Raw genomic sequence first — 56,888 nt, 5'->3', positions numbered from 1 at the left:
TCGATGCGAAGGCGTCCGGCACATCAGCGTCGGCGCAAGGAAAAGGAGACCTTGTGGGCTTGCCGCACCTTCGAACGAGTCCGTTCGAAGGTGCTGCGATATCTGTCATGCCCACACCGATCCAGGCGAGCGCCGCGCGTGATCTCGGCCTGAGTGACCTTGGCCTGAGTGATCTCGGCCTGAGTGATCTTGGCCTGAGTGATCTTGGCCTGAGTGGTCTTGGCCTGAGTGATCTTGGCCTGAGTGATCTTGGCGACTGTGAAAATTGTCTCGCAGTGTAGAGTGTTGCGCGAGAGTTTCAGTCCGTTCGAATGTGACTCCGGCAGCTCTTCCGCAGCCGTTCGGATCATGATACTCGTGTGTTTCTCAGTATGACTGTCGTCTCGATAATCGGGCATGGGGACTTGTGATGAATTACGCTGGAAAATATCAGGGGACGCTGCATACATATTGCGCTGAATTTGATTATACAGATCCGATAACATTTACAATTGACGAGTCCGGATACATCGATCTTCCTTACTCGTCACAAGGTACATTGAACGACGGCAAGATCGATGCTGACGGTAATATCTCCGGGATTTCCATCACTGTCACTTCTATGTCCTTGGGGCGGTTGACAATCAACTATATAGCCAGGGATGACGGCAAGGATTTCTACGGTTCTGGAACATCGATCAACGGGATTACGAGCACGATCCAGGCGACTCTGATCTCGACACCTACGACAACGCCGAGCATAACCCCGTCGTTCTCGGCAGCCGATCTCAAGTTGCAGAATTTCGGCACCACCGCGTCCGCCGGCGGCTGGACGAGCGACAACCAGTATCGCCGCACGATGGCGGACGTCAACGGCGACGGGCGCGCCGACATCGTCGGCTTCGGCGTCGCGGGCACTTACGTGGCTCTCGCCGACGGCAAGGGCAGCTTCGGCGACGCGCAGCTCAAGCTGCAGAATTTCGGCGCCGGCGTATTCGCGGGCGGCTGGTCGAACGACGACCTGTTCCATCGCGAGCTGGCGGACGTCAACGGCGACGGGCGCGCCGACATCGTCGGCTTCGGCGCCGCGGGCACTTACGTGGCTCTCGCCGACGGCAAGGGCGGCTTCGGCGACGCGCAGCTCAAGCTGCAGAATTTCGGGACGACCGCGGGGGCGGGCGGCTGGGCCAGCCAGGACCGGTATCACCGCGAGGTGGCGGACGTGAACGGCGACGGACGCGCCGACATCGTCGGCTTCGGGGAAGCCGGCGTGTACGTATCCCTGGCCGACGGCAAGGGCGGCTTCGGCGACGCGCAGCTCAAGCTGCAGAATTTCGGCGCCGGCGTATCCGCGGGCGGCTGGTCGAACGACGACCTGTTCCATCGCGAGCTGGCGGACGTCAACGGCGACGGGCGCGCCGACATCGTCGGCTTCGGCGCCGCGGGCACTTACGTGGCTCTCGCCGACGGCAAGGGCGGCTTCGGCGACGCGCAGCTCAAGCTGCAGAATTTCGGGACGACCGCGGGGGCGGGCGGCTGGTCGAGCCAGGATCGGTACCACCGTACCCTGGCCGACGTGAACGGCGACGGGCGCGCCGACATCGTCGGCTTCGGCGGCGCCGGTACTTACGTGGCTCTCGCCGATGGCAGCGGCGGTTTCCTGACGGCCAAGCTTCGATTGGACAATTTCGGTACCAGCGGGGCCGCCGGCGGTTGGTCGAGCGACGACCTCTTCCACCGCGAAGTGGTGGATGTGAGTGGCGACGGGCGTGCCGACATCGTCGGCTTCGGCGCCGCGGGCGTGTACGTGGCCACCAGCCTGAACAACTGGACCGCCTGAAGGCGGGAGCGGTCAGATCCTCGACGGGCGGGAGGCGGACGATCGTCCGCCTCGCCTCGCGAGCCGCGACCGAGCGGGCGAGGGGCCGGTCGACGGCCCCTCCTCCGGCGCCGCCCGCGCAAGGGCCCGCCCTGTCCGGTGAGTGCTCCTCGAGAGACGGGCGCGGATCGCCGCCCGCCTCCCGGTCGGCCGTGGTGCGGACCGATCCGCTTCACGCCGGTTTCGACTGCAAGGCGTGCGATCGGATACGAAGCGGCGGCGATATCGAAGTGGTGCGTTGGACCTGCAGCGCGACTGCCACATGAGCTGAACGCCTGTCATACCCTCGCGCCTTCGCACCGACATGTCGATCGAAGGCGTCCGGCGCATCGGCGCCGACACAAGGAAAGAGGGGACCTTGCGGGTCTAGTGCGCTTCACGATCGCGCTGCAATCGCGGTTCTCTCTAAGTCTTTGTTTTATTGATTTTTCGACGAACCGGCATCCACTTCATCGGAAAATGCTCCAGCCGGCGCCGTCGAACGAGTCCGTTCGACGGCGCGGCGGTATCAGGCGTGCCCCTCGCCACCGAGCGACCCCTACCGCCCCGCCCCCTGCGGCATCTTCACGATCTTCCCGTCCGGCAAAATGATGTCGCCCGGGCTCTGCCCCGCCTCGCAGGGACCGAGATAGGTGGCGTCGATCGTCATCTTGCGCCGGACCGGCTCCTTCATGCCGGGTACGCCGGTCAGCGTCGTGTCGACGTCGAGGTGGACCTTGCTGGCGAAGTCGCCGGTGATCACGCTGGTGCCGGAGGCCGAGATCGGGCCGATCTTGCACTCGGTCTCGCCGGTATAGCCGGTGCTCGTCTTGACGAAGCTGCGCTTGGAGCACTGCCCGGCGCCGAGCGCTCCTTGCGCCATCTGGTCGGTCTTCTCGTCGATGCACTGACGGGCGGTCGCGTTGCCCTCCGCCGAGACGGTCTTGCTCTCCCACAGGCCGGCCTTGCGCACCGGCAGGGTGTCGGCGGCGGCCGGCAGGCTGGCCGCGGAGAGGGCGAGACCGAATCCGACGAATCCGGCACCGATCGGACGCACGGGCATGAAGCCTCCCTGGAGTGGCGCGGCGCACCGGCCGCATCGCGGCGGAGGATTAACCCAGGAGGATTAGGCGCTCAAGGCCGGTCCATGCCCGCGCGGGAGCCGGCGCGATCGCCGGCCCCCCGCCCGGTCACGCTCCGTGCGCCGTCGCGGTCCGCAGCCCCGAGAACCCGATCAGCTTGCGGGCCTCCTCGTCCCACAGGGCGAGCCCGAGGCAGCGCAGGCTGTCGCGCAGGGTCAGGCGGCCGACCTCGCCGAGGGTCGCGTGGCCGTCCAGGCATTCCTGGAGCCGGTAGTTCGGGATGCGGCTGTTGAGGTGATGGACGTGGTGCAGCCCGACATTGCCGGTGAACCATTGCAGCACCCGCGGCAGGACGTAGTACGAGCTGCCGCCGAGCGCCGCGCGGTGGAAGTCCCAGGCCTCGGGCCCCTCCCAGACGGTCTCCTCGTACTGGTGCTGGACGTAGAACAGCCAGCCGCCGATCCAGGCGGCGACGGCGACGACCGGCAGGAGCACCCAGAGCACCGGCCCGATCCCGCCGGTGGCGAGGGCGAGCAGCGCGACCAGCGCGGCGAGCGCGAGGTCGAGGGCGAGCACGTCCCGCCACGCAGTGCGCCAGGGCAGGCCGACGCCGGAGGGAAACCGCTGCAGCACCAGGAAGTTGAGCGGCGAGCCGAGCACGATCAGGATGAACGGGTTGCGGTAGAGGCGGTAGCGGAGCCGGTGCCAGCGCGACAGGGCGAGGTACTCGCGCACGGTCAGCGTGTGGATGTCCCCGGTGCCGCGGCGGCTGAGATCGCCGGTCGAGGCGTGGTGCAGGGCATGCGCCCGCTTCCAGCTGTCGTAGGGCGTCACCGTCAGCAGGCTCAAGGCTCGGCCGAGACGGTCGTTGGCGGTGCGCGAGGGCAGGAACGAGCCGTGCCCGCAATCGTGCTGGATGATGAACAGCCGGACCAGCAGGCCGCCGGCCGGCACGGCGAGCGGCAGCACCCAGGGCTCAAAGCCCCGCGCCGCCGCCCACAGCATGAGGGCGCAGAGGGCGAGGTAGGGCAGCAGGGTGTTGGCGACCTGCCGGAGCGCGAGCCGCGGGACGGGATCCCGGTAGGCCGCGCAGTGGCGGGCGATCTCGCGCGCGAGCGCCGCGAAGTCGGGCCGCGCGGGGCCGTCCCCGGCCGTGTCGATCGCGGCGGGGGTCGATGTGTCGTCGGTCACGGGCGGGGGGCGATCCTGTCTGTCGGGCGCGCGGTCGCGGGGGGCCTCGACGCGGTCGCGGCGGCCGCGGGCGGACGCTCCACGGCCGAGGCGCGGAAAGGCGGGTCGGTCTGCCTCCCCGCGGCCCCCATAGCATCGTTCGCGCCGACCGCGAGAGCCTCCTGCCCCGCGGCCCCCGCGGCACGATCGCCCGCCGGGCCGGTGCCGCTACGGCCCCTCGCCTTGCGCCTGCGCCGTCATCCGGTCCGCATCCTCCCGCAGCAGCAGCCGCTCGGCGACGAGGGCGTCCGCCGCCTTCGCCACCGCCGCCGCGTAGGCGGCCTTGTCGGGATAGCGCTCCTCGAGCGACGGGCGGGGGTCGCCGCTCGCCTCCCGCTCGGCCTTCGTGCGGGCGAGCGCCAGCTCGCTGCCGTCGCGGTCGCACAGCACGCCGGTCGGGTACGGGTCGGCGTAGAAGTTCCAGCCGGTCTGGGTCGCCCGCGGCGCCGCCACCGCGGGCAGCCGGATGCCCGCGACCTCGTGCCCGTCGGCATCGACCCGCGGCACCAGCGGCCGGTATTGCGGCCCGGCCTCGGGATGCGGGTCGAGATAGGTCGCGAACCGCGCGACGGCGTTGCCGGCCGTCGGCACCGCGACGCCCGGGATGTAGGGGAAGCCGATCCGCTCCGGCTCGACCAGGGTGCCGTCGGACAGGCGCGGCACCCGGCTCTCCGGCGGGGCGCGGCCGGTGGCGACCCATTCCTCGAGCGCCACCAGGAGCGCCCTGAGCGCCGGGCCGGAGCTGAGCGTGCTGCGCGGGTTCACGCAGGCGCCCTTCGCGTTGGTCAGGTGGGCGCGGCCGTTGTGGAAGCCGCTCGACACCAGGTAGGCGCGGGCCTTGTCCGGCAGCGCCACGTCGGCGCGGCCGAGGGGATCGGTGGTGAGCAGCGAGGCGCCCTTCTGCCAGTACTCGGTGCCGGTGTTGACCTCGATCAGCAGCGGGTCCGAGGCGTCGCCGCGCAGGAGAGCCCCCCGCTGCCCGGTCACCGGGTCCTGCAGGGCCGCGGCCGAGAACGGGAAGGCGTTCTCGGGGTAGAGATGGTCCTCGTGCTGGGTGTTGGTGCGCGAGGGCTGGGCGAAGCGGGCGTTGAGGAAGATCCCGCCCGCCCCGGCGATGTGGGCGAGCACCCCGTCGAAGACCCGCCGGCCGCTCTCGTCGCGGTTGAAGCCCTGGTGGACAAAGTCGCGCAGGTAGCGCCCGCTCTGCGAGATGCCGAGGGCGACGGTGTGCCGGATCGGGCCCCCGGCCGCCTCCGGCGCGGTGCGCAGGTGCGCCACCACGTCCCGCACGGCGGCAAAGCCGATGCCCTGCACCTTCGGCCCGGTCGTCCGGTAGGTGAACTGGTAGATCGTGCCGGGACCGGGCCTGGTGCCCTTCGGCAGGAGCTCGATCTGGCGCGGGGTGGCGAGGCGCCAGGCCTGCGGCGGCACCGGCCGGGCAACGTCCGGCTCGCGCCGCTTCACGGTGAGCTGCGCCTCGTCGCCCGGCTCCGGCGCGGCGTCCTGGGTGGGCGCGGCACTCTGGGCCGCCTCGAAGGCGAGGTAGAACGGCGCCTCCGGCGGGCCGCGGGTGGCGCTCACCAGCTCGTCGCGCACCCATTCGGTGATCGGCCGGCCGTTGCGGGTCGCCACCGGCACGTCGATCGCCATGCCGCCCTGCTGGCGCAGGGCATTCGCCTCCCAGCCGGCCCAGGCCAGGGTGTCGCCGCGGCGCAGGAACAGGCCGGTGCCGGCATCCGCCGCCGAGCGCGGATCGTTGATCGCGGTCAGCCCGGCCGCGGGCTTCGCGTCCATGATCCAGTTGAACAGGAACTTGCGGCCGCGGTTCGGTACCTCGAACAGCAGCGTGCCGCTGCCCCGGCCCGGCTCCTTCGGGCGCAGCAGGAACAGGTCGGTGGCGTACTCGACCAGGCCGCGGGCGTTGCGGGGCGCGAGCGCGATGTCGGTGATGCCGGCATTGGCCGGGTCGGCCGGATCGAGCTCGCCCCGGGCGGTGCCGACGACGCGCTCGTAGGCCCCCGCCTCGCCGAAGGCCGCCCCGTCGGCGAAGGGCTCGACGGACGTGACCTCGATCGCGGTGATCCGCGCCGCGGCCGGCCATGCCAGGAGCGCGCAGCTGAGCGCGCCGGCCAGAACCCGGATTGTCCGCATGCCGATCCCCCCGTCATCCGGCCTATGGGCGGCCGGTGACGACAAGGAGCACGGGACGGGCGTTCCTGTCGAGGGCGGGCGCCTCGAGGCTCAGGCGTGCGTCCTGGAGCTCAGGCGTCCGGGGGCTCAAGGGTCCTGAGGCTCAGGCGTCCTGGCGGTCCCGCGCCGGCACCTCGATCGGCCCGACCTGCGCGACCCGCAGGCCCGCCGCCATCGCCTGCAGGCGCGATTGCGGGTCCTCGGGCTGGATGACGCCGGCCGACATCACCAGCTTGGCGGCGTCGTCGACGCTGATCGGGAGCTCGATCACCTCGGCGCGCGGCAGGTAGAAGAAGAAGCCGGTGGTCGGGTTCGGCGCGCAGGGCAGGAACACCCCGACATGGTCGTGCTGGGGGCCGAGCGCCGCCTGCACGTCGGGCCCCGCCGGGGCCGACAGGAACACGATCGACCACGTGCCCTTCACCGGGAACTCGACCAGCCCGACGGTGCGGAACGAGGTGCCGCTGGTCGAGAACAGGGTCTCGAACACCTGGCGCAGGCCGCGATAGAGGCCCGAGATCACCGGTGTGCGGGCGAGCAGCACCTCGCCGAACTCGACCACCGAGCGGCCGACGAGGTTGGCGGTCAGCGCGCCGAGCGTCGTCAGCGCCACGAAGGCGATGACGAGGCCGAGCCCCGGCACGCTGAACGGCAGGTAATGGTCGGGCAGGTAGGCCGAGGGGACCAGCGGCTTGACCCAGCCGTCGATCAGGCTGATGCACCACCAGGTGATGTAGATCGTGATCGCCAGGGGGCCGGCGACGATGACGCCGGTGAAGAAGTAGTTGCGCAGGCGGCCGCGGACGCTGACCCGCTTGCGGGTGGCCGGTGCTTCCGGATCGGGGATCAGCGGCGAGGGTTCCGACACGATTGGCGATTCTCGATCCCGGCAGGCGCCCCCTGCCGGCGAAGAGGTAGCGGTTTGCTGCGTTGCGCTCAAGGCGGGAGCGGCCCTTTGGTGAGCCCGCCGCCGGATCGCGCCGCCCTGCGCGCCGTCCTGGCTCGCGCCCTCGCCGATCCGGCCGCGGCATGGAGCCTCGGCGGCTACGGGGCCGGCGCCACCTTCCGGCGCGCCCCCGGCGAACCGGCGGACCTTCCCTGCGGCGGGCGCCCCGGCCTCGTCACCCCCCGCGGCGCCCTGGTGCTGGAGGGGGCCGACGCCCTGATGCCGGTCGCCTACGAGACGGCGCTCGGGGCCGGGGCGTGGAGCCACGCCCTCGCCCTGTGCCGGCCGGTCTCCCTCCTGCCGCCCTGCCCGGCCCCGGCCTTGCGCGAGCTCGGCCCCGACGCGGGAGCGGCGCGGGCGGGGGATCGCGACGGCGTGCTGTTCTGCCTCGGCCTCCCCTTGCGCCAGGCCCGGCTCCTCGTCCGGGTGCGGGGCGAGGCGGTTCGGGGGATGCGCGCCGCCTGCGGCCGCCCGGCCGACGCGGCGGTGTGGGCCGCGCTTCCCGGGCTCGGGGCGGTGCTGGTGGCGGCCCATGCCCGCGCCCGGATCGAGGTCGTGCTGCCCGATGCCCATCCGGGGCCCCGCGCGCTCTGGTTCGACAAGCTGCTGCGCCAGGGCCGCCTCCACGCCGCCACGGCCGCGATCCCGCCGGGCCTCGCCCCGGTGATCCACCTGCACCCGCCGCACCCGCTGACGGAGGGCGGCGACGACCCGGGGCGCCACGCCGCGTTCCAGGCGCTGCTCGCGCGCTGGGGCGATCCGGCGCTCGTCGCGCTCAAGCGGCGCCTGCTCGCCGGCGAGGCGGTATCGGTGCCGGACACGCGGGCGGCGCGGGGCGTGGCGCGGGTGGCGCAGGCGCAGAGGCGGTGGCTGGAGACGGCCGACGGGGCGGGATGATCCTCGCGGGCGGGCGGCCCGGGATGCCCGTTCCCCGGCACCAAGACATCGTCGGGACCGAGAACTGCCCGGCACCAAGAAAAAAGGCCACTCTTGCGAGCGGCCCGAAGTCTAGGGAGGAAACGCCCAAAGAGGGCAGCAGGGCCGCGACGCCATCGCGACCATGCAATGCACAAGATAATCGCTCGCGGATGGTTCGCAAGTGCGAAAGCGCACCGATGGTGAATTTTCGCCGAAACGATCGCGCCCGTCGCAAGCACGGCGACACCCCCGCCGGGGGGGCCGGCGGGGGTGTCGCTTGGGGGGCTTCGTACGTGTCGCCGGGGGCGCCGCGGTCAGCGGCGCAGGATCTTGGTGACGAGGCGGCCGACGAGGTTGCCGGAATCGGTGTCGGTGACCCGGTCGTCGTAGGGGCGGCCGTCGGGGCGGATGCGGGGATCGTCGTTGCCCAGGATCTTGGTGACGATTCGGCCGATGAGGCTCATCGTATCCTCCGGAGTGGCGGGGTGAGGGATCTTGTCCTGGAAATAACGGCCGACCGGCTCGGCCGTTCCGGGCCTATCCCCGCGCCGCCATCGCCTCGAAGACCAGGGCGTGGCGGGCCGCCAGCGCCTCGATGTCGGTCGCGTAGCCGCCGCCGATCACCGCGACGAGCGGGATGCCGCGCCGGCGCACCGCGTCGACGACGGCCGCCTCGCGCCGGCGCAGGCCGTCGTCGGTGAGCGACAGGCGGCCGAGGCGGTCGTCGCGGTGGGGATCGACCCCGGCATTGTAGAAGACGAGGTCGGGGGCCTGCGCGTCGAGCAGGCGCGGCACGTGGAGGTTCACCGCCGCCAGGTAGTCGTCGTCGCCGAGCCCGTCGGGCAGGCCGACATCGAGGTCGCCCGGCACCTTGTCGGTGGGATAGTTCTTCTCGGCATGCATCGAGAAGGTGAACAGGTCGGGCTCGTCGCGCAGGCAGTCGGCGGTGCCGTCGCCCTGGTGCACGTCGAGGTCGACGACCAGCGCCCGGCGGATCGCGCCCTCGCGCCTGAGGGCGAGCGCCGCCACCGCGACGTCGTTGAAGACGCAGAACCCCCGTCCCCCGTCCCGCCGGCCGTGGTGGCTGCCGCCCGCGGTGCTGCCGGCGAGCCCGCCCGCCAGCGCCAGCCGGGCGGCCAGCAGCGTGCCGCCGCAGGCGGCGAGCGAGCGCCGCGCCACCCCGGCATCGACCGGCAGGCCGATCGCCCGCTCGACCGCCCGCGGCACCGTCGCGGTGACGACCTGCTCGACGTAAAGGGCGTCGTGGGCGAGGCGGATCAGCTCCGGGCTCGCGGGCTCGGGCGTCACGAAGCCGTCGGGCACGAGCCCCCGCGCCGCGATCGCGGCGGCGAGTCGCCCGTACTTGCCCATCGGGAAGCGGTGCCCCTCCGGCAGCACGGCCTCGTAGGCCGGATGGAACACGACCGGGACCATGGCTGACACCCTGGGACGGAACCCTGTGGAGAGCGGGGACGACACGAGCACGCACAACGCACCGGAGCGCCCGGAAGCAGGCGCGACCGCGCGCCGCGGGCATCCACGATCCTTCCCCTGGTGCCAGGGGCTTAGCGCGCCGTCCCGGACCGCTCCGGGCACCGGTTTCCGATCGCCGCGGCTCCCTCTCGGCCTGCTCATGCTCTAGCTTGTCCCGGGATCGGGCCGGTCCACGGACACGGTTTGGACACGAATTGCCTCGACCCTCGGGTCACGCGGCCCTTGGGTCACGCGGCCCTTTGGGTCATTCGTCCCTCGGGGAAGATGTCTCGTCACGGGGTCGGACACGGCGCGGGGCGCGGGAGCCCGCGACGGGCGTAGAGACGAGGCGCGCCGGTGGCGTGAATTGGGTATCCGGCGGCGCCCGATCGGGCGCCGCCTTGCAGCACGGCCGGGGGGCATGCGGGATCGGGTCGACCATCGCGGCGCGCGGAAGGCGCGTCCGTCAGCGGGAACGATGGGGGCCGGGGTCGCGAAGGCGCTCGGGCTCGGCCTCGCGCTCGGCCTGGGGACGGCGGAGCCGGCCCGCGCCTTCGACCTGTTCGGCCTGTTCGGCTCGGAGGAGGCGCCGCCGGCCCCGAGCCCGGCCGCCCTGCCCTACGCCGTCCGCTTCCAGGGCGTCGAGGACGAGGACCTGCTGCGCGCGCTCCAGGACACGTCGAGCCTCTACCGCCTGCGCAACGACGCGCCGCCGGACGGCGAGGGCCTGCTGCGCCGGGCCGAGGCCGACGCGACCCGCCTCGTCGATGCGCTCTGGGGCTTCGGCTACTACGACGGCAGGATCGGCTTCCGCGTCGAGGACGTGGTGCTCGGCGGCGACGCCTCCACCCGCGCCGCCGTGCGCGCCGCCGAGGCCGCCCGCAACCGGACCCTGGTGGCGGTGCGGATCGCGGTCGACCAGGGCCCGCTCTATCACCTGCGCCGGATCACGGTGCTGGATCCGGCCGGCCTCCCGTTCCCGCCCGAGGCGGTGCCCGCCCGCCTCACCCGCCTCGACGACGACGTGCCGGCCCGCTCGGCCGCGGTGCTCGCCCGCGAGGCGGCGCTGATCGACCGCTTCCGCCGCGAGGGCCACCCCTTCGCCAAGGTGCTGCGGCGCGAGCCGGTGGTCGACCACGCGGCCCACGCCATGGACGTGACCTTCGTGGTCGATCCGGGGCCGACGGCGACGCTCGGCCCCATCACGGTGCGGGGCACGCAAAACCTCGACCCGGCGGTGGTGCGCTCCTTCATCTACGCCGAGCCGGGCGATCCGTACTCGCCGCAGGCCTTGTCGGACATCCGCCGCTCGGTCTCGCGCATCGAGGCGCTCGGGGGCGTGCGGGTGCGCGAGGGCACGGCGCTCGACGCGGACGGGGGCCTGCCGGTCTTCGTCGACGTCACCGAGCGCGCGCCGCACATCGTCGGCGTCTCGGCGCGCTACTCCACCGTCGACGGGCCGGGCGTGCGCGCCTACTGGGCCGACCGCAACCTGTTCGGCGGCGGCGAGACCCTGCGGATCGACGCCGACCTGTCCTATCTCGGGCTCGGCACCGACTACTACGCCCGCCGCCGCAAGCTCGCCGGCATCGAGACCAACGGGCTCGGCGGGCGGTTGTCCGCCACCTTCGTCAAGCCGGCCCTGTTCGGCACCCGCAACGACCTCCTCGCCAGCGCCTTCATCGGCCGCGAGGTCCAGCAATCCTACCTCAGCGACGCCACCGGCGGCACGGTCGCGATCCGCCACCGCTTCGCCGACGCCTTCTCGGCGCAAATCGGCCTCGACGGCCGGGTCGGCTCCGACCGCGACGCGCTCGGCCGCGTCGATTACGGGCTCATCGGGCTCAATGCCGGCGTCACCTACGATTCGACCGACAGCCTGCTCGACCCGACGAAGGGCTTTCGCGTCACCGCCTCGCTCACGCCTTACGCGGGCCTCGGCAGCAGTCCGGATCTCCTGATCGCCAAGGCGCAAGGCTCGACCTACTACGCCTTCGACGACGAGGCCCGCTATATCGTGGCGGCGCGCCTCGGTTTCGGCTCGGTCAGCGGCGCGAGCCTCGCCGACATCCCGGCCTCCCTGCGCTTCTTCGCCGGCGGCGGCGGTTCGATCCGCGGCTACTCGTACCGCACCGTCGGGCCGATCGGCCCCTACCAGCTGCCGGTCGGCGGGCGCTCGCTGCTCGAGGGCTCGATCGAGGGCCGGATCAAGATCACCGACACGATCGGCATCGTGCCCTTCGTCGATGCCGGCACGGCCTTCGCCGGCACCCTGCCCGATTTCGACGAGCGCATCCGCATAGCTGCGGGTCTCGGCCTTCGCTACTACACCGGCATCGGCCCGATCCGGGTCGACCTCGCGGTGCCGCTGAACCCCGACAAGCAGCTCAAGCAGCCGCCGGTCGCCCTCTACATCAGCCTCGGTCAGGCCTTCTGAATGATGCAGATGCGGGCCTCGCGCCTCCTCACCGCCGCGTTCGCCGTCGTTCTGTTGGCCCTCGCCTGGCTCGGCCACGCCGCCACCGGCGAGGCGGCGGAGGGCGAGACCACGATCCTCGGCGACCTCCTGTCCCGCGCCCTCTCGACCCCGACCTCGCGGGTCTCGATCGGCGCCGTCGACGGGGCGCTCTCCTCCGACGCCACGATCCGCGACGTCGCCATCGCCGACCGCGACGGCGTCTGGCTGCGCCTCGACAGGGCCCGGCTGATCTGGCGCCGCACCGCGCTCCTCTCCCGCCGCCTCGAGATCGACCGGCTCGAGATCGGGCGCCTCGAGGTGCTGCGCCGGCCCCTGCCCTCGGCGAGCCCGCCGTCGCAGGACAAGGAGGCCCTGCTGCCGGACTTGCCCGTCAAGGTGGTGGTCAAGGCGTTCCAGCTCGCCGAGCTCGCCCTCGGCGAGCCGGTGGTGGGCGAGGCCGCCCGCATCGCCGGGGCGGGCCAGGCCACCCTCGGCGACCCGCGCGAGGGCCTCGATCTCGGCGTCGGCCTGCGCCGCCTCGACAAGCCCGGCACCGTCACGATCAAGCTCGCCTACGTGCCGGAGAGCGGGCGCCTGGAGGTGAAGCTCGCCCATGACGAGCCGGCCGGCGGCCTCGCGGCGCGGCTGATGAACCTGCCCGGCCTGCCGCCGGTCAGCCTCGACCTCGACGGGCGCGGCACGCTCGACGCCTGGAACGCCTCCCTGGACTTCCGGGCCGGCGAGGGCATCGGCGCCGAGGGCAAGGCCCGCATCGACCGGGCCGGCCCCGAGCGGCGCATGGTGCTCGACCTCGCCTCGCGGGTCGAGGGCCTGATGCCGGGGCCGCTCGCCGCGGTCTTCGCCGGAACCACCCGCCTCGACGGCACCCTCCGCTTCGTCGACGACGGCGCCGTGCGCGTCGACCGGTTCGAGCTGACCTCGCGCACCGCCCGGCTGGCGCTGAACGGCGGGGTCGACGCCGCCCGCAAAGCCGACCTGACCCTCCAGGCCCGGGCGCTGCCGACCGAGGGCGGCGTCACCAAGGCCGGCGACGCGACCCTCGAAGCCCTGGTGCTCGATGCGAGCCTCAAAGGCCCCCTCGACGCGCCGGCCGTGCGCGGGACCCTGCGGGCCGCCGGCCTCTCGGCGGCGGGCAGCCGGCTGGGCCGGGCGAGCGCCGACCTCGTCGCCGAGCCGCTGCCGCGCGCACAAACCGACCAACCGCCGGGCCAGTCCTTCCGCCTCGTCGCCAATGCCGATGTCGACGGGCTCCACCTCGCCGACCCGGCCCTGCGCCGCGCCATCGGCCCGAAGGCGGCGTTTCGGCTGACCGGCCGCATCGATCCGAACGGCGTCGCCGACCTCGAGACGGCGAGCCTGGAGGCGCCGACCGCGAGCGCCCGCTACGCCGGCCGGATCGGCCGCGACGTGGTGGCGGGCACGCTGAGGGCGGAACTGCCCGACCTCGCGGCCTTCTCGCTGGCCGCCGGCCGGCCGCTCGGCGGCCGGATCGCCGCGAAGGCGCTGCTCTCCGGCGATCCGGGTCGCGCCGGCGTCACCGCCGACGTCGAGGCGACGACCGAGGCGCTCTCTCTCGGCACCCCCGCCCTCGACCGGACGCTCGGCCGCGCGCCCCGCTTCACCGGCCGCCTGACGCGGCTCCCCGACGGCTACGCCGTCCAGGCCGCGCGTCTCACCGGGCACGCCGTGACCGCGACGGTCGACGGCCGCGCCACCGAGACGAAGGCCGACATGACCGGCCGGGTCGAGCTCTCCGACCTCGCCACGATCGACCCCGAGCTCGCCGGGAAGGCCGGGCTGGACGCCCGCCTCACCGGCTCGCTGGAGCGGCCGGACGTCGCGCTCACCGTCTCGGCCCCCGAGGCCCGCGCGATGGGCCGGCCGATCCGCGACCTCGCGGCGCGGGCGGCTCTCACCGACGTCACCGGCGCCCTCGACGGCACGGTGACCCTGGCCGGCCGGGTCGACGGCAAGCCGCTGGCCGGCGACCTCCACCTCGCCCGAGGCGGCGCCGACTGGATCCTGGACCGGCTCGCCGTCACCCTCGGCTCGGTGGCGCTCACGGGCCGCGCCGCCGCCGATCCGGCCTCGCGCCTCGCCGAGGGCGAGGTGTCGCTCAAGGCCGGCGACCTCGACGACCTCTCGGCCCTGGCGCTGACCCGCCTCGCCGGGCGGCTCGACGCCGCCATCACCCTGTCCCGCGCCGGCGGCCGCCAGGATGCCCGGGTGCGGGCGACCGGCGAGGGCGTGCGGGCGGCCGGCGCGGCGCTCTCGCGCCTCGATGCCGACCTCGCCGGCACCGATCTCTGGCAGAGCCCCCGGGTCTCGGGGAGGCTCAATGCCGACCGGCTCGTCGCCGGCTCGGAGACGATCGAGGCGGTCCGCCTCGACGCCAGGCCCGCGCCCGAGGGCAGCGACCTCGCGCTCCAGGCCCGGGCCCGGGGCTTCACCCTCGACGCCGCCGCCCGGCTGGTCCCGGCCGCGCATCCGCGCCTCGACCTGTCGCGTCTCACGGCCGTGCGCGGCGCCGACCGCTTGGCGCTCGCGGGACCGGCGACGATCACGTTTCGCGACGAGGGCGTGACGGTCGAGCGGCTCGCCGTCGCGGCCGGCGCCGGGCGGGCCAGCCTCGACGGCACGATCGGCCGGCGCCTCGACCTGCGGCTCGGCCTGAAGAGCCTGCCGCTGTCGCTCGCCCGCATCGCCGCGCCGAGCCTCGCGCTGTCCGGCACCCTCGACGGCGAAGCGTCGCTTGCCGGCCCGGCCGCTAGCCCGGAGGGGCGCTATTCCTTGGGCGTGTCGCGTCTCGTGACGCCCGAGACCCGCTCCGCCGGCCTGCCGCCGATCGACGCCAAGGCCGCGGGCCGGATCGAGGACGGCCGCGCCAGCCTCGACGGCACGGTGAATGCGGGCCGTCTGGTGCAGCTCGCCCTGTCCGGCTCGCTCCCGGTCGAGCCCGGCGGCGCCCTGTCTTTACGCACCCGCGGCACCCTCGACGCCGCGCTCGCCAACACGCTCCTGGCGGCCGGCGGCCAGCGCCTGACCGGCCGGGTCGCGCTCGATGCCGGCATCAATGGGACGCTCCAGGCCCCGCGGGTCGACGGCTCGGCCACGCTCACCGGCGGCAGCTTCACCGATCCGCTGAACGGCGTGCACCTCACCGACATCCAGGGCCGGGTCACCGGCCGCGGCGACACGGTCGTGATCGAGCGCCTGACCGCCGCCACCCGCAACGGCGGCACCCTGCAGGCGCAAGGCCGCGTCGCCGTCGAGCCGGCCGCCGGCTTCCCCGGCACCCTCACCCTCCGGGCCGACCGGGCCGAGCTGGTCTCGAGCCCGCTGATGACGCTGATCACCGGCCTCGACCTGTCGCTCTCCGGGCCGCTCGCCCGCACCCCGCGGGTCACCGGCCAAGTCGACGTCGTCTCCCTCGACGTCTCGGTGCCCGACCGGCTGCCCGCGACGGTGCAGCCGCTGCCCGGCATCCGCCACGTCAACGCCCCGCCGCAGACGCGAGCCCGCCTCGCCGCGCGGTCGAAGCGCGAGGCGGCGTCGCGCCGCGCCCGCAAGGCGCCGCCCTTCCTCGCCACCCTCGACCTCGCGGTGAACGCGCCCGGCCGCATCACCGTGCGCGGCCGCGGCATCGACGCGGAGCTCGGCGGGTCCTTGCGCCTCACCGGCACCTCGGCGGCGCCGGTGGCGAACGGCGCCTTCGCGATGCGCCGCGGCCGGATCCAGATCGTCGGCCAGCGCCTCGACTTCACCCGCGGCCGCCTCACCTTCGCGGGCGACCTGACCGCGCCCGACCTCGACTTCCTGGCCCAGTCCCAGGCCGGCGACGTCACGGCGAAGATCGCCGTCACCGGCCCGGCGAACCAGCCCGACTTCGCCCTCACCTCCGAGCCGCCGCTGCCGCAGGACGAGGTGCTGTCGCGCCTGCTCTTCAAGAAGGCCTCGGGCGGCCTGTCGCCGTTCCAGGCGCTCCAGCTCGCGCAAGCCGTCGCCCAGCTCTCCGGCGGCGCCGGCGGGCCCGACGTGTTCGAGAGCGCCCGCAAGGGCCTCGGCCTCGACAGCCTCGACATCCAGGCCGGCGCGAAGGGCGGCGCGGCGGTCGGCCTGTCGCGGGCGATCAGTGAGCGGGTCAATGTCGGCGTGCGCGCCGGCGCGCGGCCGGAGGACAGCGCAGCCACCATCACCTACGACGTGACCGGCCGGATCAAGGTGCAGGGCGAGGCCGGTGCCGACGGGCGGACGGCCGTGGGAGTGGGGGCGGAGTGGGAGTATTGAGGGCCCGATCGGGCGAGTCGATCGAAGCCGGAAAATCCCGCATCATCCCGGATTCCGCTGCGCGGCCCCGGGATGACGACGACGGTTGCGCGTCCCGTCGAGGGGAGCGGATGGCTCATCGGGCCCAGGGCGGAGGAACGGATCACCCCGCCTCCGGCGGCGCCCCGAGATGGTGCTCCGTCTCCCGCTGGAACGCCGCTCCCACCGCCAGACACAACGCATCGTCGTAGGGCTTGCCCACCACCTGCGCGGCGACCGGCAGGCCCGTCCGTCCCCGTCCGGTCGGCAGCATCAGGGCCGGAAGACCGGTGTAGTCGAACAGCATGGTGTTGCGCGGCAGCACCGCCTGGAGCGGGTGGGCCGTGCCGTCCACCTCGACCGTGAGGGTGTCGAGGGACGGCGCCTCCCCGCCGAGGCCCGGGGTCACCAGCACGTCGACATCGCCGAGCGCGGCGAGGACCTGGGCCAGCACCAGCGGCCGGCGGCGCAAGGCGCGCAGGTAGTCGGTGGCGGAAAAGAGCCGGCCCTGGTCCATCCGGGCGCGGGTGCCGGGATCGAGGCCGGCGGCGCGGTCGAGGTCGGGCTCCTGCAGCGCGGCGAGTTCCGCCATCACGATGGTGTAGCCGTCCTGGTGCGCGGTCGCGACCGGGCCGAGATCGACCGGCACGAGGCGCGCGCCGCCGTGCTCCAGAACCCGCAGCATCGCCTGCCAGGCGGCGAGCACCGCCGCGTCCTGCATCGCCGTGAACCAGCCCTCCGCCACGCCGACCCGCAACCCGGCGAGGCCGCGGGCGCGCGAGGCGTCGTAGCGGCCGGCGGCGTGGGGGTCGGCATCGTCGGGGCCGGCGATCCAGGGCATCACCCGGGCGAGGTCTTCGGCCGAGCGGGCCATCGGCCCGACATGGTCGAGGGTCCAGGACAGGGGTGCGACGCCGGTGCGCGGCACCAGCCCGCGGGTGGCTTTGAGGCCGGTGGTGCCGCACCAGGCCGAGGGCGCGCGGATCGAGCCGCCGGTATCGGTGCCGAGCGCCAGCGGCATCAGCCGGGCGGCGAGCGCCGCGCCCGAACCGGTCGAGGAGCCGCCGGTCCAGCGCGTCCGGTCCCAGGGATTGCCCACGCTGCCGTAGCGCGGGTTGTGGGCCGAGCCGCAGGCGAACTCGGTGGTGGCGAGCATGGCGAGGGGGATCGCGCCCGCCGCCCGCAGGCGCGCCACCACGGTCGCGTCGGCCTCGGCCACGCGGTCGCCGGTCAGGCGCGAGCCGCAGGTCACGGGCGCGCCGGCGCAGTCGATGATGTCCTTGATGCCGAAGGGAATTCCCTCGAGCGGCCGGCCCGCGCCCGCCCGGATCCGCCGGGCGCTCTCCTCGGCCGCGGCGGCGGCGCCCGGCACCGGGGCCAGCACCGCGTCGCGGCCGGAGGGATGACGGGCGATGCGCTCACGCAGCGCCGCGAGGAGCGCCACCGGATCGGTCGTCCCGGCCGCGAAGGCGGCCTGGAGGGCGCCGATCCCGAGGCCGTGGAGCGGCCCGTCCTCGGCCGGCGGCAGAGGGGGCGCGATGGGCGCCGCCGCCCCGGTCGCCTCGGCCGCCTGCCGCAGGTGCCGCTCGGCCTGAGCCGGCTCGGGGGCGTCGCGCTCCCAGGCCGAGGGCAGGTCCCGGGCCGGGGCGGCCTCCGCGACGGTGCCGGCCAGGATGGTGCGGGCGATGAGCGCGTCGGAGACCGTCACGCGGCGATCCCCGGGCGATCCCGGCGACAGGCCATCAGCGGCTGGATCCGGGTGCCGAAGGCGTCGAGGCCGGCGAGAAAATCGTCGAAGGTCAGCATGATCCCCGTCACTCCCGGCACCGTGGCCGCCTCGTCGAGCATCCGCGCGACGGTGGCATAGGACCCAACCAGCGTGCCCATGTTGAAGTTCACCGCGCCCTCGGGGAGATTCATCCAGGTCGCGGTCGAGTCCGCCGAGGCCTTCGTGTCCTGGCTGCTCTGGTCGAGCATCCAGGCGAGGGCCGCGACGTCGGCGCCCCGGCGATAGGCCATCCAGCGCTCTTCGGCCGCCGCGTCGGTCTCGTCGGCGATCACCATCATCAGCACGTAGGAGCCGACGTCGCGCCCGGTCTTGGCGGTGGCCTCGATCAGCCGGGCGCAGGTCGGCGCGCAGGCCGTCGGCGTGTTGAGGCCGGCGCCCAGCACGAAGTTGGTGTCGGCGCAAGTCGCCGCGAAGGCCATGCCGCGCCCGCTCTGGCCGGCGGCGACGATCGGGATCGGGCCGGACGGCGTCGGCTTCATCATGCATCCCTCCATCCGGAAATGCTCGCCCTGGAAGTCGGAGCGGCCGGTCTCCCACAGTTCCTTCATCACCCGGACGTATTCGGTGGAATAGTCGTAGCGGTAGCCGAAATAGTCGTCGCCGGGCCACAGGCCCATCTGCGCATACTCGGCCTTCTGCCAGCCCGAGACGATGTTCACGCCGAAGCGGCCGGGGGCGATCGAATCGATCGTGGTCGCCATCCGGGCGACGAGGGCCGGCGGCAGGGTCAGCACCGCGGTCGAAGCGAAGAGCCGGATCCGCTCGGTCACCGCCGCGAGGCCCGCCATCAGGGTGAAGGATTCGAGGTTGTAGTCCCAGAACTCGGTCTTGCCGCCGAAGCCGTGCAGCTTGATCATCGAGAGGGCGAAATCGAGCCCGTAGCCTTCGGCCTTCCGGACGATCGCCTTGTTGAGGGAAAAGCTCGGCCTGTATTGCGGGGCCGTCTCCGAGATCAGCCAGCCGTTGTTGCCGATCGGGATGAACACGCCGACATCCATGCGAGACGCTCCGGGGTCCGGTGGCCGGCGGAAGAGCCGTCCGGGACGGGCTTTGCAGGATCGGGGCCGTTTCAGCCGGAGCGCAGCGCGTTCGCGACGTCGGTGCGAGCGAAATCGTCGCCGACGAAGAGCAAGGGGCATCGGCGCGCCTTGGCCAGCGCGTAGGCGAAGCAATCGCCCAAGTTCAGGCCGGCCGGATGCACGCCCTTTCCCCATTGGGCGTAGGCCGCCGCGCAATCATGCGCTGTGGCGGCCGTGACGGGGATCACGTCGAAGGCGAGATCATCGACCGGAGCTCTCACACCCTCGGCGACGTTCCGCCGCCCCGACACGATCATGGCTTCGGCCAAAGTGCCGGCCGAGATGAGAATGTGAGGTTCTGCGACGAGAACGGCCATACGTTCCGCAGCCTGTGCTTCGTCCTGAGCGATGGCGATCAGCGCGGAGGTATCGACCACAATCACCGTGGCAGACCCTCGTCGTCATAGAGAAAATCCTGGCTTCGGGCAGCCGACGGTCCCGGAATTGCCTTGGCGCGGCCGGCCTCTCGGACCGCCATGATGATCCGCTCCCGCTCCTCCACGGATTGCGGCGCCCTCACCGGCACCAGCCGCACGGCGGCCCGACCCTGGCGGGTGAGGATCACCTCGTCGCCGGTCTCTGCCCGCCGCACGAGGTCGGCCAGCTGCCCTTCCGCTTCCGCAACGGAGACCTTCATCACATCATTCCGACTCGTTGCCGACAGGAAAGTGGAGCAGTGGGATAGTGGACTGTGTGGTGGCCTCGTTCAATAGGCCTGCTGCTCGCACCCGGTGAGGATCGGGGGCCGCCGGGGGGCTGTTGCGGACCGTGTCGCCATCCGCGACGGTGGTCCCGACAGTCCGGGATCGCTCCCCATGTCCGCGCCCACCATCCGGATCGCCCACGACCCCGAAGCGGACGTCTGGTACGTCGAAGAAAGCGACGTGCCGGGCCTCCGTGCCGAGGCGCCGACCGTGGACGCCCGCCTGCCCGTCATCGTGGCGGATCTGCGCGACGAGGACGGTCCCGTCCCGGTCGATATCGTGATCGGCTAACGCCCCCGCCGCGCCGTCAGCACCGAGGCCCCCAGCACCGCGAGGCTCACCGCCCCGATCAGCAGCGTCGAGATCGCGTTGATCTCCGGGGTCACGCCGAGCCGGACCTGGCTGTAGAGGCGCATCGGCAGGGTGGTGGCGCCCGGGCCCGAGACGAAGCTCGCGATCACGAGGTCGTCCATCGAGAGCGTGAAGGCGAGGAGGAAGCCGGCGATCACCGCCGGGGCGATCAGCGGCAGGGTCACGGTGCGGAACACCGTGGCGGGCGCGGCGCCGAGATCGGCGGCGGCCTCGAGCAGGGAGCGGTCGAGCTGGCGCAGGCGGGCCTGCACCACCACGGCGACGAAGCAGAGCGTGAAGGTCGCGTGCGCGATCACGACGGTCCAGACGCCGCGGGGGACGCCGAGGCCGACGAAGAGCAGCAGCAGCGACAGGCCGGTGATCACCTCCGGCATCACCATCGGGGCGTAGACGAGCCCGGTGAGGAGCGGCCGGCCGGGAAAGCGCCGGCGCCCGTCGAGCGCCAGCGCCGCCAGCGTGCCGAGCACGGTGGCGAGGCCCGCCGAGGCGAGGGCGACCTTGAGGGTGACGAGGGTCGCCTCGACCAGGGGGGCGTTGTCGAGGAGGCCGGCATACCAGCGGGTCGAGAACCCGGCCCAGACCGTGACGAGGCGGGATGCGTTGAACGAGTAGACGACGAGCAGCAGGATCGGCCCGTACAGGAAGGCGAGGCCCAGGCCCAGGGCGGCGAAGGCGAGCGGGTGGGCGCGGTGCATCTCAACGCCGCTCCATCTAGGGCCGCTCCAGCCGGCGCGACTCGGCCTCGCGGAACAAGACCACCGGGCCGGCGACGATCACGAGCAGCGCCACCGCGACCGCCGAGGCGAGCGGCCAGTCGCGGTTGGAGAAGAACTCGCTCCACAGCACGCGCCCGAGCATCAGCGTGTCGGGCCCGCCGAGCAGGTCCGGGATGATGAACTCGCCGGTGATCGGGATGAAGCACAGGAGCGCGCCGGCGACGAGGCCGGGCCACGACAGCGGCAGGGTCACGGTACGGAAGGCGGCGAGCCGGCTCGCCCCGAGGTCGCGGGCGGCCTCGATCAGGCCGCGGTCGAGGCGCTCCAGCACCGCGTAGAGCGGCAGCACCATGAACGGCAGGTAGGCGTAGACCATCCCGATCATCACCGCCGCCGGGGTGTTGAGGATCTCGACCGGCTTACGGACCAGCCCGAGCCCGAGCAGCGCCTGGTTGAGGAGCCCGTCGCCCTTGAGGATCGCGATCCAGGCGTAGACCCGGATCAGGAAGCTCGTCCAGAACGGGATCACCATCAGGGCGACGAGCAGCGGCTGCCAGGCCTTCGGCGCCCGCGCCATGGCGTAGGCGATCGGGTAGCCGACGAGGACCAGGAGCCCGGTCGCGCCCAGCGCCACCGCGAGCGAGGTCAGGCCGGCCTCGAGGTAGAGCGGGTCGGCGATCAGCGTGCGGTAGTTCTCGAAGTCGAGGGCGGCGAGCACGTCGGCCCAGGCGGCGAGCCCCGCATCCCAGTCGAGCACCGGCGTGTAGGGCGGCAGCGCCGTCGCCGGGTCCGACAGGCTGATCTTGACGACGACCAGGAACGGCAGGCCGAAGAAGGCGAGGAGCCAGGCGAGCGGCACCGCCGGGAGGGCGAGACGGCGCAGGGCCTCGCGCAGGCGCCCGGTCATGCGGGATCCGCCGGCAGCAGCGAGGCGGCATCGCTCGAGAAGGCGAGACGCACCGGGGCGCCGGCGCCCGGCCCCGGGCCGGGAGGACCCGAGGCCCGCAGCACCCGCCCGTCCGCCATCCCGACCCGGTAGAGGATCCTGTCTCCCAGATAGGTCGCCTCGAGGAGCGTGCCCGCCAGCCCCTCGCGCGCGCCCTCCCCGGCGAGGCTCAGCCGCTCGGGCCGCACGGCCAGCAGGCCCGGCGCCCCGGCGGGCCCGGCGCCGTGATGGTCGAGGGCCTGCAGGCGGCCGAGCGGCGTGTCGAGACCGCGCGAGGCGCCGGCCCCGCCCTCCCCGAGCCGGCCCTCGATCAGGTTCACGTCGCCGAGGAGGCCGGCGACGTAGCGGGTGGCCGGGCGCTCGTAGAGCGCGGCCGCCGACCCGACCTGGACCAGCCGGCCGGCCGCCATCACGCCGATGCGGTCGGCGAGCACCATCGCCTCGGCGGGATCGTGGGTGACGACCACGAAGGTGGTGCCGAGCCGGCGCTGCAGCGCCCGCAGCTCCCCTTGCGTCTCCTCGCGCAAGGCGCGGTCGAGGGCGCCGAGCGGCTCGTCGAGGAGCAGCACCCGGGGCCTCTTGGCGAGCGCCCGGGCGAGCGCCACCCGCTGGCGCTGGCCGCCGGAGAGCTGGTCGGGCCGGCGCGCGCTCAAGGGATCGAGCTGCACCAGGCGCAGCATCTCGCCGACCCGGGCGGCGATCTCCGCCCGTGCCAAGCCCTCCCGCTCGAGCCCGTAGGCGACGTTCCCCGCCACGTCCCGGTGCGGGAACAGGGCGTAGGACTGGAACATCATGTTGACCGGCCGGCGGTGCGGCGGCACCCCGGCGAGGTCCTGCCCGTCGAGGAGGATCGTGCCGGAACTCGGGCTCTCGAAGCCCGCGGCCAGGCGCAGCAGCGTGGACTTGCCGCAGCCGGACGGCCCGAGCAGGCAGAACACCTGGCCGGGCGCGAGATCGAGGTCGACGCCGTCGACGGCGGGATGGGAGCCGAAGCGCTTCGACACCGCCTCGAAGCGGAGGCGGCCGGTGGCGGGCGGGGGCGTGGGGGAGGCGGGATTCGGCACGTCGTCCGGGCGGCGTGGGCTTGAGAGGCCCGCCATCTAGCCCGGGAACGGCCGGCGCGGGAAGGCCCGCCGCGCCGCGCCGCGGCCCCGCCCGTCCGGCTTCTCATCCTGCCTTCCCTGCCGGCAGCCGCCGGGGAAGGCGCGGTCCCCTCACGTCAAGCGTGGCGGTATAGTTTCCTCGGACCAAGGTCCATGCTGTCACGACTTGCGGGATCTGCGCGGCCGCGTGTATCGATGAGGCGACACGCATCGATTCCGTCCGCTGCGTCCCTCGACCCGGACGGCATCCGCATCTCCTCCCGAGACGTGTCGTCGACTTGGCGTCTCTCTCCGTCCGGGGAGGGGCGCCTTTGTTTTAGGCCGCCGCCCCGGCGGGACCGGCCGGCCTCAATGCGCGTCCGCCCCCGCCCCGCCCGGGCGCGGCCGGCGGATCATCGGCGTGGCGCAGGCCATCAGCACGAACAGCACGGTCAGGATCAGGAACACGTCGGCGAAGCTCATCAGCAGCCCCTGCATCCGCACGGTGTTCATCATCGCCTTGAGCGCCATGGCGTCCGGGTTGCCGGCGAGCCCGGCAAAGCCCTTGGCCATGCTGTCGAGGCGCTCCAGCACCATCGGGTTGGTCCAGGTGAAGCGCTCGTGCAGGCGCGCGAGGTGGAGGTCCCAGCGGTCGTTGAGCACGGTGTTGATCAGCGCCAGGCCCACCGCGCCGCCGAGGTTGCGGGTGAGGTTGTAGAGGCCCGACGCATTCTTCATCCGGGCCGGCGGCAGGGTGCCGAGCGCGATGTTGTTGATCGGGATCATGCACAGCATCAGCGAGCAGCCGCGCAGCACCTGCGGCCACAGCAGCTCGTAGAAGTCCCAGTCCTTGGTGATGCCGGTGACGATCCAGGTGCCGGCGGCGAACCCCGCGAACCCGATCGCCATCATGATCCGCGGATCGACCTTGGCCGAGAGGCGCCCGGCGATCGGGGCGGTGGCGAACATGCACAGCCCCGAGATGAACATCGTCTCGCCGATCTGCAGCGCCGAGTAGCCGCGCACCCGGCCGAGATAGACCGGATACAGGTAGGTCAGGCCGTAGAGGCCGATGCCCATGACGAAGCTGAACAGGCAGCCGCCGGCGAAGTTGCGGTCGGAGAAGGCGCGCAGATCCACGATCGGCTGCTCGGCGGTGAGCGCCCGCCAGAAGAAGCCGATGCAGGTGACCCCGCAGACGAGTGCCGCGACGAAGATCGCCTCCTCCTGGAACCAGTCGTGGGTCGGTCCCTCCTCCAGGACATATTCGAGGCAGCCGAGGAACGCCGCCATCAGGCCGAGGCCGGCCCAGTCGAAGCGCTTGAGCAGGTCGAGGTTCGGCTTGTCGAAATCGACCAGGAAATAGGTCGAGACCGTGACGAAGATGCCCGGCACGATGTTGACGAGGAACAGCCAGTGCCAGTTGAACAGGTCGGTGAGGTAGCCGCCGACCGTCGGGCCGATGGTGGGGGCGAGCGTCGCGACGAGGCCGATCATCGGCGAGACGACGCTGCGCTTCGAGGCCGGGAAGATGGTGAAGGCCGAGGCGAACACCGTCGGGATCATGCCGCCGCCGATGAAGCCCTGCAGGGCGCGCCAGACGATCATCTCGCCGATCGTCGACGAGGTGGCGCACATCAGGCTCATCAGGGTGAAGCCGCCGGCCGAGATCACGAACATCCAGCGGGTCGAGAGCACCCGCGACAGGGTGCCCGACAGCGGGATCGAGATCACCTCGGCGATGAGGTAGCTCGTCTGCACCCACGGGATCTCGTCGGCCGAGGCCGAGAGGCCGGCCTGGATCTCTGCGAGAGAGGCCGAGACGATCTGGATGTCCAGGATCGCCATGAACATCCCGAACACCATGCAGACGAACGCCACCATGCGGCGGCGGTCGATCGGCGCGTCGGCGGGCGCGGGGGTCGCAGCCATGTCTTTCGGTGCCTGCTGGATTGTAGAAATAGACGATTATGATTGTCTCGTCTTGACGAAGCTATGACGCAACTCCCCTCTCCCGTGTGGGAGAGGGGTAGGGGGTGAGGGTGCTACGGTTCTGAATCTAGCTCGAACCGTCCCGCTACCAGCACCACGCTTAGCGCTTTACACTGAAGCGTGTCACCCTCGCGCGATCTTCGATCGCCCCTACCCCTCTCCCACACGGGAGAGGGGATCCCGCGGTCTACGATTGTCTTCTTTTGATCAGCGCCCCGCCGTGCGCAAAGCCGCAGCCTTCTCCGATACCGCCTGATGCGGCTCGATCGGGGCCGGCGGCTTCGTCTCGTCGAGGCCGCGGGTGTCGACCCGCACCACCACCGAGAGGCCGGGCCGCAAGAGGCCCTCGCGGGCGACCGCCTCCGGCACGCGCACCCGGACGGGCAGGCGCTGGACGATCTTGGTGAAGTTGCCGGTCGCGTTGTCGGGCGGCAGCAGGCTGAACACCGAGCCGGAGGCCGGCGACAGGCTCTCGACGGTGCCGACGATGTCGCGGTCGGGCCAGGCATCGACCCGGATATGGACCGGCTGGCCGACCCGGACCCGGCCGAGCTGGGTCTCCTTGAAGTTGGCGTCGACCCGGGCGCTCTGGAGCGGCACCAGCGCGGCGATGCGCGAGCCCGGCCCGACATAGGCCCCGGCCTCGGTCGCCTTGTTGCCGATCACCCCGTCGAAGGGCGCGCGCAGAACCGTGAACGTCAGGTCGCGCTTCGCCCGGTCGACGGCGGTGCGCAATTCGGCGGCGAGGTTCTCGGCCTCCCTGGTCTGCGCCTCCAGCACCGCGACGTTGGCCTGGAGCGCGATCAGGTTGGCCTCGGCGCCCTTCACGGTGGCGTCCGACCGGTCGCGGTCGGCCCGGGACTGCTCCAGGCGCGACTTGGCGGCGAACTCGGACAGCGCGAGCTGCTGCTGGCGCTGGTAGTCGGCGGCGGCCCTGACCTGGTCGGCCTTGGCGGCGTCGATCTGCGCCTGGCCCTGCAGCACCTGGGCGCGGGCGGCCTCGGCCTGGCGGGCGATGCGCGCGATGACGCTGCCTTGCGTCGCCAGCTTGTCCTCGGCGGCCTTGAGCGCCAGGCGATAATCGCCGTCCTCGATCCGCGCGATCACGTCGCCGGCCTTGACCGCCTGGCCGTTCACCACCGGCACCGCCTCGAGGTAGCCCGAGACCTTGGCGGCCAGCGTCGAGATGTCGGCCTGGACGTAGGCGTCGTCGGTCGTGACGAAGAAGCGGCCGGTCGTCCACCATTCGTGGCCCGCATAGGCCCCGTAGGCGCCGCCGCCGGCGAGAAGCGCGAGCAGAACCAGGCGGCGCAAGGGGCGCCTGCGCTTCGCCGGCGGTGCCGCGGCCGGCGGCTGGATGGCCGGCGCGGTCGCCTGGGGCGCGGCTTTCGCGGCCGCCTCGCCGGCCGGCCGGCCCTGTGCGTAATCGTCTCGGAACGCCATCGTAGTCCACCCGCCCTCGGGGATAGGCCCCCACCGTGCACCGAATCGGTTGACGGCTCTCGAACGACCGCGATATTAATTTGACCGAACCGTTCGGTCAATCGGCTTCGCGTGCGGTGCACAAGGCCGTTCGCGAGTCCGATTGATCGCCGCCGCGGCACCCCCCACATTGGGTCTCAACCCTCATGGCACCCCGATGAGCGACGCTCCCTTAAGCCCCCCGCCCGCCGACACCGACAAGCGCCGCCAGATCCTGGACGGCGCCCGCGAGGTCTTCCTCGCCAGCGGCTTCGACGGCGCCAGCATGGGGGCGATCGCCAAGGCGGCGGGCGTCTCGAAGGGCACGCTCTACGTCTATTTCGAGAGCAAGGAGGCGCTGTTCGAGGCGCTGACGATCGAGGAGAAGCGGAGCCTCGCCGAGAGCATCTGCCGCCTCGACCACGACGACCCCGACATCGCCGCCGTGCTGCGCCGCCTCGGTACCAGCCTGATGGAGGCGATGGTGCGGCCCGACCACATCGCCTCGGTCAGGATGGTGATCGGCGCGGCGGAGAAATTCCCGCGCTTCGGCCGGGCCTTCTACGAGGCGGGCCCGCTGCTCGGCCGGGCTCGCCTGCGCGCCTATCTCGACGCCCAGGTCGCCGCCGGCCGCCTGCGCGCGATGGACACCGACCTCGCCGCCCGCCACTTCTTCGACCTCTGCGCCGCCACCACGATGCGCCGCCTCCTCTTCGCCGTCGGCGACCCGCCGACCGAGGCCGAGACGGCCTATTGGGTGGCGGAGGCGGTGCGGGTGTTCCTGGCGGCCTACGGGCCGGAGGGGCGGTAGGGGCGAGCGCCGGTCCTTCGATCGGAGGACGGCCCGGGATGGGAGGCGGCCCCCCGGGCTCGATCACCCCGAACCTCGGTTTCATTCCCGTCGGGTGCTCCCGATTGCCCAGCGGGCGGCCGCCGGCCGGGCTGCTCGAGCGCGTCGACCGGCATCGAGCGGGCGATCTCGAGTGGCCGCTCGACCGAGGCTTTGCCGGCACCCGACCGGCCTGTCGGAAAACCCTGGCAGAGACGAGTCCGCGTGCTCTGCCAATCCGACAGGGTTTGTCGTGCAAGTGTCACAGCCGAGGTCGGAAGTGGGGGAGGACGTCAGTCGACATGGCTCGTCACCTTGTCGGCAGGCACCTGTTTTCCGCACAGCCAAGCCTGACATGCGGAATGACCGCACGGGGTTGGGACGGGTCCTTGCTCTCACGCCTGACGGCCGACGTTCGGCTGGCTGTCAGTCAAGTCTGTCGCTTCGTGACCCGCACAGTCGTCCTGCCTCCTCGTGTAGGTGACGTGAAAGGCTCCGCCCATTCCACGAAGCCGAGCAGATGATTGTGGTCATCGAAAATTGGCCAAGTGCGCGCGTTCCACCAGCCGTGAGTTGTTTGGCCCTCAGCGTCCAGCACAAGATAGGGGAGATCCGTAACCTGTGATGCAGCCCCTGCTTGTGCCAGCGACATAAACTCAGTAAAACTATCTTTAGGCTCGCCGCGCAGGTCGCAGAATATTGAATAGATCGACTGACCACGAATAGCCTCTGGATCTACGTGACTGTGACGAGCTCCAAATTCGTTCATCTCGATAATGTGCATCTCGGGGGTCATCAGAACACAGCCTGCATCGACCGGACCAAACATCTGGCGAAAGCTCGCCAGAGCCAACGCATCGCGGCTGCGAGTGGAGCGAGGCCATTCATGTGGACCCTGTTGCGTCCGTGCGCGACGCCACTCTGAAGGCGCAAGCACATCCGTAAAAGGCACAGTTATTAAGTCTCGACCTTTTTCGTCGGTGATGATACAGAAGGCTGCAAGCGGATCCTTCCGATCTATAAGCAGTTCTTTTGATATCGAGGGTATGCTGCCACAAGCCGCAAGATATGCTTGTTCAAGATCGGCGAATTCCAGGGGTTCGCTAGGCAAGCTCTCGCGATATTCGCTGAAATTTAAGAAAAAATACGGCATTGATCTGCCTTAATTTAATATCAAATGTCGATGCTCACAAGTTGTCTGAGCGGGAAATATTCGAATTGGGCACACCGCACCCTATTCGACAATGCTGTCGATCTGAATAACGGTCATTAATATATGTTAGATCAAGAAGTTTTTTGGGCCTGGCCTGTGCTCTGAAGCGCGGGCACGGCCAGGGTTTCAGATCGCCTCGGCGAGGCCATCAATCGCCGGGCAGCGGACATTCTGAATGTCGCAGATGGATCGTCAGCAGACCCATGAATCGCCCGTCAGCGTTAGGTATCAGCCGACACGACCGACCGGCCGTCTAGGATGTCGGAAAGCACCTCAGGGCGCTGCGCTGGAAGACCCCGTTCCAAACCATCTGTCAGGCCTGGACCGAAGACCCGGGCCGGTTCACGATCGATCCGCGCCCCCTCATTCCGGGACCATACACCTAGGTGTCCTCCCGCAACGCCTCCGCCACCCGCGCCTCGAGAATGTCCGGCCGGCGCAGGATCAGGGCGCCGCGGGTGCGGTCGACGAGGCCTTCCTGGGCCATCACGGTGAATTCCCGCGTCACCTGCTCGCGGCGGCAGCCGATGCGGGCGGCGAGCACGTGGTGGTAGGGCGGCGGGCTCACAGCGCGCTCGCCGTCGGTGCCGGGCCGGGGCGCGGAGAGGCGCAGCAATTCGGCGTAGAGGCGGTGGCGCAGGTCGAGGACCGCGTGCTCCATCAGCCGGGCGTTGAGCATCCGCACCCGCTTGGCCAAGAGCCGCAGCAGCCGGTCGGCGATCGGGGGCGCGGCGAACACGATCTCGCGGAAGACCGCCGAGGGCACCACGCAGAGCTCGCCGCGGGTGAGCGCCGTGACGTTGGCCGAGCGGCTGACCCCGTCGATGGCGGCGAGCTCGCCGAACAGCTCGCCGGCCCGCATCTCGCCCAGGATCACCTCCTTGCCCGACTGCGTCCGGTTGAGGATCCGCACCTCGCCGGCGGCGAGCAGGTAGACGTCGGTCGAGGCGTCGTCGAAGTCGACCAGGATCTCGTTGGCGTCGAACCGCCGCCAGATGCAGCGCGATTCGTAGGAGGTCAGGTCGACGCCCGCATCCTTGAAGAAGGGAAACCCTGCGAGCCGACCCATCTGCTGCCCTCGACCCCCCGCGTACGCGGCGTTCCTCCGCGTTCTTAGCCCGCCGCGGCCCCGCTCGCCAGGGCGCCGGCCGGCCCCGCCGGGGGCATGTGCCGGGGAAGCCGCGGTTTTTCCCGGTTCTACGCCTTCACGATCGTCGCACCTGTTAGTCCATCCGGCAGCCCGTGCCGGGCCATGACGTTGCGGGTGTCGACGACGAGCCGGGCTTCGCGCGCCACCAGCCCGTAATCGACGCCGTCGTGGTCGGTGGCGATCAGCACCGCGTCGACGGCGCGCAGGGTCCCTGGCGTCAGCGGCTCCGAGCGGCGCCCGGCGAGCTCCGGGTGCTCGCGCGTCGCCGGCAGCACCGGCACCAGGGGGTCGTGGTAGAGCGCGCGCGCGCCGCGCGCCTCGATCAGCCGGATCAGCTTCAGCGCCGGGCTCTCGCGGGTGTCCTCGACGTTGCGCTTGTAGGAGAGCCCCATGACCAGCACCGTCGCGCCCGAGAAGGCCCGGCCGGTCCGGTCGACGGCCGCCGCCAGCCGCTCGACCACGTGGTAGGGCATCCGCGTGTTGACCTCGCCGGCCAGTTCCACGAACCGGGCCGGCACGTCGAATTCCCGCGCCTTCCAGGCGAGGTAGAACGGGTCGATCGGGATGCAGTGGCCGCCGAGGCCGGGTCCCGGCTGGAACGGCATGAAGCCGAACGGCTTGGTGGCCGCCGCCTGGATCACCTCCCAGACGTCGATCCCCATCGCGTCGTAGACGAGCTTCAGCTCGTTCACGAGGGCGATGTTGACCGAGCGGAAGATGTTCTCGGTGAGCTTCACGGCTTCCGCCGCCGCCGCCGACGACACCGGCACGGTGCGCACCACGAGCGCGCCGTAGAGGGCTTCCGCCAGGGTGCGGGCGGCGGCGTCGTCCGCTCCCACCACCTTGGGGATGCGGGCGGTGTCGAACTCGCCGTTGCCCGGGTCCTCGCGCTCCGGCGAGTAGGCGAGGAAGAAGTCGTCGCCCGAGCGCAGGCCGCCGGCCTCCAGGATCGGCCGCATCACCTCGTCGGTGGTGCCCGGATAGGTGGTCGATTCGAGCACCACGAGCTGGCCCGGCCGCAGGACGGCGGCGATGGCCCGGGCGGTGGCCTCGACGTAGGACAGGTCCGGCTCGCGGTGGCGGGTGAGCGGCGTCGGCACGCAGATCAGCACCGCGTCGGCCTCGGAGAGCCGCGCCATGTCGCCGGTCGCCCGGAAGGTGCCGGCGGCGAGCGCCGCGCCGAGCGCCTCGCCCGGGATGTGGTGGAACGCCCCCTCGCCCCGGTTCAGGGCCGCGACGCGGCCGGGATCGACGTCGAAGCCGAGGACCGGGAACCCGGCCCGGAGCGCGGCCAGCGCCAGCGGCAGCCCGACATAGCCGAGGCCGACGATGCCGATCAGCGCCCGGCGCTCGGCGAGGAGCCGGCCGAGGCGCCCGGAAGGGGACGTCGTCTCGCAGGAGGGCGTCATCGCGGATCCGGGCTCGGCGGTCATGCTCCTCGCTTAAGGGCGCGGGAGGCGGCGCTGTCAACTCGGGCGCGCCGCCCTCCGGGTCACGCATCGAGCGCCCGCCCGGGGCCCGTCTCCTCGCCGGTCAGCGCGTCGACCATGGCCCGGGCCTGCCGCGCCGGGCCGGGCCGGCCGCCGGCCTCGCGCGTCTCGGCGAGGAGCCGCCACAGCCCCGGGCTGTCGTCGACGGCGGCGACCGCGCGCTCGAGCACGAGTGCGGCCTCCTCCCGGCGCCCCAGGCCGATCAGGATCGAGGCCAGCAGCTCGGTCCAGGCGCCGTGATGCGGGTCGGACCCGGCGGCCCAGGTCGCCAGGGTCAGGGCATCCTCCGGCTTGCCGGCGTAGAGGGACGCATAGGCGGCCATCCACAGGTTGGAGGGGGACTCGCGATCGAGCGAGAGGGCCGTCATGGCCATCGCCAGGGCGTCGTCGACGCGGTGCGCCCCGATCAGCGCCTGGGCGGCGACGCGGGCGTGATAGGCCCCGAAGCCGGGCTCGGCCCCGATCCCGGCGGCGGCGTCGGCCGCGGCCGCGATCTTCTGCTGCCGGTAGAGGACCATGACGTCGGCGGTGCGCCGGCCGGCCGGCGAGCGGCAGTCGCTCTCGAAATCGTCCGCGAAGGTCCAGGGGTCGTGGTCGTTCGGCCATTCGAACAGGCGGTGCTCCGCCATGATCGAGATCACCACGTCCGGCCGCTCGCGCGCCACCGCGTCGAGGTAGACCCGGTGCGTGACGCCCGCGAAGGTCGTGCGGCCGAAGCTGCGGGCCCAGAACTTGGCCTGCGCGGTGGCGTAGGAATCGTGGAAGATCAGGGCCGCGGTCGCCGGCGCCGTGTCGGAGCGCATGCGGATCACCCGGTTCCGGACGACGGTCGTGTTCTTGGACACCGTGTGGGCCCGGTGCCCGCCCCGGATCACCGCCAGGGGGATCGTCTCCGGCCGCCCCTCCGGCAGCCGCAGGATCGACAGGTCGCCGAAGGCCTGCTTCGTCGCGAAGGTCACGTCCGCCGGCTCGACCACCCGGACGTCGAGCTCCCGGGCGATGGCGCGGCAGACCGTCAGGTAGTTCCGGTAGGCGCCGTACTCCGTCCAGTGCGTGTCGTTGCGGCGGTAGGTGCGGTGGGGAGCGCCGTCCCGGCCCGGGCCGGGCGGAGACGGGTCCCGCGAGACGAGGTCCGCCAGGGCGTAGTGCAGCCGGAGGCCGTCGGTGCCCGCCAGGGCGGCCTGGAGCCGGGGGAACGGCGCCCGGATGCGGCCGCGCAGGTCGTCCGGCAGGTCCTCCGGGCAGGCCACGTGGGCGCCCGGGACCACCACGACGTGGTAGCGGATGCCGCGCCGGCCGAGCTCGCGGGCGCGCCGGGCGAGCGTCGCCGTCCACGACGCGAGGGCGCCGCGCCGGATGCCGGCCAGGTAGTGGTCGTAGGGGCCGACCCGGCTCTCGTCGCCCCGGTAGTAGAACTGGCCGTTCCTCCCCTCGATGGGCGTCCCGAGATGCGGCTGGAGATCGATCATGGTCGTGCCGGTGGCGTGGCGGGCGATGCCGGGATCCGGCGCGCGGCGGGACCGGCCGCTCGCCCGCGTCTGAGGCGGGGTGGTCCGACGCGACACAATCATAGATTGTGAAATCTATAATACGCAACCTTCCTGCCGCGCCCGCCGGCAGGCGGCCTCACGGGCCGGGCCGGGGCTCGTCCAGGTCGTCGACGACGGGCTCCTCGACGACGGGCTCCTCGACGATGGGCTCCCGGACGAGGGGCACCTTGGCGAGCGGCACCCGGGAGGTCGCGTCGAAGGCGCCCGTCAGCTTGCGCAGCAGCGCCAGGAAGACCGGCCGCTCCGCCGGGTCGAGGGGGGCGAGGAGCTGCGCCACGGCCCGCCCGGCCGGCGCCGCCAACCGGTCGAGGAGGTCGCTCCCGGCCTGCGTCAGCTCGAGGCTGCGGCGGCGCTTGTCGGCCGGGTCGACCACCCGGGCGACGAGGCCCCCCTCCTCCAGGGTCTTCACCACCATGCCGGCGGTCGAGCGGTCGAGGCCGAGCAGCCGCGCCACCGTGATCTGGTCGATCCGCGGCCGGTGCCGCAGCACCACCAGGATGCCGTACTGGGTCGTGGTGATCCCCAGCTCCTCGGTCTGGGCCAGGAACACCGCCACGGCGATCTGGTGCGCGCGCCGGATCATGAAGCCGGGCCGGTCGTAGAGGTCGTCGAGGGGGTCGCCGGCCATGGGAGTCGAGGGAGGGATCCGGAAGCGGGAGCGCGCCGCCTGATAGGCCGGGCGCCGGGGGCGGACAAGGCGAGGCCGACTCGACGATCAATCATCAGACGTCTGATGAATATTGACCGGCGCGGCCGCGTCTGCGACCCTGTGCGGGTCCGGGCCTCCGCGCCCGGGCCGGACACGACCGGCGGAACGACCGGTCGGCGAGACGATCGGGAGGAGATCATGGACCAGCCCCGGAGCGCCGCCCCGCGCCCGATCGACGTCGGCCAGGGCGCCCCGCGCCCGATCGACGTCACCGCGTTCATCGACGGGCAGCCGGTCGGACGCTTCCAGATCCGGCTCCTCCTCCTCTGCGCCGCGGTTCTGTTCACCGACGGGTTCGACACCCAGGCGATCGGCTACGTCGCGCCCGAGCTGGTCCGGGCCTGGTCGGTCTCCCGCGGCGCCCTCGGCCCGGTCTTCAGCGCCGGGCTCGTCGGCCTGATGCTCGGCGCCCTGGTCTTCGGGCCGCTCGCCGACCGGATCGGGCGCAAGCGCATCGTGGTCGCCAGCACCGCCGCCTTCGGGCTCGGCACGCTCGCCACCGCCTTCGCGCCGGACCTGACGAGCCTCATGGTGCTTCGCTTCCTCACCGGGCTGGGCTTGGGCGGCGCGATGCCGAACGCGATCGCGCTGACCTCGGAATTCAGCCCGCACCGGCGCCGCGCCACGATGGTGATGACGATGTTCTGCGGCTTCTCGATCGGCGCGGCGCTCGGCGGGCTGATCGCCGCGGCGGTGATGCCGGTCTTCGGCTGGCGGGCGGTGTTCGTGATCGGCGGGGCGGTGCCGCTCGCGCTGGTGCCGGTCCTGGTCCGGACGCTGCCCGAATCGGTGCGCTTCCTCGCCGCTTCGGGGCGCGACGAGTCCCGGGCCGCCGCGATCCTCCACCGCGCCTTCCCGGCGGCCCTGCCGGCGGGAGCGCGCCTCGCCGTGCACGAGCCGGCCCTCGACGGGATGCCGGTGGCGCACCTGTTCTCGGACGGCCGGGCGCGCACGACCCTGCTGCTCTGGGTCGTGTTCTTCATGAGCCTGCTCGACCTCTACTTCCTGTCGAACTGGCTGCCGACGGTGCTCGCCGACCTCGGCGCCTCGGTGTCGGTCGCGGCCCTGGTCGGCGCGCTGCTCCAGGTCGGGGGCGTGGCCGGCACGATCACGCTCGGGCGCCTGATCGACCGCTTCTCCTTCGGGGCGCTGGCGCTGACCTACCTGGTGGCGGCCGGCGCGGTGGCGGCGATCGGCGCCTTCGCCCACGCGGTGGTGCCGGCGGCGCTGGCGATCTTCGCTGCCGGCTTCTGCATCGTCGGCGGCCAGATCGCCGCGAACGCGCTCGCCGCCGCGTCCTACCCGACCGCGATCCGGGCGACCGGCATCGGCTGGGCGCTCGGCATCGGCCGGGCCGGCTCGATCGTCGGCCCCCTCGTCGGCGGTGCGCTGCTGGCCCTGCACTGGGCGACCGGCGAGCTGTTCCTGGTCGCGGCCGTGCCGGCGCTCTGCGCGGCGCTCGCCGCCCTGGCGCTCGCCCGCGGCCGCCCCGCCCCGCAATCCCGCCCCGCCGCCGCCGGCCGATGACCCGCGAGACCGTCATGCCCGATTCCTCTCCCTCCTCCGACGTCGTCATCGTGGGCGGCGGTCCCGTCGGGACCGGCCTCGCCATCGACCTCGCCCAGCGCGGCATCCGCTCGATCCTCGTCGAGCGCTACCCCGAGCCGCAGCCGATCCCGCGCGGCCAGAACCTGACCCAGCGCACGATGGAGCATTTCCACTTCTGGGGCTGCGAGGCGGCCTTGCGCGCCGCCCGCACGGTGCCGCGCGACTACGGCATCGGCGGGCTCACCGCCTACGGCACGCTGCTGAGCGGCCACGCCTACGACTGGCTCCAGCGCGAGCTGGTGCGGCCCTTCTACTTCACCGACAACGAGCGCCTGCCGCAATACGCCACCGAGGCGGTGCTGCGCCGCCGCGCCGCGGCGCTCCCCGAGATCGAGACCCTGTACGGCTGGTCGGCCGAGGGCGCGACGCAGGACGCGGCCGGCGTGCGGGTGGACATCGCGGCGCGGGACGGCTCGGGACGGCGCGAATTGCGGGCCGCCTACGCGGTCGGCTGCGACGGCAGCCGCTCGGTCGTGCGCGAGGCGGCCGGCATCACCCAGACCCGCCAGGACCACGACCGGCTGATGGTGCTGCTGGTCTTCCGCTCGCACGAACTGCACCGGCTGCTCGAGCGCTTCCCCGGCAAGTCGTTCTACAACGTGCTGCACCCGGAGCTGAAAGGGTACTGGCGCTTCTTCGGCCGGGTCGACCTCGGCACGACCTGGTTCTTCCACGCCCCGGTCCCGCCGGGCACGACCCGCGACAACTACGATTTTTCCGCCCTGCTGCACGAGTCGGTCGGCGCGCCCTTCGACGTCGCGATCGAGCATGTCGGCTTCTGGGACCTGCGCTTCGCCACCGCCGACAGCTACCGCGCCGGGCGCCTGTTCATCGCGGGCGACGCCGCCCACAGCCACCCGCCCTACGGCGGCTACGGCATCAATACCGGCTTCGAGGACGCCGCCAACCTCGGCTGGAAGCTCGCCGCCGCGCTCGAGGGCTGGGCCGGCCCGGGCCTCCTCGACTCCTACACCGCCGAGCGCCGGCCGGTCTTCGTCTCGACGGCCCGCGACTTCATCGAGCGGGCGATCCGCGACGACCGCGAGTTCCTGGAGGCCCACGACCCCGCCCGCGATCCCGCCGCCTTCGAGGCCGCCTGGGCCGCCCGCGGCAGCGGCGCGAAATCCGAGGTCGGCGCCTACGCGCCGCATTACGCCGGCTCGCCGATCGTGCCGGCCGAGCCCGGCCTCGTCCCGGGCGCCGCCGGGACCCACGCCGTCGCGGCCCGGGCCGGCCGCCACCTGACGCCGCTGCCGCTCTCCGACGGGCGCAACGTCTACGAGGCGCTCGGCCCCGGCTTCACCCTCCTGGCGATCGGCGACGGCCGGGCCCGGGCGGCCGCCTTCGCGCGGGCGGCCGCGGCGCTCGGCGTGCCGCTCGGCGTGATCGAGGATCCGGGCTCGGCCGATCTCGCCCGCTACGAGGCGGACCTGATCCTGGTGCGGCCCGACCAGTTCGTGGCCTTCGCAGGCGCCGGGCCGGCGGGCGATCCCGCGGCGATCCTCGCCCGGGCGGTGGGCGGGCGCGCGCCGTAGCGCCGGCGGGGGAGCGCGCGCGCCCCCCCTGCCCTCCCCCATCATTGTCTCCCCCTTGCCTCGCGGGCGCGGCGCCCCCACAACGCCGCCATGCTCCGCGTCAACGACCTCACCTACCGGATCGGCGACCGCCTGATCCTCGACCAAGCCGGCTTCGCCCTGCCCGAGCGGGCGCGGGTCGGCATCGTCGGGCGCAACGGCGCCGGCAAGACCACCCTGTTCCGGATCATCCAGGGCGAGATCCCGACCGAGGGCGGCACGATCGGCCTGCCGAAGGGCACCCGGATCGGCGGCGTGGCGCAGGAGGCCCCGGCCGGCCCCGAGACCCTGCACGCGGTGGTGCTCGCCGCCGATACCGAGCGCACGCGGCTGATGGCGGAGGCCGAGACCGCCGACGGGTTGCGCCGGGCCGAGATCGAGACCCGGCTCGTCGACATCGACGCCCATTCCGCCCCGGCGCGCGCCGCCGCGATCCTGCACGGCCTCGGCTTCGATGCCGAGGCGCAAGCCCGGCCCTGCTCCGACTTCTCCGGCGGCTGGCGGATGCGGGTGGCGCTCGCCGCCGTGCTCTTTTCCGAGCCGGACCTGCTCCTCCTCGACGAGCCGACCAACTACCTCGACATCGAGGGCACGCTCTGGCTCTACGACTACCTCGAGCGCTATCCGCGCACCGCGCTGATCATCAGCCACGACCGGGATCTCCTCGACACCTCCGTCGACCACATCCTCCACCTCGATCGCGGCAAGCTCACGCTCTATCGCGGCGGCTACACCTCGTTTGCCCGCCAGCTCGCCGAGAAGCGCATGCTGCAGGCCAAGGCCCGGGTGAAGCAGGAGGCCGAGCGCGCCCATCTCCAGAGCTTCGTCGACCGCTTCAAGGCCAAGGCCACCAAGGCGCGCCAGGCCCAGTCGCGGATGAAGCGGCTCGCCAAGATGGAGCCGATCGCGGCCCTCATCGAGGACGACGTGCCGGTGATCCACCTGCCGAGCCCGGAGCGCGCCCTGTCGCCGCCGCTCGTCGCGATGGAGCGGGTCCAGGCCGGGTACCCGGACCGCACGGTGCTGACGGGGCTCAACCTCAGCCTCGCCCCCGACGACCGGGTGGCCCTGCTCGGCGCGAACGGCAACGGCAAGTCGACCTTCTGCAAGCTCATCGGCGGCCGTCTCGATCCGCTCTCGGGCGAGGTGCGGCGCTGGGGCAAGATGAACGTCGCCTACTTCGCCCAGCACCAGCTCGACGAGCTCAGGCCCGCCGAGAGCGCCTACGCCCATGTCCGCGACCTGATGCCGGACGTGCCCGAGGCGCGTGCGCGCGCGGCCGCCGCCCGCCTGGGCTTTCCCGGCCACAAGGCCGACACCCCGGTCTCGCAGCTCTCCGGCGGCGAGAAGGCGCGGCTGCTGATGGGCTTGGCCGCCTTCCACGGCCCGCACCTCTTGATCCTCGACGAGCCGACGAACCACCTCGACATCGAGAGCCGCCAGGCCCTCGTCGAGGCGATCAACGACTACGAGGGCGCGGTGATCCTCGTGAGCCACGACCGCTTCCTGGTCGAGGCCTGCGCCGACCGGCTCTGGCTCGTGCGCAACGGCACCGTGAAGCCCTTCGACGGCGACATGGACGATTACCGCCGCCTGGTGCTCGCCGGTCCGGAGACGGAGAGCCAGAAGGCCCCGGAATCCACCGGCGGCGCGAAGGCGGTGGAGCGGCGCTCGAACGCCGAGCGCCGCGCCGCGCTCGCGCCGTTGCGCCGCAAGCTCGAGGCGGTGGAGGCGCGCATGGCCAAGCTCTCCGCCGCCATCGCCAAGATCGACGCGGCGCTCGCCGACGGCACCGCCTTCCGCACCGACGCGACCAAGGCCGGCGAGCTCGCCCGCATGCGGGCCGAGGCCGCCGCGGCCCTGGGGAGCGCCGAGGAGGAGTGGCTGGAGGTGAGCGGGGAGCTGGAGGGCGAAGGATGACGGGCGCGAGCGGCACAGCGGGCTACGCGGCCGAGGCCGAGAGGCTGGTCTCGCAATACGAGAGCATCGCCTTCTCGGAGATCCACGCGGCGCTCCTGCCGCTCCTGCCGGCGCCGCCGGCCCACGTCCTCGATATCGGCGCCGGGACCGGGCGCGACGCCGCGGGCTTCGCCGCCCTCGGCTACCGCGTGACCGCCGTCGAGCCCACGGTCGAACTGCGCCGGCAGGCGGTCGCCCTGCACCCGTCCCCGCTGATCGCGTGGCTGGACGACGGCCTGCCGGATCTGCCCGCCCTCTCCGGTCGCGGCGAGACCTGCGACGTCGTGATGCTCACCGCCGTCTGGATGCATCTCGACGAGGCCGAGCGCCGTCGCGCCATGCCGCGCCTCGCCGCCCTGCTGCGGACGGGCGGCGTGATGGCCGTGTCGCTGCGCCACGGCCCGGTGCCGCCGGGGCGGCGGATGTTCGACGTGTCTGCGGCCGAGACGATCGACCTCGCCGGGGCACACGGCCTGCGCTGCATCCTGTGCCGGACGGACGAGGATGCGCAGCTCGGGCGCCCCGGCGTCACCTGGGACCGGGTCGCCTTCGTGAGGGAAACGAGCCTGAGGGCTTCACGCGCCTGAGACGATCGCCTAGGGCGGGGCCATCATCGTCTCGAGTCCGTGCCCGCATGACCACCCCCTCCTACGTCCTCTCCCTCTCCTGCACCAACGTCCCGGGCATCGTGGCCGGCGTGTCGGCCTACCTGTTCGAGGCCGGCTGCAACATCCTCGACGCGCAGCAATTCGACGACGTCGAGACCGGCCGCTTCTTCATGCGGATCGTCTTCAACCCGGTGCGGGGCGAGCCCGGCCGGGACGCGCTCGCCGCGGGCTTCGAGGCGGTGGCGCAGCGCTTCGGCATGGACTGGACCCTGCGCGACCGGGCCGAGCGCCGCCGCGTGATGCTGCTGGTCTCGCGCTTCGACCACTGCCTCAACGACCTGCTCTACCGCTGGCGCATCGGCGAATTGCCGATGGAGGTCTGCGCCGTGGTGTCGAACTACCCGCGCGAGATCTACGGCGCGGCCGACCTCGCCGGGGTGCCGTTCCACCACCTGCCGATCACGCCGGACACCAAGCCGCAGCAGGAGGCCGCCCTGTGGCGCCTCGTCGAGGAGACCGGGGCCGAGCTGGTGGTTCTCGCCCGCTACATGCAGATCCTGTCGGACGAGCTCTCGCACAAGCTCGCGGGGCGCTGCATCAACATCCACCACTCGTTCCTGCCCGGCTTCAAGGGCGCGAAGCCCTACCACCAGGCCCACGAGCGCGGCGTGAAGCTGATCGGCGCCACCTCCCACCTCGTCACCGGCGACCTCGACGAGGGGCCGATCATCGAGCAGGACGTCGAGCGCATCTCGCACCGCGACACCCCCGAGGACCTCGTGCGCAAGGGCCGCGACATCGAGCGCCGGGTGCTCGCCCGCGCCGTCCGCTACGTGCTCGAGGACCGGGTGATCGCCAACGGCCGCAAGACGGTGGTGTTCACGGATTGACGGGGCGTGCCGGCCGCCTGCCCCGCAGCGGATCCGGGTTGGGACGGCATGACGAGGCCGTCCCGCCAGCGGGCCGGACCGGGAAAGGGACCCGAGCCGAAAACCCGGGTCCGGATCCCCGTACTCTGTCGTTCCCGGGACGACCCGACACCCGACCCGTCCGACGACGCGCTAATAAGGCGTGAAGTAGCGGGAGATCACCCCTGCCCTCTTGTTCCCGCCCCTCACCGGTCCGATGCCGGATGGCGAGGTCTCCCGCGACCGCAGGTTCGTCCCATCCGCTTTCGGTCCTGCGAAGACATGCAGGGGATTGTCGGGCTGGCCGAGCGGGGCCGCGTCCGATTTGCCCGCGAACGGAGAGAGGGCCGTCGTGCGGTCCATGACGGCCGAGTCGTCCTTGAGCATCAGGCTGATCATGCCATGATCGGAGACGAGCTTCTGGATGCTCTCGGATTTCGCTAACGAGAACACCAGGGGGGACACTTGATCTTGGAGCTCGTTCTTGACGTGAGCTTGGTCCCACCTGCTGTTGCCTGTTTCTTCCAGGTCGTTTTTCCTCAATGTGGTGCCGCCCGGACGGAGGGACCGCAGGTCGAAATGCGTCTCATGCGTGATGTTTTTGCGAAGATTTAAATCTCCTATGAGGACATCGGGATTGTGGGTGGCCATCACATCGGAAATGGTCTTCCTGACGATTTCCTCCCGTCCGGAATTCGGTCCGGGGGCATGAATGGTCGCAATGCTGATCGCCTTGCCCGTTCCTTGAAGATGCTGGACTTCGTAGATGAAGCCGTCGCGGTACCACTCCGGGCCCTTGTCGGACGCTCTGAAGTGGTTTTGTTGAGCGGCGTACGGATGTACGGTTGAATTTTTCGGATCTCTTATGTTTTTCCTCAGATTGAACGTATCATAAACATTTTTATGCTGTTCGAATTTATCTTTCGATTGTGTAATATCTTTTTTGATATGCGTATCGACCAGTTTGCGAAAGCCGATCGGTTTTGTTTCGACATCGACGCCCCGACTGATTCTGAGGATCAGCTCATTCGTATGTGCAGACCCGCCCGTCTCGTGGGCTTCCATGTCGACGTTCTCGATGTTTAGCTTTTTGAACTCGGTTGTGAATCTATCAAATAATTCATCCAGATCATCGTGATGGAATCTCGCCTCCAGGATGCTGCCGATGAAGGGCGTGTCTGGATTTTGCGAATGAGATTTCAGCATCTCCGAAATATTTTTTGCTACCTGCTCTATCAAATTGGGATTTTTTTCGAGCTTGTTGCCCGAGAATTTTTGAATGTTCCATGAAAATGCGATGAGATCGGGCATCCTGCACCTTGCGAGAAACGTCGTTGTGTCGGGGCGGTACAGTCGGCCGGCGCCGCCGCATCGGGGCCGATCTGCGGCAGGCGCCGGCATCGCGAGGGTGTCGGCGGCTCGCGGCGGAGGGGGCGGAACCGTCCGCCCCGGCCGCGGGCCGGCCTCAACCGACCGCCATCGCCATGATCTGGTAGCCGGCCTTCGCTTGGCCGCCGACCGGCGTCGCCGTGATGACGACGGTGTTCAGCCCCATCTGCAGGTAGTCGCAATAGTCGTTGGAGCTGAAATCCTTGTTGCGCAGCGTGATCGTCGAGACGTTGTCGCCGCCCGATCCCATCTCCTGGGCGTCGACGAACCGGGTCAGGGGCATCGCGGTGTCGCCGTTGACGACGAGGCTCAGCTGGACCGGCGTTCCGGTCGTGATCCAGTGCCGGAGCGAGAGCGTCACGGTCCGCGACGGGTCGACGACCTTGAAGGAGACGGTCATCTCGACGGTGCCGGCCGAGAAATCCGTGCTCATGACTCCGTTGAAGCCCTGGCCGCGGACGAGCAGGTCGTTGGAATCCGCCGTGATCGAGAAGGCCGATCCGGTCGAGGTCGGCGCCACGTCGAATTGCGGCGCGATGAAGCCGAGCACCGCCGGACCGGACCCGGACGACTGGATCGGGTCAAGGGCCAGGAGGGGCAGGTCGAGCGGGTCGGACGTGTAGGTGACCGGCAGGTAGGTCGAGAGATCGGCCGTCAGGTGCCCGTCGACGACCTTGTGCGACGCCGCCCCGTAGACCAGGACGTGCGTGAACACGGGGCCGACGTCGTCGGCCTGTCCCTTGACCGGTGTCACCAGCCAGGAGGCGTGGGCAACGAAGTCCAGGCCGAAAATCGACAGTTCCGACGGCGGGTAGACGATGCTGCCGTCGTACAGGCGCGAGGCGACGAAGGCCGGCAGTGCGATGTTCGCGTTCGCATCCGTGCCTTTGAACTGGATGACGTTCCAGGGATATTCCTGGCCCCATACCCAGGTCGGGCTCTGGGTCGTCGTGTCGATCGATGCGTAGCTGCCCCAGTCCTTGATCGTCATCGCGCTGGAATTCGACAGCTGTGAGCCGCGATCGACCGCGGTCCCGGTGCTGCGCGATCGGGAGCGCTCGTTCGTCGTCGAGAACTGCACGTTGGACGACACGTCGCCCGTCAGGGCGTCGCCGAAGAAGCCGATGGACGCCGAATAGCCGTAGCTGTTGGTTTGCGCCGTCGAGGAGCCGGTCGTCGACTGATGGGTGACCGATGAATTCGCCGACTGCGACGTGTTCTGGCTCGTGCTGACTGCGGTGTTCAGGGTCCTTGGCGCATAATCGATGAGATCGACCGTCGATATGAGATTCTTTGGATCCGAGATGCTGATGGAGTTTTGGAGGATCGCGGGATAGTTGAGGTAGCTCGTCCTCGCTCCGGCCGCGGGGCTGTAGGCAGTCGGGTTGGGCAGCACCAGTCGCTGCGTGCAGGTGATCAGGTAGGACTTGGCGGTGCCCAGGTTCCTGACGTCGTTGTAGGCCCTGACTTCGTATTGAATGATCGTCTCGCCGAGGACCGTCTCGGACGAGACGATCGGGCTGGTGACGAAATGCGTGTACAGGTCGCGGGCGATCAGCATCGTTTGTTCCCGATAGGATGACGCAGGTGCGGGTTGGCGGGCGTTTCGAGCGGCGTCGGCCGGTCGTCGACGAGGGCACCGGACCGACCGCATCGTCGATCGCGGGCCGGTCCTGCCCGCTCGCCGGGGCGGTCGTGGGCGGGACGACGACAGGACGGAAAGCTGCGCCCGATCGCCGTCCGATCGGGCGCGTCATCGGTCCGACGCTCAGTAGGCGATGATGAAATGCAGCGCGACGTTCGTCGGTCTGGTCTCCGTGCTTACATTGTACTTCGAGCCGTCGACCTGCTGCGTGAGCGCCGGTCCCTGCGCCCAGTACGTGCCGCTCGCGATGTTGCCGCCCGTCGCCGGAAACACCGTGTATTCATGGTCGTGGTTCTGGAAGGCGTGCGACTGGACCGAGCCGACCGTCGCGGACTTGATGTCGCGGTTCTGCATGTCCGTGCGCGCCTTGACGTCGGGGTCGCGTCCCGCGTTGTCGTCGACACCCCGGACGAAGCGGCCGCGCAGATCGGGCAGGTAGAACTGTCCATCCGGCGGACTCATCCCGAAGCTGAACCCAACCACTTGAAACAGATTTTTGTAATCATCGCGCCTGACGAGCGTTCCGTCGCAGAGTAGATAGCCGGCGGGAATGCGGGTGATCGGGCCGCCCCACATGGAAATATTGCCGGGAATGCTCATTTTTGTTGTCCTCTATGGCGCTCAATAATCCTGTGCGCCTGGTTTTGTAGTAGGGTCTTGCGAGTTAAGAAAACACTTCCTTGCCGATGGAACATATTCCTTGCGGAAAAAGATTTTTCCAAAAATAGAAATACTATCGTCATATGGGAGCCATGATTGGTCGACGTCTCCGAATGATGATGCACTCATGAGAGGCGCGGTCGGCGGCCCGGGCCCCGCGCCGGCGAGCGCCGGCCGCTTGGTGCCGACGGCTTGGCGCTGCCTGTCCCGTTGAGATATGCCCCCAGGCTCGCTGTCTCGCGCGCGCCCGCGCGCCGTCGCCGGAGTTCCAAGACCATGTCCGACCTCACCCTCGACGCCGCCTCGACCGTCGTGACCGCCGCCCTGAAGGCCGGCCGCGAGCTCGGGCTGAAGCCCCTGGCGGTGGTGGTGCTCGATGCCCGCGGCGCCCTCAAGGCGGCGGGCGTGGAGGACGGCACCAGCCTCAAGCGCGCCGAGATCGCCACCGGCAAGGCCAACGGCGCGCTGGCGCTCGGCATCGGCTCGCGCGCCATCGCCAGGCGGGCCGAGGAGCAGGCCTACTTCGTCGCCGCGGTGAGCCACATCGCGGGCCCGGCCGGCCTGATCCCGGTCCCGGGCGGCGTGCTGATCAAGCGCGACGGCACGCTCGTCGGCGCCGTCGGCATCTCGGGCGACACCTCCGACAACGACGAGAAGGCGGCGCTCGCCGGCATCGCGGCGGCCGGGCTCCAGGCCGAGACCGGCGCCTGAGCCGAACGATGCGGCGGCGCGACGTCCTGGCGGCCTTGAGCGCCGCCGCCCTGGCGGCCCCCGCCCGGGCCGCCGGCCCTGCCCCCTACCGGCGCGGCAACGGCGCCGATCCGGAGACGCTCGACCCGCACAGAACCTCGACGGTGGCCGAGGCGACGATCCTCCTCGACCTCTACGAGGGCCTGAGCACCTACGGCCCCGACGGCGCCCTGGTGCCCGGCGCGGCGTCGGGCTGGACCACCTCCGCCGACGGCCTGACCTGGACCTTCGCCCTGCGCCCCGACGGGCGCTGGTCGAACGGCGACCCGGTCGTGGCCGACGACGTCGTGCACGGCTTCCGGCGCATGCTCGACCCGGGCACGGGGGCGAAATACGCCAGCGTGCTGGCGCCGATCCGCCACGCCGAGGCGGTCAATCGCGGGGCGATGCCGGTCGAGGCGGTGGGCGTCGCCGCCCCCGATCCGCTGACGGTGGTGATCCGGCTCGAGCAGCCGACCCCCTACTTCGTCGAGCTGATGGCCCATCAGGCGAGCACGCCGGTCCACCGGCCCTCGCTCGCCCGCTTCGGCGACGGCTTCACCCGGCCCGGCAACCTGGTGTCGAACGGGGCCTACGTCCTCAAGGATTTCTCCCCCAACGACCGCATCACGGCGATCCGCAACCCGCACCACCGCGACGCCGCCCGGATCGCGATCGGCCAGGTCGAGTACGTCCCGACGCCGGACCTCGCCGCCGCGGTGCGCCGCTTCGCCGCCGGCGAGATCGATTCCCTCGACGACCTGCCGGCCGACCAGGTGCGGGCGCTCAAGGCCCGCTTCGGCGCCGGCGTGATCCTCAACCCCGCCCTCGGCGTGCTCGCGCTGATGGTCAACGTGCGCAAGCGCCCCCTCGACGACGCGCGGGTGCGCCGGGCCCTGTCGCTCGCCCTCGACCGCGAGTTCCTGGCCGAGGCGGTGTGGGGCGAGACGATGCTGCCGGCCTATTCGCTGACCCCAGCCGGGCTCGACAACGCGCTGCCGCCGCCCGCCATGCCGGGCCGGGACCTCTCGCCGCTGGAGCGCGAGGACGCCGCGGTCGCGCTCCTGCGCGAGGCCGGCTACGGCCCGGGGGGCAGGCCGCTATCGGTCGAGCTGCGCTACAACATCACCGACAACAACCGGAACACCATGGTGGCGATCGCCGACATGTGGCGGCCGCTCAACGTGACGACCGCCTTCGCCGCCACCGACGCCAAGACCCACTACGCCTACCTGCGCGACGGCGGCCCGTTCGACATCGCCCGGATGAGCTGGCTCGCCGACTACGCCGACCCGCAGAACTTCCTGTTCCTGGTCGAGAGCGGCAACGACGGCTTCAACTCGGGCCGCTACGCCAACCCGGCCTACGATTCCCTGATGCGCGACGCGGCCCGCGAGACCGACCTCGCCGCCCGGGCCCGGATCCTCTACCGTGCGGAGGAGCTCTTCCTCGCCGACCTGCCCTGGATCCCGCTGCTGCATTACCGGCACAAGCACCTGATCGGCCCGCGCCTGCGCGGCTTTACGCCGAACCTGCGCGGCGTCTCGCCGACGCGCTGGCTGTCGCTCGCGTGAGTCCCCGCGCATGACCGCCACCATCCTGCGCCGCCTCGCCCAGAGCGTCCCGACGCTGTTCATCGTCGTCACCCTGTCGTTCTTCCTGGTGCGGCTCGCGCCGGGCGGGCCGTTCGACCTCGAGCGGCCGCTGCCGGCCGCCGCGATGGAGAACCTGCGCCGGGTCTACGGCCTCGACCAGCCGCTCCTCGTCCAGTACGGCCGCTACCTCGCGGCGCTGGCGCGGGGCGATCTCGGGCCGTCCTTCTCGGTGCGCGACCTCTCGGTGGCGGAGCTGTTCGCCCGCGGCCTGCCGGTCTCGATGACGCTCGGCGGCCTCGCCCTGCTGCTCGCGCTCGGGCTCGGCACGGCCCTCGGCGCGCTCTCGGCCCTGCGGCGGGGCTCCTGGCTCGACCATGCGGTGACGACGCTCGGCACCTTCGCGCTGACCGTGCCGGGCTTCGTGGTGGCCCCCCTCCTCCAGATCGCCTTCGGTCTCACCTTGCGCTGGCTGCCCGTCGGCGGCTGGGACGGCGGATCCCCGAGACATCTCGTCCTGCCGGTCGTCACCCTGGCGCTGCCGCAGGTCGCGGTGATCGCGCGGCTCGCCCGGGCCGGCCTCGCCGAGGTGTTCGAGCGGCCGCACTGGCGCACCCTGCGGGGCCTGGGCCTGCCGCCCCGCATCCTCGCCCTCCACGCCCTGCGCGGCGCGGCGCTCCCGGTCGTGTCCTATCTCGGGCCCGCCGCGGCCGGGCTCCTCACCGGCTCGGTGGTGGTCGAGACGGTGTTCGGCCTGCCCGGCGTCGGGCGCTACTTCGTCGACGGCGCGATCAACCGCGACTACACGCTGGTGCTCGGCACGGTGGTGCTGATCGCGGTGTTCGTCCTCGTGCTCAACCTCGTCGCCGATCTCGCCTGCGCCCTCATCGACCCGCGGCTGCGGGATCCCGGGTGAGCGCCGGCGCCGCCTTCGCCGAGGCCTCGCTCCTCGCCCGCGCCCGCCGGCGCCTCGCCGGGGACGCGGTCGCGCGTGCCTGCGCGGGGGTGCTGGCCCTCGTCGCGCTCGCCTGCCTCCTCGGGCCCTTCGTCACCGGCCACCCCTACGACCGGCTCTACTACGACTATCCCGGCACCCCGCCCTCGCTCGCGCTCTATCCGGCGCCGCAGGCCGTGCGACCCGCCCTCGACCGGCTCGCCTTCCGGATGCGGGTGCGGGCCGAGGACGTCAGCGTGACCGGGGACGCGGTGCGGCTGACGCTGGCCGCCGACAGGCCGGTCGATCCGCGCGTCCTGACCTTCTTTTCCCGCTCCGACACGGTCGGGGAGGCCCGCATCCTCGGGCGCTCGGAGGACGGGCGGCGCCTCGCCGTCGAGGCGCCGCTGCGCCGGTTGCGCTTCCTCGCCGGCACCGACGCGCTCGGCCGCGACCTCCTCACCCGCACTCTCATGGCGGGGCGGCTGTCGCTGGCGCTCGGCCTGATGGCGACCGCGGTCGCGCTCGGCATCGGGGTCGGCTACGGGGCGCTCGCCGGCACGCTGGGCGGGCGGGTCGACGCGGCGATGATGCGCCTCGTCGACATCCTGTATTCCCTGCCCTTCGTGTTCTTCGTCATCATGCTGGTGGTGTTCTTCGGCCGCTCGGTGGCGCTGATCTTCGTGGCGGTCGGCGCCGTCGAGTGGCTCGACATGGCCCGCATCGTCCGGGCCGAGGCGCTGGCGATCCGCCGCCGCGACTACGTCCGGGCGGCGGAGGCGCTCGGGCTCACCACCGCGGCGATCCTGCGCCGGCACGTGATCCCGAACCTGCTCGGGCCGGTCGTCGCCTTCGCGGCCCTGATGGTGCCCCGCGTCATCCTGCTCGAGAGCTTCCTGTCGTTCCTAGGGCTCGGCGTGCAGGAGCCGGCGACGAGCTGGGGCGTGCTGATCGCCGACGGCGCCCGCAGCCTCGAGTCGGCGCCCTGGATGCTGGTCGTGCCGGCCGCGTTCCTGGTCGCCACCCTGCTCGCCCTGACGCTGCTGGGCGAGCGCCTGCGCGACGCCCTCGATCCGCGCGAGGGCGCATGACCCTGCTGTCCCTGCGCGGCCTCGCCGTGCGCTATCCGGAAGCCGGGGTGACGGCCCTCGCCGGCCTCGACCTCGACCTCGCCCGGGGCGAGACCCTGGCCCTCGTCGGCGAATCGGGCTCGGGAAAAAGCCAGGTGGCGCTGGCCACGCTCGGCCTGCTGCCGCCTCAGGCGCGGGTCTCGGGCAGCGTGCGCTTCGACGGCGCCGAGCTGACCGGTCTTCCGCGCCCCACCCTCGACCGGATCCGCGGCGCCCGCATCGGCCTGGTGTTCCAGGAGCCGATGACCGCCCTCGACCCGCTCTTCCCGGTCGGCCGCCAGATCGCCCTGCCGCTGCGCGCCCACCGTTCCGCGAGCCGGCGGCAGGCGCTCGACCGGGCGCGCGAGCTGATGGGCCTCGTCGGCATCCGCGACGCGGCGTCGCGTCTTTCCGCCTATCCGCACGAATTGTCGGGCGGCGAGCGCCAGCGGGTGATGATCGCGATGGCGCTCGCCTGCGAGCCCGACCTGCTGATCGCCGACGAGCCGACGACGGCGCTCGACGTCACCGTCCAGGCCCAGATCCTGGCGCTGCTCGCCGACCTCAAGCGGCGGCTGGGCCTCGCGCTGCTGTTCATCACCCACGACCTGCGGCTGGTGCGGCGCATCGCCGAGCGCACGGCGGTCCTGCACGCCGGCCGCCTCGTCGAGGTCGGGCCGACCGAGCGGCTGTTTCGCGATCCACGGGCCCCCGAGACCCGCGACCTCGTCGCCGCCGAGCCTGCCGGGCGGAAAGGTCCGGTGCCCGGGACGGCGCCGGTGGTGCTGGCGGCGCGGGGCGTCACGGTCGCCTATCCGGGGCCGCGGCGCGGGTGGCGGCCCGGCCCGCCGCGCCTCGCGGTCGACGGGATCGACCTCACCCTGCGGGCCGGCCAGACCCTCGGGGTCGTCGGCGAATCGGGCTCGGGCAAGTCGAGCCTCGGCCGGGCCTTGCTGCGCCTCGAACCCGCCGCCCACGGCCTGGTGCGGTTCGAGGACCGCGACCTCACGCGGCTCGACCGCGCCGCCCTGCGGCCCCTGCGCCGCGGTTTCCAGCCGGTGTTCCAGGACCCGATGGGCTCGCTCTCGCCCCGCCTCACCGCCGGCGAGATCGTCGCCGAGGGCTTGCGGGTCCACGAGCCCCACCTCACCGCCGCGTCCCGCGACGCCCGGGCGGCGGAGGCCTTTCGCGAGGTGCGCCTCGATCCGGCCTGGCGCCACCGCTTCCCGCACGCCTTCTCGGGCGGCCAGCGCCAGCGCATCGCCATCGCCCGGGCGCTGGCCTTGCGCCCCCGCCTCGTCGTCCTCGACGAGCCGACCTCCGCCCTCGACCGCACGGTGCAGCGCGACATCGTCGCCCTGCTGCGCGAGCTGCAGGCGGCGCACGGCCTCGCCTACGTGTTCATCTCCCACGACCTCGCGGTGGTGCGGGCGCTGGCCGACACCGTGCTGGTGCTGCGCCACGGCCGCGAGGTCGAGCGCGGCCCGACCGACCGGGTGCTGGAGAGCCCGCGCGAGGCCTATACGAGGGCGCTCGTGGCGGCGGCCGATCTCGACCCCGGCCTCGCGCAGGCGTGAGGCCCGGTACCCCCGCGGGCCCTTGAAGGCTCCGCCCGGGCGCGCCACTTCGCGCCTTCCGATACGGCATTGTCCTGGAGAACGACACCGATGCGCTCCGCGCTTGCCCTCACGCTGCTCGCGCTCGCGGCCACCGTGCCGGCCATCCTGCCCGCGGCCGCCCAGCCGGCCCCGAAGGGACCGAAGGCTCCGCCCCCGCCGCCGCCGAAGGAGGCGCCCGCGCCCGACCCGACCGCCGCGATGCTGTTCCCGTGCCGCACGCCGGAGGAGACCTGCTACGTCGGCGTGGTCAAGGACGGCAAGGTCACGGTGCTGTTCACCAACGACCGCAAGGCCGACGAGATCGCCGGCAAGCCGATGGCCGTCTCCGGCGAGGGCCTCGACCTGGCGAAGACCGAGAACCGGACCGTGATGCTGGTCGGCAGCTACGACCCGAAGGACGGCCTGACCAAGGCCGAGGTGGTCGACGTGGCGAGCCCCCTCGTCGCCTTCGCGCTGAAATCCACCATCGGCGGCGGCGAGCCCGACGAGGGCGGCGACGAGCCCCCGGCACCGCCGCCGCCGCCGGCTCCGCGCAAGAAGTGAGACGGCGCCGGCGCGTGCCTTCGCCCTGACGGGACGGCACCGCGCATGAACCCTCCCCTCTCCGCGGGGGAGGGTTCATTCCGCGCGCCATCGAACTGCGACAACCCGGTTGATGTACTAAAACATTAGTGCTTCAATATGTGCGTCACAGGCCGCCCGGCGGGCGGCCGCGGAGCGGCGAAGCCGTCCGGTGCAGCGGGGAGGATCCGGGTCGGGCGTACGGCCCCTTGCGGCTCTCCCCTCGCCCGCGGCCCTCGCCTCCGACCGGAGAGCCCCGATGCCCCTGAGCCCCGAGACCCGCGCGACGCTGAAGACCGTCAGCATCGCCACCCTGGCCACCGCCCTGTTCAAGCGCGGCCTGCGCAACCAGGTCATCCAGGACGTGCGCCCCCTCAACCCGCAGGCCGGGACGATGGTCGGCGAGGCCTATACCCTGCGCTACATCCCGGCCCGCGAGGACCTGAACACCCTCGCGGTGTTCCGCGACCCGACCCACCCGCAGCGGGTCGCCGTCGACCAATGCCCGGAAGGCGCGGTGCTGGTGATGGACAGCCGCAAGAACCCGCGTGCGGCCTCCGCCGGCGGGATCCTGGTGACGCGGCTGATGAAGCGGGGCGCGGCCGGCGTCGTCACCGACGGCGGCTTCCGGGATTCGCCCGAGATCGGCGCCATGCCGTTCCCGGCCTATCACAACCGCCCCTCGGCCCCGACCAACCTGACCCTGCACCAGGCGCTCGACATCAACGTGCCGATCGGCTGCGGCGACGTCGCGGTCTTCCCCGGCGACGTGGTGGTGGGCGACGCGGAGGGCGTGATCGTGATCCCGGCGGAGCTCGCCGACGAGGTCGCCGCGGAAGCCGCCGAAATGACGGTGTTCGAGGATTTCGTGCTGGAGCAGGTCCAGGGCGGCCGCGGCGTGGTCGGCCTCTACCCGCTGACCGACGACCAGGCCAAGGCCGATTTCGCGGCCTGGCGCGAGAGGACCGGTCGCTGAGGACGACCGGGCACGGGCCCGGCTACAGCATCATTCCCACCATCAGCACCGCCACCATCGTGGCGGTGGCCCCGAGCGCCGCGGCCCACAGGCCGGCCTCGCCGACCGAGCCGGGGCGGACGTTGTCGTTGGCCGCCTGGGGCAGGGTGCTGGGAAAGCGGCGCCACTTGCGCAGGTGCGACGGCGCCGTCGCGATCAGGTGCGGCAGGGGAGCGACGGCGTTGTGGCGGCACGACATGGAACTGCGCTCCCGAGGAGGCCCGCACGTGAAGACTCAGGACCCTGGCCCCGCCGCGCAACCTTTGCGGCAGGGCACGAGAGGAGAACGCCGATCCCGGCCCGGCGATCCATGCCGGGTGCGGACCAAATGCGGAATCCGCCGCGTCTTCCTTAAGGGAAAGTGACGGCGGCCCCGCGGCCCGGGCGCGACTGCGCCCGATCGGAACAGCGATTTGCCGTTCGAGGTGCGCCCGCCGGCCTCCTCGCGCGGCATCGGCCGGGCCTCGTCGGCGAAGCGGCGGCCGGCAGTGCCGTCGCCGCTCCGTCAGGGCTTGTCCGCCGGGCCGCGCTCCCGGTCGAGCAGCGCCCGCTTGCGCGCGACGCCCCAGCGGTAGCCCGACAGGCTGCCGTCGCCGCGCACCACCCGGTGGCACGGCACCGCCACGGCGATCGGGTTGGCGCCGCAGGCGAGCGCCACGGCGCGGGCGGCCGAGGGCGCGCCGATCGCCCGCGCGACCTCGGCATAGGTCGCGGTGCGCCCCGGCGGGATCGCCCGCAACGCCTGCCACACCCGTTGCTGGAAGGCGGTGCCGCCGATGTCGAGGGGCAGGCTCGGCGGCGTGCCGGGGGCCTCGACGAGGGCGATCACCCGCCCCACCACCGCCTCGAAGCCGGCATCGCCCCCGGCGAGCGCCGCCTTGGGAAAGCGGTCCTGGAGGTCGCGCAGCAGGGCGTCGGGATCGTCGCCGAGCAGGATCGCGCAGACGCCGGTCTCCGTCGCCGCCACCAGGACGTGGCCGAGGGAGCAGGCCCCGACCGCGAAGCGGATCGCCGCCCCCTCCCCGCCCTTGCGGTAGGCCGTCGGCGTCATGCCGAGGCGCCCCGGCGCCGCGGCGTAGAACCGGCTCGCCGCGCCGTAGCCGGCGCCGTAGATCGCCTCGGTGACGGTCCCGGCCTGGCGCAGCTCCTCCGCCGCCCGCGCCGCCCTTTTGCCCTCGCCGTAGGCCCGCGGCGTCACGCCGGTGACCTGCTTGAACACCCGGTGGAAGTGGAAGGGGCTCATGGATGCCGCCGCGGCGAGGTCGGAGAGTGCCGGCGGGGCCTCCGCGGCCTCGATCGTCCGGCAGGCCCGGGCCACCGCCTCGGCCCGGCGCTCGGCGAGGCCCGCACCGTCCGGCCGGCAGCGCCGGCAGGCGCGAAAGCCCGCTTCCTCCGCCGCCGCGCAGGTCGGGTGGAAGCTGACATTCTCGGGGCGGGCCGGGCGGGCGGCGCAGCTCGGCCGGCAATACACCCCGGTCGTGCGCACCGCGTAGACGAACAGGCCGTCCGCCGCCCGGTCGCGGCGGGCGATGGCGGAGAAGCGCGCGGCGTCGTCGAGCGGCGGGGCACCGCGGGGGGGCGCGAGGTCGGGGTCCGGGTTGCGCATGGTCGTGCCTCCTTGTCGTCGGCGATGGCGCCATCCTGGCCCGGCGGCGCCGGCCGCGCATCCCGGCGCTTGCGGCCGAATTCCGCGCGCTCCGCTTGACCCAGGTTTACTCCGGGCCACATTCCGGCGCTTCCCCCGAAACCGGGCCAGCGAGGGGATGTTGGGCCTGTATCGGGCGGCCCGGGAGCCGCCCGGCGCCCCGCCGGCCCCGTTTCCTCCCCTGCCGGCGCGGGGCTCGTCTCTCGGATCTCCTCCACTTCCCCGCCGCCGGCCCTCCCCGGGAGGCCCGGCGGCGGGGTTTTTCGCGCGCCCCCTCGCGCGCCCGGAGCGGGGTCCCGGATGCCGGCCCGTCGGGACGCGCCCTCCTTCGCCGGCTCGCGAATGCGGTGGAGCGTGGCGCCGCGGCTCTTGGCCGGGCGGCCGGGCCGGGGGTAAGCCGGGGCCGTGAAGCAACGACACGCGCCGCCCCGCGCGGCCCCTTGAGCCAGGGTGACACGCCGCTTGACCGACGCGCTCGACGACATCGCCGCCATCCTGGAGCGCACCGGCGACTACCGGGTGCTGCGCCGCCTGAGCCCCTTCGCGCCCCCGCCCGAGGCGCCGGCCGAGCCGACCTTCGTCGGCCTGATCCTCGACACCGAGACGACGGGCATCGACGTGACCGCCGACGAGGTGATCGAGCTCGGCATCGTCAAGTTCGAGTACGGCGCCAGCGGCCGGATCTACCGGGTGCTGGAGCGGTTCAACCAGCTCCATGAGCCATCCATCCCGATCCCCGAGGCGGTGGTGCGGCTCACCGGCATCACCGACGCCGACGTGGCCGGCCAGCGCATCGACGACGCGGCGGTCGAGGCGCTCGCCGCCGAGGCCCGGGTGGTCATCGCCCACAATGCCCGCTTCGACCGGCAGATGTGCGAGCGCCGCTGGCCGGCCTTCGTCTCGCGCAACTGGGCCTGCTCCTGCCACCAGATCCCCTGGCGGGCGGAGGGGCACGAGGGGATGCGGCTCGGCCACCTGCTCGCCGATCACGGCCATTTCCACAACGGCCACCGGGCGATCGACGATTGCGAGGCGCTGCTCGCGGTCCTCGCCCGGCCGCTGCGGCTCTCCGGGCGCCTGGCGCTGGCCGCCCTCCTCGAGGCGGCCCGGCGGCCGACCGTGCGGCTCTGGGCCTCGGACGCGCCGATCGCCCTCAAGGACCGGCTCAAGGACCGCAACTACCGCTGGTCGCCGCGGCGGCGCTGCTGGTACGTCGACCTCGACGAGGAGCAGATCGAGATCGAGCGCACCTTCCTGTCGCGCGAGATCTACCGCGGCACCCTGCCCTCCGGCCTCCCCGCCGACCGGTTCACGGCGCGCGACCGGTTCTCGACGCGGGCCGATCCGGAGGCCTGAGGCGGGGGCCATGACCCGGGATTGCCGCTCGTCCCGTGGGCGGTACCGGTGATCACAGGCCCCCCTTTCCCGGACGACTGCAGCGAAGCGGAAGGAGATCCGGGATCCAGCGGAAGAAGTGCCGCGAAGCGGCGCCTTGCACTGCACCGTTGCAGACGGGCGGACGCTTCGCGACCTTTTGTGCTGGATCCCGGATCTCCTTCCACTTCGTTCCGGTCGTCCGGGAGAGGGTGTGGGAATCACGGCGAGCGCCTGTTCTGCCGGGGTGCCGGCTGTGGCCCTTGTCCGCCATGATGAACGAGGTCTTGTCATATTCTCCCGAAATATCGGCCGTCGCATCAACCGGGCGATCATCCTGGCATGCGAAGGATCCGGCGTCGCAAGTCCGATTAAGACTTGAGCCGTCCGCCGCGTCGTAGCCTGCTCCGAGATCACAGCAGCGCAGGTCGAAACGATGTCCCTGGCGAGTCCTTCCCCGGCGCCTCCGCCGGTTCCGGTCGACGCGGCCGCCATCCCGGGGCGCGACGAGGGCCCGCTGGTGCCCCTCGTGGTCGACCTCGACGGCACGCTCCTGCGCACCGACCTGCTGCTCGAGGGCGTGGTGGCGATCCTGCGCCGCAACGTCCTGATGCTGTTCGCGATGCTGGCCTGGCTGCCCCGCGGCCGGGCCCATTTCAAGCGCCGGGTCGCCGAGCACGCCGCCCTCGACTTCGCCACCCTGCCGGTGAACGAGGACCTGCTGGCCTATATCGCGCTCCAGAAGACCCTCGGGCGCGAGATCGTGCTCGCCACCGCGGCCGACGCCTTGATGGCGCGCGGCATCGTCGAGCGCTTTCCCCTGTTCGACCGGGCGGTGTCGAGCGACGGGCTCGTCAACCTCAAGGGCGAGGTCAAGGCGAAGGCCCTCGCCGCTTTGTTCCCGCGCGGGTTCGACTATGCCGGCAACGCGGCCGCCGACCTGCCGATCTGGGCCCGCGCCGAGCGGGTGATCCTGGTCGAGACCCCGGCGAGCGTCGCCCGCGCGGCCCGGGCCGGCGGGCGATCCTGCGAGGAATTCGCCGCCGCGCCGCGCCTGCGGGCGCTCGCCAAGGGCCTGCGGCTGCACCAATGGGCCAAGAACGGCCTCGTCTTCGTGCCGATGATGCTGGGCGGGCTCGCCGGCAGCGCCGGGGCCTGGGGGCAGGCCGCGCTCGCCTTCGCGGCCCTCGGCCTCGTCGCCTCGGCGAGCTACCTCCTCAACGACCTCTGGGACCTGCCGCACGACCGGGCGCACTGGTCGAAGCGCCACCGGCCGCTGGCGAGCGGGCGGCTGCCGCTCGCGACCGGCCTCGCGGCGACGCTCGGCGGCCTCGCCCTGGGCTTGTGCCTCGCTGGCCTCGCCGGCCCGGCGGTCCTCGCCGCGATCGTGGCCTATCTCGCCGTCACCCTCGCCTACTCGTTCTCCTTGAAGCGCGTGCCGATGCTCGACGCGCTGGTCCTCGGCAGCCTGTTCACGCTGCGCCTCGTCGTCGGGGTCGCGGCGGTGGGGGCCGCCTGGTCGCCCTGGCTCCTCACCTTCTCGATGTTCCTGTTCACCTCGCTCTCCTTCGCCAAGCGCCACACCGAGCTGCGCGGGGCGGCGAGGCGGGGGCGCACCGGCCAGCTCTCGGGCCGCGGCTACCGCCCGGCCGACGAGCCGGTGGTGCTCGCCTTCGGGATCGCCGCGGGGCTCGCCAGCATCGTGATCTTCATCCTCTACCTCGCCAACGAGGCGTTCCGGCACGCCGTGCTCTCGGCGCCGCTGGCGCTGTGGACCTTCCCGGGGGTGCTGGTGCTGTTCATGGGCCGGATCTGGCTGCTGGCGGGCCGCGACGAGCTCAACGACGATCCCGTCGCCTTCGCGGTCAGGGACCGGCCGAGCCTCGCCCTCGGGGCGATCGCCGGCCTCTCCTTCGCGGTCGCGGCCTTCGGGCTGCCGGGCTGGGGGCTGTGATGTCGCCGGAGGCCGTCCGCTTCCTCGTCGCCGGCGGCTCGGCCGCCGCGATCAACTGGCTGTCGCGCATCGCCCTGTCGTGGGTGCTGCCCTACGGCGCCGCGATGCTGGTCGCCTACGGCATCGGCATGGCGGCGGGGTTCTGGCTCTACCGGACCTTCGTGTTCCGGGGCGCCGGCCCCGGCCCGCTCCCGCGCCAGGTCGCGGTCTTCCTCGCCGTCAACGCGGTCGGGGCCGGGGTGGTGCTGGGGGTGAGCACGGGGCTCCTCGCCGCGCTCGCCGCCCTGGTGCCGGCCCTGCCGCGGCCGGCGGCCGAGGCGCTCGGCCACGGCGCCGGCATCGCGGCCGGCGCGGTGTCGAACTATTTCGGCCACCGGATCCTGACCTTCGGGATGCGGCGCACCCCGGCGGAGGCCTAGAGACCGTCGCGATCGCGTTGCAACACGGTCCACGACACGAGCTC

General features: G+C 72.1%; 47 protein-coding genes and 1 pseudogene. 22 read left to right on the top strand and 26 right to left on the bottom strand.

What is annotated here, in order from left to right; genetic code table 11:
* Positions 1-23 precede the first annotated feature (23 nt).
* Positions 24-350 carry a hypothetical protein gene (locus tag A5481_RS24765; RefSeq protein ID WP_048433808.1) on the bottom strand — a complete coding sequence of 109 codons (327 nt, stop codon included), beginning with the start codon at positions 348-350 and terminating at the stop codon, positions 24-26.
* A 59-nt stretch (positions 351-409) separates the two neighbouring features.
* Between A5481_RS24765 and A5481_RS24760 the strand changes: the two genes are divergently transcribed.
* Entirely contained in the window at positions 410-1,819 is a 1,410-nt protein-coding gene (locus A5481_RS24760; protein ID WP_082173102.1) for an FG-GAP repeat domain-containing protein, read from the top strand.
* Between the two features lie 577 nt (positions 1,820-2,396).
* Here A5481_RS24760 and A5481_RS24755 read toward each other — a convergent pair.
* The 4 genes from A5481_RS24755 to A5481_RS24740 all read right to left on the bottom strand — a co-directional run bounded on the left by A5481_RS24755 (position 2,397) and on the right by A5481_RS24740 (position 7,207).
* A complete protein-coding gene (locus A5481_RS24755; protein WP_048433807.1) occupies positions 2,397-2,900 on the bottom strand; it encodes a DUF3617 domain-containing protein in 504 nt (167 codons plus the stop codon).
* A 127-nt stretch (positions 2,901-3,027) separates the two neighbouring features.
* Entirely contained in the window at positions 3,028-4,110 is a 1,083-nt protein-coding gene (locus tag A5481_RS24750) for a fatty acid desaturase (protein ID WP_048433806.1), read from the bottom strand.
* 207 nt (positions 4,111-4,317) lie between these two features.
* Positions 4,318-6,300: an alpha/beta hydrolase domain-containing protein gene (locus A5481_RS24745; RefSeq protein ID WP_048433805.1), complete on the bottom strand. Its 1,983-nt coding sequence runs from the start codon at positions 6,298-6,300 to the stop codon at positions 4,318-4,320.
* A gap of 142 nt (positions 6,301-6,442) precedes the next feature.
* Positions 6,443-7,207, bottom strand: a complete 765-nt coding sequence (locus A5481_RS24740; protein ID WP_048433804.1) for a DUF502 domain-containing protein — start codon at positions 7,205-7,207, stop codon at positions 6,443-6,445.
* A gap of 90 nt (positions 7,208-7,297) precedes the next feature.
* On the opposite strand from A5481_RS24740, the gene A5481_RS24735 reads away from it, so the two are divergent.
* A complete protein-coding gene (locus A5481_RS24735; protein WP_048433811.1) occupies positions 7,298-8,182 on the top strand; it encodes a DUF6925 family protein in 885 nt (294 codons plus the stop codon).
* 335 nt (positions 8,183-8,517) lie between these two features.
* On the opposite strand, the gene A5481_RS24730 is transcribed toward A5481_RS24735, so the two are convergent.
* Complete coding sequence (locus tag A5481_RS24730) at positions 8,518-8,667, bottom strand: hypothetical protein (RefSeq protein WP_048433803.1); 150 nt, start codon at positions 8,665-8,667, stop codon at positions 8,518-8,520.
* A gap of 73 nt (positions 8,668-8,740) precedes the next feature.
* Positions 8,741-9,637 (bottom strand): histone deacetylase family protein, encoded by an 897-nt coding sequence (locus A5481_RS24725; RefSeq protein ID WP_048433802.1) that lies wholly within the window; start codon positions 9,635-9,637, stop codon positions 8,741-8,743.
* 517 nt (positions 9,638-10,154) lie between these two features.
* Between A5481_RS24725 and A5481_RS24720 the strand changes: the two genes are divergently transcribed.
* Positions 10,155-12,113 (top strand): autotransporter assembly complex protein TamA, encoded by a 1,959-nt coding sequence (locus A5481_RS24720; RefSeq protein ID WP_048433801.1) that lies wholly within the window; start codon positions 10,155-10,157, stop codon positions 12,111-12,113.
* Positions 12,114-16,442 (top strand): translocation/assembly module TamB domain-containing protein, encoded by a 4,329-nt coding sequence (locus A5481_RS24715; RefSeq protein WP_048433800.1) that lies wholly within the window; start codon positions 12,114-12,116, stop codon positions 16,440-16,442.
* Positions 16,443-16,584: 142 nt separating this feature from the next.
* Here A5481_RS24715 and A5481_RS24710 read toward each other — a convergent pair whose 3' ends face one another.
* From A5481_RS24710 to A5481_RS24695, 4 genes are all read right to left on the bottom strand, one after another.
* On the bottom strand, positions 16,585-18,168 hold the full coding sequence (locus A5481_RS24710; protein ID WP_082173101.1) for an amidase: 1,584 nt from the start codon (positions 18,166-18,168) through the stop codon (positions 16,585-16,587).
* Positions 18,165-19,247: a pyrimidine utilization protein A gene (gene rutA, locus A5481_RS24705; RefSeq protein ID WP_048433799.1), complete on the bottom strand. Its 1,083-nt coding sequence runs from the start codon at positions 19,245-19,247 to the stop codon at positions 18,165-18,167. The genes A5481_RS24710 and rutA overlap by 4 nt, the downstream gene beginning before the upstream one ends.
* 71 nt (positions 19,248-19,318) lie before the next feature.
* Positions 19,319-19,711, bottom strand: coding sequence for a type II toxin-antitoxin system VapC family toxin (locus tag A5481_RS24700; protein WP_048433798.1), 393 nt, complete (start codon positions 19,709-19,711; stop codon positions 19,319-19,321).
* Positions 19,708-19,965, bottom strand: a complete 258-nt coding sequence (locus tag A5481_RS24695; protein ID WP_048433797.1) for a type II toxin-antitoxin system Phd/YefM family antitoxin — start codon at positions 19,963-19,965, stop codon at positions 19,708-19,710. The genes A5481_RS24700 and A5481_RS24695 overlap by 4 nt, the downstream gene beginning before the upstream one ends.
* Positions 19,966-20,143: 178 nt before the next feature.
* On the opposite strand from A5481_RS24695, the gene A5481_RS24690 reads away from it, so the two are divergent.
* Positions 20,144-20,323: a DUF1902 domain-containing protein gene (locus A5481_RS24690; RefSeq protein WP_048433796.1), complete on the top strand. Its 180-nt coding sequence runs from the start codon at positions 20,144-20,146 to the stop codon at positions 20,321-20,323.
* On the opposite strand, the gene A5481_RS24685 is transcribed toward A5481_RS24690, so the two are convergent.
* The 5 genes from A5481_RS24685 to A5481_RS24665 all read right to left on the bottom strand — a co-directional run bounded on the left by A5481_RS24685 (position 20,320) and on the right by A5481_RS24665 (position 26,583).
* Positions 20,320-21,099: an ABC transporter permease gene (locus tag A5481_RS24685; protein WP_048433795.1), complete on the bottom strand. Its 780-nt coding sequence runs from the start codon at positions 21,097-21,099 to the stop codon at positions 20,320-20,322. The genes A5481_RS24690 and A5481_RS24685 overlap by 4 nt on opposite strands.
* A 16-nt stretch (positions 21,100-21,115) precedes the next feature.
* A complete protein-coding gene (locus A5481_RS24680) occupies positions 21,116-22,027 on the bottom strand; it encodes an ABC transporter permease (protein WP_048433794.1) in 912 nt (303 codons plus the stop codon).
* Positions 22,024-23,130 (bottom strand): ABC transporter ATP-binding protein, encoded by a 1,107-nt coding sequence (locus tag A5481_RS24675; RefSeq protein WP_245298662.1) that lies wholly within the window; start codon positions 23,128-23,130, stop codon positions 22,024-22,026. Before A5481_RS24675 ends, A5481_RS24680 begins: the two co-directional genes overlap by 4 nt.
* Positions 23,131-23,517: 387 nt before the next feature.
* A complete protein-coding gene (locus tag A5481_RS24670) occupies positions 23,518-25,080 on the bottom strand; it encodes a DHA2 family efflux MFS transporter permease subunit (protein WP_064504386.1) in 1,563 nt (520 codons plus the stop codon).
* 267 nt (positions 25,081-25,347) lie between these two features.
* Positions 25,348-26,583: an HlyD family secretion protein gene (locus tag A5481_RS24665; RefSeq protein WP_048437621.1), complete on the bottom strand. Its 1,236-nt coding sequence runs from the start codon at positions 26,581-26,583 to the stop codon at positions 25,348-25,350.
* Positions 26,584-26,779: 196 nt separating this feature from the next.
* On the opposite strand from A5481_RS24665, the gene A5481_RS24660 reads away from it, so the two are divergent.
* Positions 26,780-27,412 (top strand): TetR/AcrR family transcriptional regulator, encoded by a 633-nt coding sequence (locus A5481_RS24660; RefSeq protein WP_064504385.1) that lies wholly within the window; start codon positions 26,780-26,782, stop codon positions 27,410-27,412.
* Positions 27,413-27,860: 448 nt separating this feature from the next.
* Here the strand turns inward: A5481_RS24660 and A5481_RS33875 are convergent, their stop codons facing one another.
* Entirely contained in the window at positions 27,861-28,583 is a 723-nt protein-coding gene (locus tag A5481_RS33875) for a DUF6894 family protein (protein ID WP_156312270.1), read from the bottom strand.
* 326 nt (positions 28,584-28,909) lie between these two features.
* Between A5481_RS33875 and A5481_RS33870 the strand changes: the two are divergent.
* Positions 28,910-29,029: pseudogene (locus tag A5481_RS33870) on the top strand (IS481 family transposase); the annotation flags it as partial.
* Here the strand turns inward: A5481_RS33870 and A5481_RS24655 are convergent.
* From A5481_RS24655 to A5481_RS24640, 4 genes are all read right to left on the bottom strand, one after another.
* Positions 29,026-29,712 carry a Crp/Fnr family transcriptional regulator gene (locus A5481_RS24655; RefSeq protein WP_064504384.1) on the bottom strand — a complete coding sequence of 229 codons (687 nt, stop codon included), beginning with the start codon at positions 29,710-29,712 and terminating at the stop codon, positions 29,026-29,028. The pseudogene A5481_RS33870 and the gene A5481_RS24655 sit on opposite strands and share 4 nt — an antisense overlap.
* Before the next feature lie 128 nt (positions 29,713-29,840).
* Positions 29,841-31,226 (bottom strand): nucleotide sugar dehydrogenase, encoded by a 1,386-nt coding sequence (locus tag A5481_RS24650; protein ID WP_425350214.1) that lies wholly within the window; start codon positions 31,224-31,226, stop codon positions 29,841-29,843.
* Positions 31,227-31,285: 59 nt separating this feature from the next.
* Entirely contained in the window at positions 31,286-32,848 is a 1,563-nt protein-coding gene (locus A5481_RS24645) for an alginate O-acetyltransferase AlgX-related protein (RefSeq protein WP_197514235.1), read from the bottom strand.
* Positions 32,849-32,909: 61 nt separating this feature from the next.
* Positions 32,910-33,461 carry a MarR family winged helix-turn-helix transcriptional regulator gene (locus tag A5481_RS24640; protein ID WP_064504382.1) on the bottom strand — a complete coding sequence of 184 codons (552 nt, stop codon included), beginning with the start codon at positions 33,459-33,461 and terminating at the stop codon, positions 32,910-32,912.
* A gap of 219 nt (positions 33,462-33,680) precedes the next feature.
* Between A5481_RS24640 and A5481_RS24635 the strand changes: the two genes are divergently transcribed.
* From A5481_RS24635 to purU, 5 genes are all read left to right on the top strand, one after another.
* Positions 33,681-35,069, top strand: coding sequence for an MFS transporter (locus A5481_RS24635; protein WP_064504381.1), 1,389 nt, complete (start codon positions 33,681-33,683; stop codon positions 35,067-35,069).
* A gap of 14 nt (positions 35,070-35,083) precedes the next feature.
* Positions 35,084-36,685 (top strand): FAD-dependent oxidoreductase, encoded by a 1,602-nt coding sequence (locus tag A5481_RS24630; protein WP_048437466.1) that lies wholly within the window; start codon positions 35,084-35,086, stop codon positions 36,683-36,685.
* 90 nt (positions 36,686-36,775) lie between these two features.
* Positions 36,776-38,644 (top strand): ABC-F family ATP-binding cassette domain-containing protein, encoded by a 1,869-nt coding sequence (locus A5481_RS24625; protein WP_064504380.1) that lies wholly within the window; start codon positions 36,776-36,778, stop codon positions 38,642-38,644.
* Positions 38,641-39,270: a class I SAM-dependent methyltransferase gene (locus A5481_RS24620; protein WP_048432822.1), complete on the top strand. Its 630-nt coding sequence runs from the start codon at positions 38,641-38,643 to the stop codon at positions 39,268-39,270. The genes A5481_RS24625 and A5481_RS24620 overlap by 4 nt, the downstream gene beginning before the upstream one ends.
* Positions 39,271-39,317: 47 nt before the next feature.
* Complete coding sequence (gene purU, locus A5481_RS24615; protein WP_048432823.1) at positions 39,318-40,181, top strand: formyltetrahydrofolate deformylase; 864 nt, start codon at positions 39,318-39,320, stop codon at positions 40,179-40,181.
* Positions 40,182-40,352: 171 nt separating this feature from the next.
* On the opposite strand, the gene A5481_RS33865 is transcribed toward purU, so the two are convergent.
* The 3 genes from A5481_RS33865 to A5481_RS24600 all read right to left on the bottom strand — a co-directional run bounded on the left by A5481_RS33865 (position 40,353) and on the right by A5481_RS24600 (position 43,833).
* Positions 40,353-41,510 carry a hypothetical protein gene (locus tag A5481_RS33865; RefSeq protein WP_156311766.1) on the bottom strand — a complete coding sequence of 386 codons (1,158 nt, stop codon included), beginning with the start codon at positions 41,508-41,510 and terminating at the stop codon, positions 40,353-40,355.
* Between the two features lie 154 nt (positions 41,511-41,664).
* The gene (locus A5481_RS24605) at positions 41,665-43,149 is read right to left on the bottom strand and encodes a hypothetical protein (RefSeq protein ID WP_048432825.1); all 1,485 of its coding nucleotides are present in this window, start codon (positions 43,147-43,149) and stop codon (positions 41,665-41,667) included.
* 207 nt (positions 43,150-43,356) lie between these two features.
* A complete protein-coding gene (locus A5481_RS24600; RefSeq protein WP_082173001.1) occupies positions 43,357-43,833 on the bottom strand; it encodes a tail fiber protein in 477 nt (158 codons plus the stop codon).
* A gap of 336 nt (positions 43,834-44,169) precedes the next feature.
* On the opposite strand from A5481_RS24600, the gene A5481_RS24595 reads away from it, so the two are divergent.
* The 7 genes from A5481_RS24595 (at position 44,170) to A5481_RS24565 (ending at position 51,413) form a co-directional block, all read left to right on the top strand.
* Entirely contained in the window at positions 44,170-44,604 is a 435-nt protein-coding gene (locus tag A5481_RS24595) for a GlcG/HbpS family heme-binding protein (RefSeq protein WP_048432826.1), read from the top strand.
* Positions 44,605-44,612: 8 nt separating this feature from the next.
* Positions 44,613-46,196: a peptide ABC transporter substrate-binding protein gene (locus tag A5481_RS24590; RefSeq protein ID WP_048432827.1), complete on the top strand. Its 1,584-nt coding sequence runs from the start codon at positions 44,613-44,615 to the stop codon at positions 46,194-46,196.
* A gap of 10 nt (positions 46,197-46,206) precedes the next feature.
* Positions 46,207-47,130 (top strand): ABC transporter permease, encoded by a 924-nt coding sequence (locus tag A5481_RS24585; protein ID WP_048432828.1) that lies wholly within the window; start codon positions 46,207-46,209, stop codon positions 47,128-47,130.
* Complete coding sequence (locus A5481_RS24580) at positions 47,127-48,239, top strand: ABC transporter permease (RefSeq protein ID WP_048432829.1); 1,113 nt, start codon at positions 47,127-47,129, stop codon at positions 48,237-48,239. The genes A5481_RS24585 and A5481_RS24580 overlap by 4 nt, the downstream gene beginning before the upstream one ends.
* Entirely contained in the window at positions 48,236-49,834 is a 1,599-nt protein-coding gene (locus tag A5481_RS24575; protein ID WP_048432830.1) for an ABC transporter ATP-binding protein, read from the top strand. Before A5481_RS24580 ends, A5481_RS24575 begins: the two co-directional genes overlap by 4 nt.
* Before the next feature lie 90 nt (positions 49,835-49,924).
* Positions 49,925-50,419, top strand: a complete 495-nt coding sequence (locus tag A5481_RS24570) for a hypothetical protein (RefSeq protein ID WP_048432831.1) — start codon at positions 49,925-49,927, stop codon at positions 50,417-50,419.
* 277 nt (positions 50,420-50,696) lie between these two features.
* Positions 50,697-51,413 (top strand): ribonuclease activity regulator RraA, encoded by a 717-nt coding sequence (locus A5481_RS24565; RefSeq protein ID WP_197514234.1) that lies wholly within the window; start codon positions 50,697-50,699, stop codon positions 51,411-51,413.
* A gap of 22 nt (positions 51,414-51,435) precedes the next feature.
* Here A5481_RS24565 and A5481_RS24560 read toward each other — a convergent pair whose 3' ends face one another.
* Both A5481_RS24560 and ada read right to left on the bottom strand, forming a co-directional pair.
* A complete protein-coding gene (locus tag A5481_RS24560) occupies positions 51,436-51,651 on the bottom strand; it encodes a hypothetical protein (protein WP_048432832.1) in 216 nt (71 codons plus the stop codon).
* Positions 51,652-51,957: 306 nt separating this feature from the next.
* Entirely contained in the window at positions 51,958-53,058 is a 1,101-nt protein-coding gene (gene ada, locus A5481_RS24555; RefSeq protein ID WP_064504379.1) for a bifunctional DNA-binding transcriptional regulator/O6-methylguanine-DNA methyltransferase Ada, read from the bottom strand.
* Positions 53,059-53,559: 501 nt separating this feature from the next.
* On the opposite strand from ada, the gene A5481_RS24550 reads away from it, so the two are divergent.
* The 3 genes from A5481_RS24550 to A5481_RS24540 all read left to right on the top strand — a co-directional run bounded on the left by A5481_RS24550 (position 53,560) and on the right by A5481_RS24540 (position 56,844).
* A complete protein-coding gene (locus tag A5481_RS24550) occupies positions 53,560-54,453 on the top strand; it encodes a 3'-5' exonuclease (RefSeq protein WP_064504378.1) in 894 nt (297 codons plus the stop codon).
* A 454-nt stretch (positions 54,454-54,907) separates the two neighbouring features.
* A complete protein-coding gene (locus A5481_RS24545; protein ID WP_048435709.1) occupies positions 54,908-56,425 on the top strand; it encodes a UbiA family prenyltransferase in 1,518 nt (505 codons plus the stop codon).
* Positions 56,425-56,844 (top strand): GtrA family protein, encoded by a 420-nt coding sequence (locus tag A5481_RS24540; protein WP_048435708.1) that lies wholly within the window; start codon positions 56,425-56,427, stop codon positions 56,842-56,844. Before A5481_RS24545 ends, A5481_RS24540 begins: the two co-directional genes overlap by 1 nt.
* Positions 56,845-56,888: the final 44 nt, after the last annotated feature.

It is taken from the genome of Methylobacterium platani, assembly GCF_001653715.1.
In the GTDB taxonomy this organism is placed as follows: domain Bacteria; phylum Pseudomonadota; class Alphaproteobacteria; order Rhizobiales; family Beijerinckiaceae; genus Methylobacterium; species Methylobacterium platani.
The sequence above is the reverse complement of the archived record's forward strand: the minus strand, read 5'-3'. Positions and strand labels throughout refer to the sequence as shown.

Excerpts from the sequence above, each read along its gene's own strand:
- A5481_RS24590 (WP_048432827.1), top strand. The coding sequence starts at position 44,613 with ATGCGGCGGCGCGACGTCCTGGCGGCCTTGAGCGCCGCCGCCCTGGCG.
- A5481_RS24630 (WP_048437466.1), top strand. The coding sequence starts at position 35,084 with ATGCCCGATTCCTCTCCCTCCTCCGACGTCGTCATCGTGGGCGGCGGT.
- A5481_RS24600 (WP_082173001.1), bottom strand. The coding sequence starts at position 43,833 with ATGAGCATTCCCGGCAATATTTCCATGTGGGGCGGCCCGATCACCCGC.
- A5481_RS24720 (WP_048433801.1), top strand. The coding sequence starts at position 10,155 with ATGGGGGCCGGGGTCGCGAAGGCGCTCGGGCTCGGCCTCGCGCTCGGC.
- A5481_RS24725 (WP_048433802.1), bottom strand. The coding sequence starts at position 9,637 with ATGGTCCCGGTCGTGTTCCATCCGGCCTACGAGGCCGTGCTGCCGGAG.
- A5481_RS24655 (WP_064504384.1), bottom strand. The coding sequence starts at position 29,712 with ATGGGTCGGCTCGCAGGGTTTCCCTTCTTCAAGGATGCGGGCGTCGAC.
- A5481_RS24765 (WP_048433808.1), bottom strand. The coding sequence starts at position 350 with ATGATCCGAACGGCTGCGGAAGAGCTGCCGGAGTCACATTCGAACGGA.
- A5481_RS24605 (WP_048432825.1), bottom strand. The coding sequence starts at position 43,149 with ATGCTGATCGCCCGCGACCTGTACACGCATTTCGTCACCAGCCCGATC.
- A5481_RS24715 (WP_048433800.1), top strand. The coding sequence starts at position 12,114 with ATGATGCAGATGCGGGCCTCGCGCCTCCTCACCGCCGCGTTCGCCGTC.
- A5481_RS24595 (WP_048432826.1), top strand. The coding sequence starts at position 44,170 with ATGTCCGACCTCACCCTCGACGCCGCCTCGACCGTCGTGACCGCCGCC.
- ada (WP_064504379.1), bottom strand. The coding sequence starts at position 53,058 with ATGCGCAACCCGGACCCCGACCTCGCGCCCCCCCGCGGTGCCCCGCCG.
- A5481_RS24565 (WP_197514234.1), top strand. The coding sequence starts at position 50,697 with ATGCCCCTGAGCCCCGAGACCCGCGCGACGCTGAAGACCGTCAGCATC.
- A5481_RS24730 (WP_048433803.1), bottom strand. The coding sequence starts at position 8,667 with ATGAGCCTCATCGGCCGAATCGTCACCAAGATCCTGGGCAACGACGAT.
- A5481_RS24755 (WP_048433807.1), bottom strand. The coding sequence starts at position 2,900 with ATGCCCGTGCGTCCGATCGGTGCCGGATTCGTCGGATTCGGTCTCGCC.
- A5481_RS24760 (WP_082173102.1), top strand. The coding sequence starts at position 410 with ATGAATTACGCTGGAAAATATCAGGGGACGCTGCATACATATTGCGCT.
- A5481_RS24575 (WP_048432830.1), top strand. The coding sequence starts at position 48,236 with ATGACCCTGCTGTCCCTGCGCGGCCTCGCCGTGCGCTATCCGGAAGCC.
- A5481_RS33865 (WP_156311766.1), bottom strand. The coding sequence starts at position 41,510 with ATGCCCGATCTCATCGCATTTTCATGGAACATTCAAAAATTCTCGGGC.
- A5481_RS24690 (WP_048433796.1), top strand. The coding sequence starts at position 20,144 with ATGTCCGCGCCCACCATCCGGATCGCCCACGACCCCGAAGCGGACGTC.
- A5481_RS24665 (WP_048437621.1), bottom strand. The coding sequence starts at position 26,583 with ATGGCGTTCCGAGACGATTACGCACAGGGCCGGCCGGCCGGCGAGGCG.
- A5481_RS24680 (WP_048433794.1), bottom strand. The coding sequence starts at position 22,027 with ATGACCGGGCGCCTGCGCGAGGCCCTGCGCCGTCTCGCCCTCCCGGCG.
- A5481_RS24685 (WP_048433795.1), bottom strand. The coding sequence starts at position 21,099 with ATGCACCGCGCCCACCCGCTCGCCTTCGCCGCCCTGGGCCTGGGCCTC.
- A5481_RS24545 (WP_048435709.1), top strand. The coding sequence starts at position 54,908 with ATGTCCCTGGCGAGTCCTTCCCCGGCGCCTCCGCCGGTTCCGGTCGAC.
- A5481_RS24745 (WP_048433805.1), bottom strand. The coding sequence starts at position 6,300 with ATGCGGACAATCCGGGTTCTGGCCGGCGCGCTCAGCTGCGCGCTCCTG.
- A5481_RS33875 (WP_156312270.1), bottom strand. The coding sequence starts at position 28,583 with ATGCCGTATTTTTTCTTAAATTTCAGCGAATATCGCGAGAGCTTGCCT.
- purU (WP_048432823.1), top strand. The coding sequence starts at position 39,318 with ATGACCACCCCCTCCTACGTCCTCTCCCTCTCCTGCACCAACGTCCCG.
- A5481_RS24625 (WP_064504380.1), top strand. The coding sequence starts at position 36,776 with ATGCTCCGCGTCAACGACCTCACCTACCGGATCGGCGACCGCCTGATC.
- A5481_RS24570 (WP_048432831.1), top strand. The coding sequence starts at position 49,925 with ATGCGCTCCGCGCTTGCCCTCACGCTGCTCGCGCTCGCGGCCACCGTG.
- A5481_RS24660 (WP_064504385.1), top strand. The coding sequence starts at position 26,780 with ATGAGCGACGCTCCCTTAAGCCCCCCGCCCGCCGACACCGACAAGCGC.
- A5481_RS24640 (WP_064504382.1), bottom strand. The coding sequence starts at position 33,461 with ATGGCCGGCGACCCCCTCGACGACCTCTACGACCGGCCCGGCTTCATG.
- A5481_RS24560 (WP_048432832.1), bottom strand. The coding sequence starts at position 51,651 with ATGTCGTGCCGCCACAACGCCGTCGCTCCCCTGCCGCACCTGATCGCG.
- A5481_RS24670 (WP_064504386.1), bottom strand. The coding sequence starts at position 25,080 with ATGGCTGCGACCCCCGCGCCCGCCGACGCGCCGATCGACCGCCGCCGC.
- A5481_RS24635 (WP_064504381.1), top strand. The coding sequence starts at position 33,681 with ATGGACCAGCCCCGGAGCGCCGCCCCGCGCCCGATCGACGTCGGCCAG.
- rutA (WP_048433799.1), bottom strand. The coding sequence starts at position 19,247 with ATGGATGTCGGCGTGTTCATCCCGATCGGCAACAACGGCTGGCTGATC.
- A5481_RS24585 (WP_048432828.1), top strand. The coding sequence starts at position 46,207 with ATGACCGCCACCATCCTGCGCCGCCTCGCCCAGAGCGTCCCGACGCTG.
- A5481_RS24620 (WP_048432822.1), top strand. The coding sequence starts at position 38,641 with ATGACGGGCGCGAGCGGCACAGCGGGCTACGCGGCCGAGGCCGAGAGG.
- A5481_RS24650 (WP_425350214.1), bottom strand. The coding sequence starts at position 31,226 with ATGACCGCCGAGCCCGGATCCGCGATGACGCCCTCCTGCGAGACGACG.
- A5481_RS24540 (WP_048435708.1), top strand. The coding sequence starts at position 56,425 with ATGTCGCCGGAGGCCGTCCGCTTCCTCGTCGCCGGCGGCTCGGCCGCC.
- A5481_RS24695 (WP_048433797.1), bottom strand. The coding sequence starts at position 19,965 with ATGAAGGTCTCCGTTGCGGAAGCGGAAGGGCAGCTGGCCGACCTCGTG.